Genomic DNA, 47,396 nt, shown 5'->3' with positions numbered 1-47,396 from the left:
TTGGGGTGAAGTCGTAACAAGGTATCCCTACCGGAAGGTGGGGATGGATCACCTCCTTTCTACGGAGTTTATTTCCGAATATCACTTTGAACCATTCAGGAGTGTCATGTTTCGCCTTTAGTTTTCAGGGAATACGAAAAACCTCTTTATTACTCATATGAGTAATAAAGAGGTTTTTTACTATTTATCTCAATCCTTTGACCACTCCCCATGCGTAAACGCAGGGGATTCTTGGGTAATCCCGTCCACTGACAGGAAGTTGACCAGGCTAACCCCGTGAGCCCCACGGTTAAACAGTTTGAGTTGCTACGTCACAGGCCAGACCTACTGCTTGGTTTTCGCTTTTCAGTCTAGCCAGTCCATACACATAGCATTTTACGTGCAAGGTGATTGGCTTGCACAACCCTATATGCTATCCACTTGTCAAGGAACAACTAACTGTATTTTAACAGTGGACCATTTGGTTGTAAATATTTTTCTGAAAACATGTCGGACTTGCGAGAAGGCTAATGCCTCCTTCGTCCGACGCTCTCTCTCATCCCCATAGCTGAAGCTAGGGGTTTTCTCGCTCGCTTTTTATAAAAACCTTATTTCTATATATTTGTTTAATATATATTATTATTAAAAATATGAATTACAGAATATTGACTAATTGATTGTTTTGCATTATTATAAAGTACAAGATTAGCGATGTCATTAAATCAATGAAATTTACTAAAATGCTGAGTAATTCATGGGTGTTATGGATGATTGAGATGATTGAATAGAGTCATTACTGATTGATTTATGTAGAATATTACCTTAAATTCCCCAAATAGAACATAAGCAAAAGAGTTTTTCGTTTGATTTTGTAAATATTTGAAGGTGATTCCGTATAAATAAAAATAATGTTGAATGGGAGATAATTCGCCAGGATCGTTTTATCTCTCAAAGAAAAGCTTCATTTGGTTGCTTAAACTCTGTTGATCGGAGTTTCAAGGCGCCGTAGAAATAAGAGGGAAGGCTCTTTGCTCCTCTATTTCTGCTGCGTCTTTTTTTATATAAAAAATCAAAAATAAGTAAAATCCAGGGGGAATAGGTAATGGAAAAATTATCGACATGGCGTACAGCAACATTGGGTTTTCAACATGTATTGGCAATGTATGCCGGTGCCGTAGTGGTACCGCTCATTGTTGGACCAGCGATCGGTATGACACCCAGTCAGATTGCATTTTTGATTTCCATTGACTTTTTAGGATGTGGAATTGCTACATTAATTCAGGTAGTGGGTGGAAAGCATTTTGGTATTCGATTGCCTGTTGTATTGGGATGTGCATTTCAGGCTGTAGCACCCATGATCGCGATTGGAAAATCACAAGGCATACCTGCCATATATGGGGCTATCATTGGAGCAGGTATATTGGTGATGTTATTATCCCAGTTTTTTGGAAAGATATTGAGGTTTTTCCCACCAATTGTAACGGGTTCAGTGGTCATGATTATTGGTTTGAGTTTGATTCCAGTAGCAGTCAAAAATGCAGCAGGTGGCGAAGGCTCTCTTACATTTGGTAGTATTGAGAACTTGATTTTGGCAGCCATTACATTAGTCATTGTGATTGCGATCAATCGTTTATTCAAAGGTTACATTCAGGCGATTGCAGTGCTTCTTGGATTAATTTTTGGTACCATTGTTGCTGCTTTTATGGGAAAAGTTGATTTTAAACCTGTTGCTGAAGCAGGTTGGTTTCATATCGTACAGCCATTTTATTTTGGGTTTCCAGAGTTTCATATCTCCTCGATTTTGGCATTAACTTTAGTGGGAATTGTCAGTATGATTGAAACGACAGGTGTTTTTATGGCTTTAGGAGAAGTGTGTGAGAAAAAATTAAGCCCAGCCGATATTAAAAAAGGACTGCGTGCGGAAGGAATGGCACAGGTTGTAGGAGGTATTTTTAATTCATTTCCTTATACCTCGTTTTCACAGAATGTTGGTCTGGTTGCTTTAACTCGAGTGAAAAATAACAAGGTGGTTATTGCAGCGGGCATTATTCTGATTCTTTTGGCTTTATTGCCAAAAGTGGCAGCTATTACGACTCTGATTCCCAATCCAGTATTGGGCGGAGCCATGATTCCAATGTTTGGAATGGTTTGTTCCTCAGGAGTTCGGATGCTATCAAAAGTAGATTTCCGTCAAAACGAAAATTTGCTGATTATCGCTTGCTCAGTAGGGGTAGGTTTGGGAGCAGCGGTTGTCCCCCAACTGTTTAGTGGATTACCTGAAGGTGCCCGCCTCTTTTTTGAAAACGGAATCGTTGTTGGAAGTATGACAGCAGTGATTTTAAATATTGTATTTAACCGTGGAAAAAAAGCGCAGAAAACAGAAAATATGGAATTGGAGAGCATGATTAATGAACAACTGGAAACAGCGGATGGACAAGGAACAGCCAAGTAAAACGGTAGGGGAACGTAGAAAAGAAGAATAAATGAAAAGGGCTGACGGAGAAGAAATAGCGATCAGGATAGATCCTGACAACGGTTAGCAGAAGCTGAAAAATTCAATCATATTTTAAGAATCTCATCGCTCAATTGGAGATAGGGACTAAGGGGTAAGACCTTAGTCTGCTTTTATTTTGTTTTTTGCTTAGCAACATAATCAGTTCTTTACTATTTTGATTATGGTTTTAAAGCTCTTATGGCTTTTGTTCCGTTTTTTCAGCTCATGACATAACCCGTAACATGTCCAATATATTTTTCTGTTGTTATCATATTCACATGAAAAACCAAGCGCAATTGTTGTTAGGAACAGGTTATTAAAGGTATTATTATCCATATTATTAAGAATATTTAGTATAATTATCTGGCTATTGACGATTTCGTTCTTTTCTTCTAATATAACCTATAACAAGATCTGAATTGACAAAATGAAGCACATATATCGAAAATAAATAGAAAAATAATTGTTGACAATAAAGCTAGTTCAACATATAATCAGTAAAAAAGAACAGTAAATAAAACAGTTTGAAAAAAATAAACAATGAATATAAAAGCGAAGAAGAGGAAAAGTAGGAGAAGGTCTTGATGCACAGAGAGCTGTCCCTAGGCTGAGAGGACGGACATCATCCTTCTTCGAACGTCGCCTTGGAGCTTTGTTCCTGAAAGGGAGCGATCCCAAGTAAGGAAACAACGGAGTGGTTCACGTTAAAGGACTAAAGTCCAGGTAGGACTGCTTGGACTTGGTGAGTCTGCTTTTCGCGAGAAAGGCAGAGAAGCTGAGTGGTACCGCGAGAACTCTCGCCTCAGCAAAGTAAACCACACAATGGGTGTGTTTGCTTGTTGAGGCGAGAGTTTTTTATAAGCCATGAGATTGGTCAAATGGCTTGAATCCGCTTTCATAAAAGCGGGAGCTCTCATCGGTTTTGAAAAAGTCAGCAATCAGGTGGATAACCTGTATTCTGTAGCAATCAATTTATTCATAATCATCCGACTATATGCAATATACTGAATAAACGAAAATAGATAAAAGCGAAGAAAAGGAAGAGTAGAAGAAGGCACTGATGCACAGAGAGCTGTCCCCAGGCTGAGAGGACGGACGTCATCCTTCTTCGAACATCGCCTTGGAGCTGTACTCTTGAAAAGGAGTTCATCCTGAGTAGAGGGATAACGGAGTGGTCCACGTTAAAGGGCTAAAGTCCAGGTAGGAACTGCTTGGACTTGGTGAGTCTGCTTTTCGCGAGGAAGGCAGAGAAGCTGAGTGGTACCGCGAGAACTCTCGCCTCAGCAAAGTGAAGCACATAATTGGAGTGTGTCGTGTGCGTTTACTTGTTGAGCGAGGGTTTTTATTTTTACTCATCTTGGTATCTGGATCAGAGGGGAGAATGGTCATGAAAGAATATTTGGTCTACATCAATGGAGAATTCGTACCACGGAGTAAAGCGGTTGTATCAGTGTTTGATCACGGGTTCTTGTATGGAGATGGAATTTTTGAGGGAATTCGCAGTTATTCAGGAAATGTCTTTTGTTTAAAAGAACATGTGAAGCGGCTCTATGAATCTGCCAAATCCATTTTGCTAACCATTCCAATGACGCCTGAAGAAATGGAACAGGCAATTGTAGAAACACTTCAACGAAATGATCTGGCTGATGCTTATATTCGTGTTGTTGTATCAAGAGGTCCTGGGGATTTGGGATTGGATCCAAGAAGCTGTACCAGACCCAATGTCATTATTATTGCCGAAGCATTAGCGTTATTTCCACAGGAGCTGTATGAAAAAGGATTACGAATTGTAACGGTACCGACCCGACGCAATATTCCAGATGCATTAAATCCAAAGATCAAGTCGCTTAACTATTTAAATAATGTACTGATTCGGATGGAAGCAACCCAAAGTGGTGTGATGGAAGCTTTAACACTCAATCAAGAAGGATATGTATGTGAGGGGTCTGGTGATAATGTTTTTATTGTGAAGAATGGGAAAATTTTGACTCCGCCGACTTATCTGGGAGCATTAGAAGGCATTACCCGCAATGTTGTCATTGAACTGTGCGAACATTTAGGTATTAGTTGTAAAGAAGAGCCATTTACTCGTCATGATGTCTATGTGGCGGATGAAATTTTCTTGACTGGAACAGCAGCTGAGATGATTCCTGTGGTAGAAGTGGATTCCAGAATCATTGGTGATGGAAAACCGGGGCCAGTGACCAAAAGATTGATTGAAGAGTTCCGTAAATTGACCAAAGTCAGGGGAACCAAGGTACCAGGTCTTAGCCCACTATCTGCTTAAACTGAAAGGATGTGAGCGGAGTGGAAATGATCACAAAGCAAAAAGCGAATACGATGACGGGTGCAAGCATGGTGGTTGAAACGCTGAAACATTTGGGAGTGGATACGGTTTTTGGTTATCCTGGTGGGGCGATTCTCCCCATTTACGATGCCCTTTACAATAGTGACATCGAACATATTCTAACCCGTCATGAGCAAGCTGCGATTCACGCAGCAGAAGGATATGCACGAGCGACAGGTCGAGTGGGGACGGTAATGGCAACGTCGGGACCAGGAGCAACCAACCTGGTAACTGGCATTGCAGATGCGTTTATGGACTCCATTCCCATTGTTGTCATCACAGGTCAGGTAGCCAAAAGCATGATTGGTACAGATGCATTTCAAGAAGTGGATGTGATTGGGATCACCATGCCAGTCACCAAATACAGCTATCAGGTTCACGATACCAAAGAGCTGCCACGTGTGTTGTGTGAAGCTTATCATATAGCGAGAACCGGAAGACCAGGTCCAGTCGTGATAGATATACCCAAAGATGTGTCCAGTCAAACAGCACCATTTGAACTTCCTGAAGAATTGGATCTGCCTGGTTATCAAGTAAAGACAGAACCGGATCTTCAGCAGATTGAAAAGATTCGTGAAGCCATTCATCAAGCCAAGCGCCCACTGTTGTATATTGGTGGGGGGGTGATTCATGCTGAAGCTGCAGCAGAAATAAGAGAATTCGTAAGAGAAACAGGCATACCGGTTACTTCTACACTGATGGGACTGGGAGCATATCCACCAGATGATCCTCTGTTCATAGGAATGCTGGGCATGCACGGAACCTATTCCGCCAATATGGCTGTCTATCACTCGGATCTGCTCATCGCTTGTGGAGTTCGCTTTGATGATCGGGTAACAGGGAAGTTAGAGCGCTTCTCACCTCATTCGAAAAAAGTGCATATCGATATTGATCCGGCTGAAATTGGCAAAAATGTCGTGATTGACTATCCGTTGGTTTGCGATGTAAAAAAGGCACTTCAGGCTCTGTTGGTTCATCCGCCACATCCAGATTGTGGGGAATGGGTAAGACAAGTACAGACATGGTATCACGAATATCCGCTCTCTTATAAGCAGGAAAACAATACGGGAATCAAGCCACAGTATGTGATTGATTGTTTGAGCAGGCTCACTGACGGAAAAGCGATTGTGACCACAGAAGTTGGTCAACACCAGATGTGGGCAGCGCATTTCTATAAAGCGAAAGAACCGCGGACATTTATTACTTCAGGTGGTTTGGGAACGATGGGATTTGGTTTCCCGGCGGCGATGGGAATACAGATCGCAAAACCGGAAGCAACGGTCATTTGCATTGCTGGTGATGCTTCTTTTCAGATGAATCTTCAGGAACTGCAAACGGTAGCGGAACGCCGTTTGCCTGTAAAAATACTGGTAATCAACAATAACTTTATGGGTATGGTTCGACAATGGCAAGAAATGTTTTATGAGAACCGCTTGTCCGAATCAAAAATCGGAAATCCTGATTTTGTGCAGGTGGCTGAAGCTTTTGGAATCAAGGGACTTCGGGCAACCAAACCGGAAGAAGTGGAAGCTGTGATAAAAGAAGCGCTTGATACTCCTGGCCCTGTCGTTGTGGATGTTGTGGTCGAAGAGGAAGAAAATGTATTTCCGATGGTACCTCCAGGTAAAGGCAATGATGAAATGCTGGTTAAGGGGTGGGACGAGTGATGAGACATACGGTGGAATTGCTCATGAAAAATAAAACAGCCGCATTGTCGAGAGTGCTTGGTTTGTACACCCGGCGAGGAATGAAAATTGATCATCTGACATTTGATGAGTTGGAAGATCAAGAACTTTCTCGCATGTCCATTACAATGGAATGTGATCCAGGATCACTGGAAAATATGGTTAGACTCTTAAATAAACAAATTGATGTGCTCCATGTGCAAAAAGTTTAACATAAATAGTCAGACCAAAGGTAAGATTACCAATCATCAGAGCAATATGAGGAGGAGATCAAAATGAAAATGTATTATGACAAAGATGTAGATATGAGTGTATTAAATGGGAAAACAGTTGCAGTCATTGGTTATGGATCACAAGGACATGCTCAGGCACAAAACTTGCGTGATTCAGGTGTTCATGTCGTCATCGGTCTACGGAAAGGAAAATCATGGGAACAGGCGGAAGCGGATGGATTTGAGGTAATGACCGTTCGAGAAGCTGCGAAAGTAGCTGATATCCTGCAGATCCTGATCCCCGATGAGCATCAGGCCAAAACTTATCGCGATGAGATTGCCCCGGAATTGCGCCCTGGACAAATGCTGATGTTTTCTCATGGATTTAACATTCACTTTGGACAAATTGTTCCTCCTGAAGATGTGGACGTTGCCATGGTCGCTCCAAAGGGACCTGGTCATTTGGTACGGCGCGTATTTGTGGAAGGTGGAGGCGTTCCAGCTTTGCTTGCTGTTCACCAGGATGCGACTGGAAAAGCGAAAGAGCTGGCTCTCGCTTATGCCAAAGGAGTAGGTGGAACACGTGCAGGTGTGTTTGAAACTACCTTCCGTGAAGAAACAGAAACCGATCTTTTCGGTGAGCAGGCTGTCTTATGTGGTGGTGTCAGTGCTCTGGTGAAAGCCGGATTTGAAACATTGGTAGAAGCAGGTTATCGCCCGGAAATCGCTTATTTTGAGTGTTTGCATGAGTTGAAATTAATCGTGGATCTCATGTATGAAGGCGGACTGTCCCGCATGCGCTATTCCATTTCCGATACTGCAGAATTTGGAGATTATGTAACAGGTTCACGCATCATCACGGAAGAGACGAAAAAAGAAATGCGCAAAGTCCTTTCTGAAATCCAACAAGGTGAGTTTGCGAAGAAATGGATTCTGGAAAATCAGGCTGGACGTCCATCCTATCAGGCAATGAAACAGCGGGAAGCGAACCATCCGATTGAACAAGTTGGTAGAGAGCTGCGCGAAATGATGAGCTGGATCAAGAAATAAACCATTTCGTTTGCGGAGGATGGAACGATATGAGCGAACCAGTCACAGTGAGCAAGGTTACAGTCGAAGATATAGTCCTGGCCAATCATCTCTTGAAAGATGTGGTAACGAAGACACCTCTCATGAAAAATCCCTTGCTATCGGAGCGATATCATTGTCAACTCTATCTGAAACGGGAAGATTTGCAAATTGTGCGTTCATTTAAAATCAGGGGAGCTTACCATTTTATCCGAAATCTGTCGCCAGATGAACGAAAGAATGGGATTGTGTGTGCAAGTGCCGGGAATCATGCGCAGGGGGTCGCTTACTCCTGCCAACATCTGAAAATTCATGGCAAGATTTTTATGCCAACAACGACACCGAGCCAGAAAGTGTCGCAAGTGAAATTGTTTGGTGGATCTTATGTGGAAGTGATTTTGACAGGTGATACATTTGATGATGCTTTTCAGGAAGCGATGCGTGTTTGCAAACAAGAGAACATGACGTTTGTTCACCCATTTGATGAACCTGACGTGATTGCCGGACAAGGCACGGTCGCGATGGAAATCATGAATGAGATGACGGATCCGATTGATTATATCTTTGTCAGTATTGGCGGAGGAGGATTGGCTGCTGGTGTAGGGACTTATGTCAAAGGCATAAGTCCCTCTACCAAAGTCATCGGTGTTGAACCGGCTGGAGCTCCAGGAATGAAGCGAACATTGGAGCAAGGAGAAGTTGTTACGTTGCATCAAATTGACAAGTTTGTCGATGGGGCTGCTGTAAAACAGGTGGGAAGGCTTACTTCAGAGATTTGCAGAGAAGTGCTTGATGATATTGTGGTTGTCCCCGAAGGAAAAGTGTGTACGACCATCCTGGAACTGTATAACGAAAATGCGATTGTGGCAGAACCCGCTGGCGCTTTGCCGATTGCTGCATTGGATGAGTATCGTGAGCAAATCGCGGGCAAAAACGTTGTATGTATTATCAGTGGTGGCAATAACGATATTGACCGGATGCAGGAGATCAAGGAGCGTTCTTTATTATATGAAGGACTGAAGCATTACTTTATCATCAATTTTCCACAACGGGCAGGCGCTTTGCGAGAGTTTATCAATCAGGTTCTGGGGCCGGATGATGACATTACCCATTTTGAATACACCAAAAAGAATAATCGGGAAAAAGGGCCTGCACTCGTAGGGATTGAGCTCAAACATAAAGAGGATTATCACGGGTTGATCCAGCGGATGAAGCAACATCATATTCAATATATTGAAGTCAACAAGGATTCAAATCTATTCCATTTGCTTGTCTAGCCAGTAAAGAGTTGGAATCAGGTGGGAGGAAACAACATGAAAAAGATGCGAAGCGATATCATTAAACGTGGTTTCGATCGGGCGCCTCATCGCAGTTTGCTTCGGGCGACAGGTGTCATCCAGGATGAATCCGATTGGGATAAGCCGTTTATTGCCATTGCGAATTCATATATTGATATTATTCCAGGGCATGTCCATCTGCAGGAATTCGGGAAATTGGTCAAAGAAGCAGTTCGGGAAGCAGGAGGCGTGCCGTTTGAATTTAATACCATCGGTGTTGATGATGGCATTGCGATGGGACATATCGGAATGCGTTACTCTCTGCCAAGTCGGGAATTGATTGCTGATTCCATCGAAACGGTCGTTTCCGCTCATGCTTTTGATGGGCTTATTTGTATTCCGAACTGTGATAAAATTACCCCTGGGATGATCATGGCCGCATTGCGGGTCAATATTCCAACGATCATCGTGACGGGCGGACCGATGAAAGCCGGTAAAACCCAAGATGGACGCTCCATTTCCCTGGCATCTGTCTTTGAAGGTGTTGGAGCCTATCAAGCCGGTAAAATTACGGAAAAGAATCTGGAGGAGCTCGAAAAGTATGGCTGCCCGACTTGTGGTTCTTGTTCCGGAATGTTTACAGCGAATTCAATGAACTGTTTAGCGGAAGCAATTGGTCTGGCCTTGCCTGGAAATGGAACCATTTTGGCTGTGTCCGAAGAAAGAAGAGAGTTGGTGAAACGAGCGGCTAAACAAATAATCAAACTGATTGAGATGGACTTAAAGCCGCGAGATATTGTTACGGAAAAAGCGATTGATAACGCATTTGCGTTGGATATGGCCATGGGTGGATCCTCCAATACCGTGCTACATACCTTGGCGATCGCCAATGAAGCAGGACTCGATTACTCTCTGGACAGGATAAATCAGGTAGCAGAACGTGTACCGCACTTGGCTAAAATTAGCCCGGCGTCGGAATATCATATTGAAGATGTACATGAAGCTGGAGGGGTCTCCGCTATTTTACATGAGCTCAGTAAAAAAGAAGGGGCCCTTCATCTGGACACGATGACAGTCACTGGTAAAACATTGGGAGAAAATATCGCAGGGTGTGAGACCAAGAATAAAGAAGTCATTCGTCCGCTTGAAAATCCTTATTCCGAAAAAGGCGGACTTACGATGTTGTTCGGAAATCTCGCACCTGATGGTGCTGTTATCAAATCGGGAGCCGTACAAGGCGGGATCAAACGTCACGAAGGCCCTGCCATTGTATTTGACTCCCAGGAGGAAGCTTTGGAAGGGATTGCTAATGGCAAGGTAAAAGAAGGTCATGTGGTCATTATCCGTTATGAAGGTCCAAAAGGTGGTCCGGGTATGCCGGAAATGTTGGCACCTACTTCCCAAATTGTCGGTATGGGATTGGGAACAAAAGTGGCATTGGTTACAGATGGCCGTTTTTCGGGAGCAACCAGAGGAATCAGTGTGGGTCATGTTTCGCCAGAAGCGGCTGAAGGAGGGCCTATTGCCTTTGTTCAAGATGGAGATATTGTTGTGATTGATATCGAAGAGAGAAAATTGGAAGTCAAAATCTCACCAGAAGAAATGGAACGTCGCCGGGCAGAGTGGCCTGGCTTTGAACCGAAAGTGAAAACAGGCTATCTGGCTCGTTATTCGAAACTGGTCACATCAGCAAGTACAGGTGGAATCCTGAAAATCTGATGATAATCCCGTAACCATAAAGGGTTACGGGTTTTTTTGTGATGAAATATATAAAACATAACCTGCTTTTCTGATATTCCTCTGACAAACCGATGTTATATTTAAGATAAGATTTCCGAAAACAGGGGAAGGAATGTGAGGATGAGCGGAAAAAGTATTTGGCAAAATCGTATTTTTGTGCGCTTGTTTTCTGCATACACGATTTCCATTATCGGTGAGTTTATGGACTTTTTTGCGATTTCAGTGATTGTTGCTTATCATTGGAAAACGAGTCCGCTTCTGATTGGACTCATTCCTGTAGCTTTTGCTTTACCAGGGATTTTATTCAGCTCATGGGCAGGTGTATTTGCAGATCGAAAAGATAAACGTCGAATATTGATCGCCGTTGATTTATTGGTTGCCTTGTTAACCATCGGAATTGTATTTGTCCCGAACATCTATATCCTTTATCCGGCCATTTTGATCCGCGCAACGTGCAGTGTCTTTTTTATGCCAGCCCAAATAGCTTTGACAAGACGGGTTGTAAGCGACGAACAGTTAGTGCAAGCAACTTCTTTAAATGGAATGGTTGGAGAAATTGGGAAAATTATCGGTCCACTTATTGGTGGAGCGTTGATTACCATTTTGCCTCCACAGGGACTGTTGATAATCAAAGCAGGGATGAGTCTATTAGCTGCTTTCATTTTGTTTAGTATTGGAAAAATAAAAGAAGATGCCATAGAGGATTTAAAATCAGAAGAAAAGAAACAAAGTTTTTGGCAATCATGGAAAGAAGGTTGGAATATTGTTCTTTTTAGTCGTTTGCTGTTTGTAACGATTCTTTATGGTTTTCTCGTCATGACGGTCATTCAATTGATTGAAAGCCAATTTTCTGTACTGTTCCGTGAATTGTTTCCACAAGATCCTGGTTTAATGGGCTGGACGATTGCAACGATAGGAGCCGGAGGTGTCGTTATCACTCTTTGGATGCAGAAAATGCAACATTTGCGTTATGGTTGGGCGCTAGGTGGGGGCATTACTTTTATGGGAATAGGAATTATGGGTGTGGCAATGATTTTATCCAGTCCTTCCATCATATTGGTATTATTAAGTGCATTCGTGGTTGGTATCGGGGTTGGTATTTTCTTTGTTTCTTATAATGTGATCTTGCAAAAAGAATCAGCTCCTGAAGTAGTGGGACGAGTATTTGGTATTCAAAATAGTCTGGTCCGTCTGTCATATATAGTTTCCCCATTACTTGGAGGAAGTTTGGTTCAATGGATCGGTGTAGTAAAAGTCTATTTCTTTGTTGGTGTTCTTTTATTTGCCATAGGTTGTTTAGCGATTGGCTTGCGAAATATCATCTGGAATCAGTCTGATAAACCAATAGTCAGTCACCAAAAAAACATTGCCAATAAATAAGGGTATAGAGTATATAGTTGTACGTACCACATCCTCATGACTGGTATGGTACAGGTAGCTGTCAACCTGCACACGATATATTGTCGCTTTAAGGTAGAAGTTAAAAGAGGCTTGTACTACTGGATAGACACTAGTAAAACGGAAAAAGAGAACCGGCATATAACGGGAACTTTATCAACGGGTCAAGCTGAGTATCCGAATTATTTGGATACTCTTTTTTTATAGAATGTTTTTCTGTTGTTAATAAAGTCTTTTAGAAAAGATCAAGTAACTTTACGAATAAAATATGCTTCTCTTCCTAAACTACAAAGTTTAAAATATGCATAGATAAAGATGTGGTACAATCAATTCAAAGTTCGATTTTTGCATCGCAATGCTTTGTTAGTATAAAAGGGGGGCCTGCATGTTACATTTTAATACGAATCAATATGTCGTTCGATTTCGAACAGAAGAAATAAAATTGCTCCCTAAAGAATTTCGGCTATTACACTTTCTTTTTCAACATAAAAATCAAACGTTTTCCCGGGATCAATTGCTTGATTATGTCTGGGAGAACGAAGGTGAACCAACGGATCGAACAGTGGATGATCATATTTACCGACTTCGAAAGAAGTTGAAAAAGTGGGATCATTTCATTTGGATTGAAACGGTTCGAGGAGTAGGTTATCGACTGATTATGAACCAACCGAGAATGATGCCAAATCCTTCTCTTTATAATCCTGAAATTGAGAAACATATGATTCATTTATTATCTAATTATTTGATGCATGGTCAAGGAGAAGCTGTGCGGATCTTGATCGAAAACCAGGAAGCTTTGGGATACCGAATTCCTCATGAATATTTTATTTTATATAAATTGAATCAAGGAGATATAGATTGGTTACTGTATGATGTTCAGATAGAACAAATGCCCTTGGAAGAACGATTATATTTTATTGTCACGATTTACTATGTTGTTCAGAAGCAAGTAGAGAAGACTCTTTATTATATGGATCAAATATTTGCAAGGAAGTTAGTACCCAAGCGGTTTCCTTTATCATTAGAAGCTTTAAGATTTTTATCTTTAGTGGAAGCAGGGGACATGGAAAAAGCAGTGAAACAAATCACTGCCATTAGTCATAGAGCCAATCAAGAAAATTTAGAGAAGTGGAGAATTCCTCTCTCTTTGTTAGAAATGATCCCACTATTAATTTCGCATAATAAGAAAAAATTAAAGAGACAAAGAAAGAAAGTCCATCATTTTCTAAAAGAAAGGACAAAACAAGATCTTCACGAGTTAGCGTTATATCACTTATTGGAAGGGATCAATTTATTGATTCATCAAAACGAACATGAAGGAAAAAAATGGATTAATCGTGGCTGGGAAATTGCCATACAGTCCCAAATGCTTTCGGTCAAGATTTCTTTCCTGCGGATTCTCTTGCTATTGTGTCGAATGTGTATTCACTGTGAAGAAATCGAATCTGAATATCAGAAAAAATGGAATGATTTAGAAAAGGAATATCAATTTGAAGAAATCAAGAAGAAAGCTGAGCAAAAAATAAAGGATTACCTCAATCAGCCGCTATCTGCTGCTGAAAATAGAGCTGTGTAATGATTGCTTATACCTTGGAAGCAAAATTCCAGGGGCTAAGTTTTTTCATACGGTATGAAAAAGGCTTCTATTTTAAGTGAAGGAAGGGGAGTGTTCAACCATGGAGTAAGTGTTGATTCAAAAATGACAAAGTGGCTTGCCAGGCAGTTTCAATCGCTTTTGCAGCGTGCTCTTTGGTAAGTGCTGGGTGATCAATGTATGGCGGCAAGTATGGAATTGAGAAGACGTGGCTTGCATGTGCAAAAGATAAGTGCTTGACTTCAAAAGGATAAGAATGCTCTTCAAGTATCTGGGTCATGGTTTGGCACATCTCGTAAGAAGGCCAGGTAGCATCGGTTTGGGTGGAGATCAGCAGGATTGGACAGTTTGCTTTTTCGATGGGAATTCTTGCTTGCTTAATCTGCTGCTCCGTTGCTTGCAAGAAGGCTTGTTCATGAAGTTCACGTAGTGAAAGAGGATTTTTCCAATTGGTGAAATCGATATCTGTTTCTGGGTAAGGAATAAAGGTGACGGGCTTTTCGTTGTATGACCAGGAAGATTGATGGAGTCCTCTACCCATACTAAACCCAGCAAAGACATGAGAAGAGGGAACGAAGCTAACGATTGCTTTTACATTGGACAGAAAGCGTGAGGCGAGCAAAAGAGATAGTTCTCCACCTTTGGAAATTCCTACAAGACCGATTTTATCTTGAGTCTCTGGTTGTTTTTTGATCCAATCTGCTGCTTGCATAAAATAATTGAGTGGGATTTCAGTGAATTGACTTGGAAGTCCATGTTTTCCTTCATAATCCAGATAAGCAAGTGCAAGTGTAGCATATCCTTTGGAAGCGAGTAAAGAAGCTACTTGTTCGGACCAGTATAATCCTCCTGGAGAACCTCCCATAACAAGAAGAGTGGGAAGGTTTTCTTTATGTCTAGGTCGGAAGTACTTTCCAACAAAAGGGTTTTCAATGATTGAAACTTCCACATCTTCCGAAACAAATTCGACCAGAAAGGTTTGTTCAGCTACGATTTGATGATTTGCTTTTAATTGAAACGTGAAACTTTGTGGTTTTGTACTTCCTTTTATAAAGTAGGGCGGACCTTGTTTGGGTTGTTGTAAGGTCATGGACCAAAACATTCCCATCGAATCAGATGATGTGTAAGATCCTTGGATTGGAGAAGATAGTGATAGATCTATCTGCCCTTCTTGATCTGTCATAAAGACCGCATGGGATGACCAGATCCGGCCAAAATCATCGAGTGTTTGGGCATGGAGTTCGACTTCTTGATGGGGTAAACATCCTGAAAGAACGATATTTATTTTTTCATCGATCATGGTTGTTTTTCTTAATATTTGGATTTGAGGTCTCATGCTATTTTCCTCTCTTCTTTTGTTTTAAAAACAGGAGGAGAATGTTTCCTCCTGTTCATTTTTTCTTATGATTCATTTTTTTAACAAGTTGAGTGATAAAGGGTAGATCAAACGGAAGCATTTCCATATATGACTGAGTTAATGCCCTGATTGTTTCAACAGGGATTCCATCGTTGGCCAATTGTTGGCTAAAGTGCTTTTTAGCACTCTGTTTTCGCATGTAAACATCCATGAGACGAATACCGAGTTTGGTAGCAATATGGAAAGAAAATAAAAGGATTTGAAGACATGGGATTACAAGACGTAATAGATTCATACAAGTCGATCCTTCTTATTCTTTCTATTTATTGGTTTTATCGGCTCTGAATTGCAAGCTACTCATCATATCTTTTAACGAAATCATATAGTCTTTAGTCATTTTTAGGGCTATGTCCTGAGGAATCCCCGAATCAACTAGCTCCTTGTAAAGACTGCCTACCGCTTTTCCGATGTTGCTGGCTGCTTCTGGCGAATAAATACTTTGAATGATGCCAGTAATCAGTTGAGGGAGTTTTTTCGAGGTGATATCCAATAATTCGGAAATCTCTTTAGCAGAATAGTCATACTGATTTTGATGGTTTGTCATCATTTTAACCTCCATATCATAATCCATGATCTTTTAGAAGAGGATTTAACGCTTGCACATGCTTTTCCATAATCAATGAGACAATGGTTTGAAAAATCAATAGGGGTGATGGATTTTCCAGGATGAGATGAAATATGGATGGAAAAGCATTCAGGCATTTTTCTTGATCAGTTTCGATTTGTTTTACAATGGCTTGCAGTAATTCATTTTTGAAGTCTGTGCTTGGCTGTATATCAAATCTTTGAGCTGATTGTTGCAATTGGATAAAAAAGGCGAAATCTTGTATGCAATCTGTACAAGTAGTAAGATGTGAAAAGATCTCTACTTTTTGGCAGGAATCGAGGCTTCCATTAACAAGCCAAGGAAGCAATGATTGGATATCTGTGCATTTATGAATCATGCTCGACCCTCATTTCTAGTAAGTGCACTTTTAATTTTTTCTTTAAGTGATAAACCCGACTTTTGACAGTGCCTTCAGGTATGCCGAAATGACGGGCTACTTCTTTATAGAGAGTCCTTGGATAAGCACGAGATAAGTGAGTTCTTTGTAAATGGGTTCTAATGAGTCGAGAGCAATATCGATCCCGATGTCTTCAACGATCTGTTCAGTAAAGTCACGTTTCATGATACTGCTGTCATCTTGATTTTCATCTAGCAAAACTTCTTGTCGCTTGTATCTGGCTCTTAATTTATCCATCATTTTGTTTCTGGCGATGCTAAAAACCCAAGCAGCTACAGAAGAGTGGCCGGAGAATTGTCTGGCGTTTTTCCAGATGGCTAGAAAAACTTCTTGAGTGATGTCTTTAATCATAAATTCATCCGATAGGCGAAGCCGAAGATAAGCGTATAGTTCGTTGACAAAATCATGATACAGTTTTTCGAATGAAGCGACATGGCCTTCAGCGATTTGCTTAAGCCATTGTTTTCGGAGCTGCTCTTTTTCTATTGCGCCAGTATCTGAAAAACCATCCTGATCATTCCCTTCTGTGTCCTACTGAAGAGCTCTTCAATTAATTAGTCGTCCAAAAGAAAGAAAAGGTTCAAAAGAATCGATAAAAAAAAGCGAGGATTATATCTCCTTTGATTCTAAACCGATGCTTAGAAGTGGTTTCAGGCAGGATTGCTATTTTGATAGCTTCGATTAAGAACGTAACAAAATGAGACCATTGTTTTTTAACAAAAAGCGATAGTTTATTTTATTGCGAAAATGTATCATAAATAAATAGATTTAATAATTATGAAACGTAGTTAGTGTAAGTTTAATTAGCAGTTCAGTCGAATGAATTGATTTTATTATGATAAACAATAAGCTAGATAAAAAATAGTGGTCAATGCTGAGTAGCGTTGGGAGTGAGTAAAATGGAAAAAGTAAAGATGACAGAGAATCTATATTTTTCAAGAATTATACAAGGTTTTTGGAGATTGGCTGAATGGAAGATGAGTGATCAAGAGTTATTAACATTTATCGAAAATTGTATGGAGATGGGAATTACTACCTTTGATCATGCCGATATATACGGAAATTATACTTGTGAATACTTATTTGGTCGTGCACTGAAGCAAAAATCAGTGTTACGCCATCAAATACAATTGGTAACCAAATGTGGGATCAAACCCATATCCGATGAATACCCTGAGCGATATGTCGTACATTATGATACAAGCAAAAATCATATCATCCAAAGTGTCGAACAATCATTAAAAAACTTTGGTACAGATTATATCGATGTCGTATTAATTCATCGTCCAGATCCATTCATGAATCCAGAAGAAGTAGCAGAAGCGTTTACGCAATTAAAAAAAGAAGGCAAAGTATTATATTTTGGCGTTTCAAATTTTTTGCCATCGCAGTTTCATATGTTGAGTTCCTATTTGGACTTTCCATTGGTAACCAATCAAATTGAAGTCTCTGTCATACAGTTGGAGCACTTTGAAAAAGGTACGATTGATCTTTGTCAAGAAAAGCGAATCGCTCCCATGGTATGGTCTCCGCTTGCAGGAGGAAAGATTTTTACATCAGAGACGGAACAAGCTATCCGTCTTCGGGCGACACTAAAGAGAGTTGCCAGGGAGATAGGAGCGAATTCGATTGACCAGGTTATGTATGCCTGGTTACTTGTTCATCCAGCCAAACTACTTCCTATTGTCGGTTCTGGCAAACTCGAGCGTGTACAGGTAGCAGTCGAATCAGTCAAACTGCAAATGGATCGTCAGCAATGGTTTAGTATTTTAGAGAGCTCGAAAGGTCATCCTGTACCATAAAATCGATTATCGATATTTCTTTGTCTTCGCAAAAAAATAGATCTGCCTGCTGATCCATACGTAAACAATAGAAAATGATAAAATGAAATATAAATCGTTTTGTAGGTGGGAGAAGAATTGCCTGAACAAAGTTTTCTACACAGAAACCGATCGTTCACCTTCGTCATTGCATCCATGTTTCTATCAAGAATTGGCGATGCCATTATGACAGTAGCAGTATTGTGGGCGGTCTATGCGGAGACAAAATCCGCTTTGGCTCTGTCTGCAGTCACTGTGTTACAGACAGTCGCTTTTATTTTCTCTTCTATTTATATTGGAGCCAAACTGGATCAGTTGGATACGAAAAAATATATGATTTTAGCGCATTTATCGAGTGGGATCATTGTATTTCTGTTAGCATTTAGTTGGCATTTTGAATTTTATCGCTTGGGTTTTTTATATCTTTTTGTTTTTTTGCTTGCTGCTACTTCAGCGGTTGTCCCTTCCAGCTATCAGATTGTCATCAAGAAAATTGTTGATGAACGGGATCTGGTAACGGCCAATAGCTGGTTGGTGATGGGAAGAGATATTTCGAATTTGGTGGGATTATTGCTAGGAGGTTCCATTGTAGCGATACTGGGAACGACTTTTGCATTTGTGGGCAATGCCATTTCTTTTGTGTTGGCCGCTATTCTTGTCTTGTTTGCACGTATTCCTTTTATTCCGCCGAAAAAGGAAAAGGAAACGGTAGGTTTAATCAAAGAAATGATCAGCTATCTTTGGCATTCCAATGTTTTGCTTAAGCAATCGCTCTGGTATGTTGTCATGATTAACTTTGTTTTAACACCGATCAACATGTTGATGACGATGATTTCAGAGCGTTCCTCTTTTCAATCGATGGGCTTGGGAATCATGGCCGGTTGTTTAGCGTTAGGCTCATTGACGGGTGCTCTGTTTTCCAGAAAAGTTGCGGATCGTTTTCAACATATCTCGATCATCCCCATTCTCATTACACTAGCGGCGTTGTTTAGCTTTTTGCCCGTCGTTTTGTCTCATTTGTGGCTGATTGGTTTGATCCCTCTTTATTTTTGTGGAATTTGCTTAAGTTTGTCTCTTATTATTTCCAATACCTTTTTCACTAAAAATACAGATACAGATATGATGGGAAGAATCAGCAGTTTTCGATCCATAGCTGTCCGGGTGCCACCGCCACTCGTCAGCGTCATGTTTGGAGCGCTAGTATCCTTATTGGGGATCACTGCAGCCACGTTGATTGTTCAATTGACCGGGGCAACCCTGTCATTTGCGATTTTGCTTTGGTATCGAAAGCGGGTGGAAAATCCATCTAACGTATAACCAGGAAAGGCCTTGGAGTGTGTATCTGCCCCAAGGTCTTTCCTGATTTTGAAAGAGTTCGCGGTTTAAAAAAAGGATAGTAACATCCTGACTGTTAGCCGTCTGACATCGATCAGCGGCTTTTTTTTAATGCGATTTCTTTTTGAGCAGTTTGGTAAACCGTTTGGTAGACGAGCTCGCCGATTGCTTGCCCTAATGGACTGGATACACCGGCATATTCGTGTACATAATCCCCTATTGGCTGTTGGGTGACAGCAATCGCTATGGCATCGGTGTTGGTGCCGGTCGCAATGTGCCCATCACGATCCATTATGCTTAAATCCTGTAAGGTAGCTGATTTGGCTTCTGTTGCTGTAATGACTGCATTTACCATCGCGGATAATGTTACATTTCCATCTATCAAGATTATTAAATTGATCGTTCCCGGAGGACAATATGTATAGATGGGGCCTGGTTTACCGGCACGTGTGGCATTTCCCAGACCGACTGTTGCCCAAACAGCAAGGCGAAAGGTGCTTTGCTCTTGAACTTGACAGGTTCCCAGTTCAATATGGGCAGCCGTAAGAAGGGCAACCGTATCCTGAGGATTCCAATGATGTTCTCGGAGCCACTTCTTTGTCTCTTCTTTGGGATCCTGAGGGCAATAGGATTTGGGAACATATCGATTGACAATGGTGGTTGCGTAATTTGGCGCGATAATCGCACTGGTCAGGATCTGTAAAGGTTTTGCAGAGTGAATGGCGAGATATTCCGTCGAAGACTCAAAATGAATGGGCCAGTCCTATTTTAACATACAGGATGCAAACTTAACCAACATGATTTTTATAGAAAGCGGACAGACTGAGTAAGAGAGTTCAGCGGGAAGGATGGAGGATGAATCCATGAATGAGGAACAACGAAATCAGTTAAAACAACAGTTACTGAACGAGAAAGAGCAATTGGAGAACAGAGTGAATCGCAATCATCATTATGGAATGGAATCAGGGATGAATGATTCAGTCGGTGAGCTTTCTGGATATGACAATCATCCAGCTGATTTGGGGACAGAAATGTATGAGCGTGGGAAAGATTTGGCCTTAAGTCATGCTGATGAGCGTCATATTCGCGAAATTGAAGAAGCGTTAAAGCGGATGGAAAACGGAACTTACGGTTATTGCCTGGGATGTCACCAAGAAATTCCCTTTGAACGTCTGGAGGCCATTCCTACAACTGCCTATTGCAAAGAGCATTCGCCAGAACAGACTTCTTCTATCCAACGACCGATTGAAGAATATGCCATGGAATTTTATCAGCATAAATTTATGGATCATAGTGATTATAATGGCTATGATGGGGAAGATGCCTGGCAAGAAGTGGAACAATATGGAACATCCAATCCTCCTGATTATTTCCAGGACGGGGAAAGCTATAATGAGCTGACCATTGATCATAATGAGCAACGAGGGTATGTCGATTTGGTAGAAGGCTTTTCCATTACCGACTTTGACGGGCATACGGATGAGATTACAGAGATTACGCATAATGAGGCGTATCGTTTAAAAGATCATGAGGAGAAAAAAGAAAGATAATTTGGCAAGCGAAGGGGTTCTTTTTAGAGAACGGGATTTCGACGGAAAGGAACCCCAGCTCCCAATCTGTTCGATGTCTGCACTTGTCCCTCTTTGCTTGTTTCGTGGACTTGCCTATGCTACAATCAGGTGGAAAAAGTCGGACTGTTTAGAGGAGACAGGAGGAAGAGGTTTGCGTTATCTTTTTGTTTCGTTGGCGATTTTGGTTTTGGATCAATGGACAAAATGGTTGGTTTTGAAGAACATGCATTTTGCAGAATCGATTCCGGTCATTGATGGCTTTTTCTATATTACCTCTCACCGAAATCGAGGAGCCGCTTTTGGGATTCTTCAAAATCAACAGTGGTTATTTATTATCATTACCTTATTTGTAATCGGGTTTATTCTATATTATCTATGGAAGGGCAAAGAGGAACATCTACTGATGCCTGTGGCCTTGTCGTTGGTGCTTGGGGGAGCAGTAGGGAATCTGATTGATCGTGTTCGTTTTCAAGAAGTGGTTGATTTTATCCACTTCCAATTTGGTTCGTATACGTTTCCGCTTTTTAATATCGCAGATTCAGCGATTGTAATTGGTGTCATTTTACTGATGATCTTTATCCTGAAGACCCCTCCATCCGATGAAAAGAATGTGACAGAAGCGAGGGACTCCTGATGGAAGAGCAATATGAGGAATATTCGTGGCACGTGGATGCAGAATGGGCTGGAGAACGCTTGGATAAAGTGGTGACTTCTTATCACAGTGAATGGTCCAGGGTGCGCGTACAAGACTGGATTAAACAAGGCTTGGTGCAAGTAGACCAAAAAGTGCGCAAGGGGAATTATCGGGTCAAAGAAGGCGAACTTATCGAAGTGTTTGTTCCGCCGATCGAAGAATTGGATGTGGTCCCCGAAGAGATTCCGCTTGATATTCGTTATGAAGATGACGATGTTCTAGTGGTGAATAAACCAAAAGGCATGGTGGTGCACCCTGGACCAGGCAATCCTTCAGGGACATTGGTAAATGCTTTATTGGCCCATTGCAAAGGCCAGTTATCCGGTATTGGTGGAGTGGCACGTCCAGGAATTGTTCATCGGATTGATAAAGACACATCTGGCCTGCTTATGGTTGCCAAAAACGATGTAGCCCATCATTCATTGGTGGAACAATTAAAAGAGCATACAGTTGAACGGCTATATGTTGCCATTGTACATGGTATCATACCGCATCAGCATGGAACGGTTGATGCGCCGATTGGAAGAGATCCTCATCATCGTCAACGAATGGCGGTGGTCAAAAACGGAAAGCATGCCGTTACCCATTTTTCCGTACGCGAGCGTTTTAAGGATACAACTTTAATTGAATGTCGCTTGGAAACAGGACGGACACATCAAATTCGTGTACATATGAAACACATTGGTTATCCTCTGGTCGGAGATCCTGTATATGGGCCGAAGAAAAATCCCTATCCAATCGAAGGCCAGGCACTGCATGCCCAGGTGATTGGCTTTACTCATCCACGAACAGGGGAATGGATTCGGATTGAAGTGGAACCTCCTGAAGACTTCCAACGACTTCTGGATCTGTTGCGAAAAAAATCCAATCCATGATCACATTTTGATTTGACATTTGGATTCAATTAGGGCATAATACATCTAGTTGCATATGGAACCTTTAAATCCAGTCCCGTGAGGCTGGCAAGGGCGCGGTTTAATCGAAGAAAGCAATTGGTATATCGATCAGGGTCAAGCTGTATCTTTTGATATGACAGCTACTCTTGGTGTACAGTGCTTCTTGTCCAGTCACGGATAAGAAGCTTTTTTTATACCAAAAGAAAGGAATGGGATCATGGCAGCAGCTGGTAAAGTGATTCTGGATGAAGCAGCCATTCGCCGGGCTTTAACCCGGATTGCGCATGAGATTATTGAACGAAATAAAGGTGTTGATAATTGTATTCTTGTCGGAATCAAGACCAGAGGCATTTTCCTCGCCCAGCGATTGGCTGAACGCATTCATCGGATCGAAGGAGTGGAAGTGCCAATCGGTGAACTGGATATTACCCTGTATCGTGATGATCTGACAGAAAAAAGCTCTCAACCACAAGTCAAAGAAACACAGGTTCCAGATATCCGCGGGAAAAAAGTCATTTTAGTCGATGATGTATTATATACGGGACGAACTGTGCGAGCGGCGATGGATGCGCTCATCGATCTTGGGCGTCCACAGATGATTCAGCTGGCCGTGCTGGTGGATCGGGGACATCGGGAGCTGCCAATTCGCCCGGATTATGTAGGTAAAAATGTGCCCACGTCTAAAAAAGAAGTGGTTTCCGTTTTTGTTACTGAAGTGGACCAAATGGATCAAGTGGTCATTACAACTGGATAACCCTTTTAAGACGGTCCCGTGAGGCCGGCAAAGGGAGAAAAATGGAAGTACTGTCGGGATGAAGTACGCCTCTTTGCCGTGCCTTAGGCAAAGAGTTTTTTTATACCCAAAAAAGGAGATGATGATGGTGAAGCAATCCATCCGTATGGATGTTCATGAAAAGCCGCCTGTTTTGCAGTGGATTTTGTTAAGTGTGCAACATCTGTTTGCCATGTTTGGTGCAACCATATTGGTTCCACTGTTGACAGGGTTAAACCCGGCTGTGGCCTTGATGTCAAGTGGAATCGGTACTCTTGCTTACCTGATTGTTACCCGAGGTAAAATTCCGGCTTATCTGGGTTCATCATTTGCGTTTATTGTCCCGATCATTACCGTATCTCAAGGCGGGCAAAAGTTGGGCGAGGCCCTGTTTGGCTGTTTCTTGGTCGGTTTGATGTACGGAGTGGTAGCCCTTATGGTTTATCGTTTTGGTGTCAAATGGCTGGACAAACTGCTTCCACCAGTCGTCATTGGCTCGATTGTGATCGTCATCGGTTTGGCGCTGGCAGGAACGGCAGTTGATATGGCAAGCAAAAAAGATGTGGTTCAGGCCCTGCCGAAAACGGCAGTTGAGCTCCAGAATTTGCCCGGAAGTATTAAAAGTGTGGATCCTGCGCACGAAACAGTCACGTTGAAAGTATATTCGCTCGAACATTTCGGTGTTGCATTGGCGACCTTGGCGATTAGCATCATTTCCTGCCTGTTCTTCCGTGGTTTCTTACGGATCATACCGATTTTGGTGGGCATCATTGGTGGTTATATCATCGCTTATTTTGTCGGACTGGTCGATCTTACTCCGGTTGCGCAAGCGAAGTGGTTTGAGATTCCGAAATGGACAACACCCACGATTTCATGGAGAGCAGCCATCGTTATTGTTCCGGTTACCCTGGTTGTTTTAGCTGAACATGTTGGACACTTGCTTGTTACCTCAAACATTATGGAACGGGATTTGGCGAAAGATCCGGGTCTGCACCGCTCATTGCTGGGGGACGGTCTGGCAACAGTCATTGCCAGCTTAATCGGTGGACCGCCTGCCACAACGTACGGTGAAAACATTGGTGTGATGGCGATTACTCGGATTTTCAGTGTATTTGTGATCGGTGGAGCGGCGGTGATGGCGATTGCATTCTCCTTCATCGGTAAGCTGTCTGCTTTACTTCAGACCATTCCCACACCCGTAATGGGGGGAGTTTCCATCTTGCTGTTTGGAATCATCGCTTCAGCGGGTTTACGCACTTTGATCGAAAATCAGGTTGATCTGACCAACCAGCGGAATATGGTGATTGCAGCGGTTGTGCTGGTGATCGGAATTGGTGGTGCCGTACTGAAACTGGCAGATATTCACTTGGAGCTGGAGGGAATGGCTCTGGCGACCATTGTAGGAATTCTCCTGAACCTGATTTTGCCTGGAAAAGAGCCTGGTGAACTCAGGCAAACTACAACAGAAATCGGTTGATGGAACGGATCAAAACTGGAGGAATTACTATGTTGAAACCTGCTCATCTGATTGATACCAAAGATCTGACAAAACAGGAAGTGGAAGAAATACTGGAACGGGCCTGGTTTTGGGAGAAAAATAGGGAAAAGCAACTGATGCCTTTTGCAGGGCGATTTGCCGCTAACCTGTTTTTTGAGCCAAGTACGCGTACACGCTTTTCCTTCGAAGTGGCAGAGAAAAAATTGGGGTTCCATGTACTGAATTTTAGTGAAAACCATTCAAGTGCCGTAAAAGGTGAATCCCTGTATGATACAGTCAAAACTCTGGTTTCTTTGGGAGTGGAGGTCATCACCATTCGTCATCGTGACCCTGAAGCCATTTTGGAGCTAGTGGAACGGAATCCTGGCTGCTCTATTGTGAATGCAGGGGCGGGGGCACTGGCTCATCCTACTCAATCGCTCCTGGATCTTTACACCATAAAGAAACACTTTGGTGAATTGGCAGGTTTGCAGGTGGCCATTGTTGGAGATCTCGCACATAGTCGTGTCGTTCGTTCGAATCTCTGGTCGATGCAGAAGTTCGGCATCCAGGTTATCTTAAGTGGACCACCGGAAATGAGGGATCCGGAATTGGAGCGGTTGGCTCCCTATGTTCCATTTGAAGAAGCGATCGAAACGGCTGATGTGGTCATGATGTTGCGTGTACAATTGGAGCGACATGAAAGCAAGCTGTTTACCAGTGCTGAGCAGTATAACCAAGCTTATGGTTTAACCCTCGAACGAGCCAAACGGATGAAACCAGGGGCCATTATTATGCATCCAGGGCCGTTTAACCGGGGAGTGGAAATTGTCGACGAACTGGTAGAAGATTCACGTTCCAAGATTTTTGAGCAAAAAGCAAATGGAGTATTTGTACGGATGGCGGTATTGGAAAAAGTACTGCAAGGAGGTACTGAGCGTGAAAATATTGTTGAAAAATGGGCAAGTATTGGATGAACAAACAGGCAAGCTCATTAAAAAGGACATCCTCATCGTAGGTGAGATGATCGCAAAAATAGCGGCGGAAATTGAAGACGAGGAAGCAGAAGTGATCGATGTGGATGGAAAGTTTGTTTCTGCCGGCTTCATTGATATGCACGTGCATTTGCGAGAACCCGGATTTGAAAAGAAAGAGACGATAGAAACAGGTACGTATGCTGCAGCTCGTGGCGGGTTTACCACTGTTGCATGTATGCCCAATACTCGACCACCAATTGATTCCGTGGAAATTGTTCAGGATATTTTGGCTAAAGCGGAAGAAGCGGGTTATGCGCGTGTTTTACCGATCGGAGCGATTACCATTCGACAATTGGGACAAGAACTGACAGATATGGAGGCACTAAAAGCAGCAGGTGTCATTGCCGTATCTGATGATGGTGTCGGTGTACAAAGCAGTAAAGTCATGAAAGAAGCGATGAGAAAGGCTCATTCTTTGGGGCTCCCGGTTGTTGCACACTGTGAGGATGACACCCTGGCAAAAGGGGGTTGTGTCCATGATGGCGAGTTTGCCAAACGCTATGGCTTGCAGGGCATTCCAAGCGAGGCTGAATCGATTCATGTAGCACGGGACATTTTGCTTGCCGAAGATATAGGAGTCCATTACCATGTCTGCCATATCAGTGCGGAACAATCCGTACGTCTGGTTCGTGAAGCCAAAGCGCGAGGACAAAAAGTGACGGCAGAGGTAACCCCCCATCACTTGCTGCTGTGTGACGAGGATATTCCAGAACCGGATGCCATGTATAAAATGAACCCACCTCTTCGCTCGAAAAAAGATCGAGCGGCATTGATCCAGGGATTGAAAGACGGGACAATCGATATCATTGCTACAGATCATGCGCCGCATATGGTATCAGAAAAGGCTCAAGGAATGGAGTTGGCGCCATTTGGTGTTGTCGGACTGGAAACTGCATTTCCGCTTCTTTATACCCATTTGGTTCTGACCGGGGAGCTCACCTTGGCTGAGTTGGTGGAGAAAATGACACGTAAACCTGCAGAACTGTTTGGTCTGCCATATGGAGTGCTAGCAGAAGGAAAATCAGCGGATATCACGGTGATTGATTTGGAAGAAGAGCGTCCGGTTGATCCCAATACGTTTAAATCAAAAGGTCGAAATACACCATTTAGTGGCTGGCAATGTAAAGGATGGCCTGTTCTGACCATCTACCGTGGAAACATTACATGGGATCAGGCAGATATTGTTGTGACATTTGAAGAATAAACAGGAACGGATTGGAGGGCGCATCACATGAAAGCACGTTTGATCCTTGAAGACGGGACTGTGTTTACAGGAACCTCCTTTGGGGCAGAAGGAGAATCTGTAGGTGAAGTTGTTTTTAATACGAGTATGACAGGATACCAAGAAATTTTAACAGACCCATCTTATTGCGGACAGATTATTACGATGACCTATCCCCTGATCGGAAATTACGGCTTTAATCGGGATGATAATGAATGCTTGCGTTCCTTCGCGCATGGTTTGGTGGTCCGGGAATATCAGGAGTTTGCCAGTAACTGGCGTAATGAAACAACCATCAGTGACTGGTTGAAAGAACAAGGGATCATTGGCATCTCCGGGATCGATACCCGGGCGTTAACCAGAAAGTTGCGGATTTACGGGGTGATGAGAGGGCTGCTCACTACCAGTGACGAACCTGTCGAAGTTTTGATTGACCGCTTGAAAAACACGCCGCATATGCATGACCAGGTCGCACGAGTAAGTACCAAAAGCATCTACATTTCACCCAATTATGGAAAACGTGTGGTGCTAATGGATTTCGGAGCCAAGCATAATATTCAGCGTGAACTGGTTGAACGGAACTGTGAAGTGATCTCCGTTCCTTATAATACGACTGCAGAAGAAATTCTCCGCTTCCGCCCGGATGGGATCATGCTGTCCAATGGTCCTGGAGATCCCAAAGATGTACCCGAAGTGATCGAAACGATTGAACAGTTGATCGGGAAAGTGCCGATGTTTGGAATTTGCCTCGGACATCAACTTATCGCCTTGGCTTGTGGAGCAGATACCGCCAAGCTGAAATTTGGTCACCGGGGTGGAAATCATCCCGTTAAAGAATTGGAAACCGGTCGAACCGTCATTACCTCACAAAATCATGGCTATGCAGTCACCCATGAGTCGCTTGCAGGAACCGATTTGGAAGTAACACATATTGCTTTAAATGATGGCACCATTGAGGGACTTAAACATAAAACACTGCCCGTATTCTCTGTGCAATATCATCCGGAATCAGCACCTGGACCACTTGATTCAGGCTATCTCTTCGATCAGTTCAAAGAAATGATGGACGCCTTTAACAAGAAAGGGGAGAAAATACATGCCTAAGGATCCTTCGCTCAAAAAAATCTTGGTAATTGGTTCAGGCCCGATTGTGATTGGACAGGCAGCTGAATTTGACTATGCAGGCACACAAGCATGCCAATCCCTCCGGGAAGAAGGGATTGAAGTGGTGTTGGTCAATAGTAACCCAGCGACCATTATGACCGATACCAACATGGCAGATCGTGTCTATATTGAACCATTGACTCCTGAATTTATTACCCAAGTGATTCGCAAAGAGCGTCCGGATGGGCTTCTTCCCACACTGGGAGGACAAACGGGTCTTAACCTGGCTGTGGAACTGGCAAAACAAGGCGTATTGGAGCGCGAAGGTGTACGATTGCTCGGAACGGACTTAAGAGCGATTACTTGTGCAGAGGATCGGGATCAATTCCGTAGCTTGATGAAAGAATTGGGCGAACCGGTTCCTTCCAGTGTGATTGTCAATACGGTAGAGCAAGCAGTCCAATTTGCCAATGAAATGGGTTATCCTGTTATTGTTCGTCCAGCTTATACACTAGGTGGAACGGGTGGCGGCATTGCCAATCATGAAGAGGAATTAAGAGAAATTGTCGAGAACGGTTTGCGCTACAGTCCGATTAACCAGTGCTTGATTGAGCAAAGTATTGCTGGATTTAAAGAAATTGAATATGAAGTGATGCGGGATGCGGCAGATAACTGCATTGTGGTATGTAATATGGAAAACTTTGACCCGGTTGGTATACACACGGGAGACAGCATTGTTTTTGCGCCCAGTCAAACACTGTCTGACCGCGAATACCATATGCTTCGAACTTCAGCCCTGAAAATCATCCGTGCCCTCGATATACGTGGCGGTTGTAATGTCCAGTTTGCCCTCAATCCGCATAGCTTTGAGTATTTTGTGATTGAGGTAAACCCACGGGTGAGCCGTTCCAGCGCTCTGGCATCGAAGGCGACTGGATATCCGATTGCACGGATTGCGGCTAAAATTGCCATTGGCTACACGCTGGATGAGTTGAAAAATCCGGTTACCGGCCAGACATATGCCTGCTTTGAGCCAGCTCTCGATTATGTTGTCAGCAAAATTCCACGCTGGCCATTTGATAAATTCGTTTCTGCGAACCGAAAGCTTGGGACCCAGATGAAAGCGACTGGAGAAGTCATGGCGATCGGGCGCACGCTGGAAGAATCTTTGCTCAAAGCGGTACGCTCACTGGAGATTGGAGTAGATCATGTTTATTTGAAAGAAGCGAGCGAGCTCAGCGATGAAATCATTCGCAAGCGTTTGGCAGAAGCCGATGATGAGCGGGTCTTCTTACTGGCAGAATGGTTCCGTCGGGGCCATTCTTTGGAAGAAGCGCATCAGTTAACGAAAATTGACCGGTTCTTCCTCTATAAGCTGAAACAGATTATTGAGCTTGAAAATGAATTGCAAAACAACCCGTTGAATGAAGAGTTGCTTCTAAAAGCGAAACGAAGTGGCTTTACCGATAAAACCATTGCGCGTCTTTCGAATTTAACAGAAGGAGACGTACGCAGTTTGCGCAAGAAGTTTGGAATCAAACCGGTTTATAAGATGGTGGATACCTGTGCGGCTGAATTTGAAGCAGCAACCCCTTACTACTATTCCACCTATGAACAGGAAGATGAAGTGGAAAAGGCAGAGAAGAAGACAGTACTGGTATTGGGATCAGGGCCCATTCGAATCGGACAGGGGGTTGAGTTTGACTATGCGACAGTCCATGCGATTTGGGCGATTCGCCAAGCAGGTTATGAAGCAGTCATTATCAACAATAACCCCGAAACAGTCTCGACGGATTTCAATACTTCAGATCGCCTGTATTTTGAACCATTGTACAAAGAAGATGTACTACATGTGATCGAAAAAGAAAATCCAATGGGTGTGATTGTTCAGTTTGGTGGACAAACCGCACTTAACCTCGCCTATCAGTTACGCGATGAGGGTATTCCGATTCTTGGCACTTCACTGGATGCGATTGATCGGGCTGAAGACCGCAAGCGTTTTGAAGAATTGCTTCGTGAAACCGAAATTGCCCAGCCGCTGGGAGCAGCAGTCACTTCTGAAGAGGAAGCAGTGGATGCGGCAGCCCGCATTGGCTATCCGGTATTGGTTCGTCCATCGTATGTCCTGGGCGGACGGGCGATGGAAATCGTTTATAGTGAAAAAGAACTGCGCTCTTACATGAAAGAGGCAGTCAAAGTAAATCCCGAACATCCGGTGTTAATTGATCGCTATCTGCAAGGAAAAGAATTGGAGGTAGATGCGATTGCCGATGGTGAGCAAGTATTGATTCCAGGAATCATGGAGCATATTGAACGCGCTGGGGTTCACTCCGGTGACTCGATTGCAGTTTATCCGCCTCAATCCATCACCCGGGAACAGAAAGAACGGATTTTGGAGATTACCACCAAAATCGCCAAAGCATTGGATACCAAGGGACTCATTAATATTCAGTTTGTCCTCCACCAGGGAGAAATCTATGTGCTGGAAGTAAATCCACGTGCATCCCGGACGGTACCATTCCTGAGTAAAGTAACCGGGATTCCAATGGCACAAGTAGCAACCAATATCATCTTGGGTAAAAGCCTGAAAGAACAGGGCTATGATGGTGGTCTATGGCCAGAAAGCCGGGAAATTGCTGTAAAGGCACCTGTTTTCTCCTTTGCGAAATTGCGCAGCGTCGATATTACACTTGGTCCGGAAATGAAATCGACGGGTGAAGTCATGGGGCGTGACCGCGATTATGCACGGGCTGTATATAAAGGACTGATCGCCTCCGATATCTCGCTGCCCCGTTTTGGCACAGTCATTGCTACCATTGGCGATAAAGAGAAAAAAGAAGCGATCCCGCTCATTCAACGCTTCTATCAATTGGGATATCGAATTGTTGCAACCAGAGGAACCGCTCAGGCTCTAAAAGAAGCGGGCATTCCGGTTCAGGAGGTATACAAGCTGAAAGAAGGTTCGCCTACCATTCTGGATCTCATTCGTCAAGGTGAAGCTGATCTGGTCATCAATACATGGACACGTGGAAAAACACCAGAGCGTGATGGTTTCCGCATCCGTCGGGAAGCGGTAGAACATGGCATTGCTTGTTTGACCTCCTTGGATACAGTGGATGCTTTAATTACGACGCTTGAAGCGATTTACCTCACGGCAGAGCCAATCGGTTTGCCTTTACAGCAGCAAGGAGCGAAACAGGATATCGTGACCGTTTAATTTCAATCAATGCGATCCGGTTTCTCGCCCATGAGGAATCGGATCTTTCATCAACGTAAGGAGCGTTTGGCGGATGGATATACGAAAACGGATCATTATCGCCTTGGATTACCCAAATGCAAGAGAAGCGGAAGCTTTGTTGTCTCATTGGGAAGGAAAAGAGAAACCCTTTATTAAAGTGGGTTACCAACTGTTTTATCGAGTGGGCCCTGAGTGGGTGATAAAACGGAAAGAGGAAGGGTACTCCATTTTCCTCGATTTAAAACTGCACGATATACCAAATACAGTAGCCAAAGGTGTTGAATCAATCAGTCAGTTGGGAGTTGATTTCTTGACCGTTCATGCAAGTGGTGGGCGAAAGATGATGGAAGCAGCCCGGGAAGCAGCGGAAAAGAGTGCACGAGGACAGCGGGTTCAACTGCTGGCGGTAACCCAACTGACCAGTACGGATCAACCGATGTTGAATGAAGAGATAGGAATTCCCGGTTCCATTACCGATTGCGTGACACGTTATGCCAGGCTCGCTTATCAGGCAGGGGCAGATGGGGTCATCTGTTCGGGACAAGAGGCCGGATTGATTAAACAAGTGACAGCATCTGATTTTTTGGCTGTAACGCCAGGTGTGCGTCCATTGGGAGATGACGTTCAAGATCAAAAACGGGTCGTCACACCCACACAGGCCATAAAAAATGGGGCGGATTATTTGGTCATCGGCCGTCCCATTACGCAAGCACCATCCCCAGTGAAAGCATATGAAGCAATTTTGGCAGAAATCAAACAAGCATGGAGGTAATCTTATGGCAAATCCATGGTCGTTACAAGAAGCAATAAAGCGTACGGGTGTGTTAAAAGAAGGGCATTTCCTCTTATCCTCTGGTCGTCACAGTGCAAGATATATGCAGTGTGCACAACTTCTACAGTATCCCCATGATGCTGAACAGACGGGAAAGGCTTTGGCCCAGTTATTTAAAGACCAAGTGATTGATGTGGTTGTCGGTCCGGCACTTGGCGGAGTGATCATTGCCCATGAAGTAGCACGTGCCCTTGGTGTCCGCTGCTTGTTTACCGAGCGCAAAGAAGGAAACATGGAATTGCGCCGGGGATTTTCCATGAAACCGGGTGAACGTGTCTTGGTGATCGAAGATGTGGTAACCACCGGTGGTTCAGTTAAAGAAGTGATCAAGGTATTGGAAGGGCTTGGAGCCACGATTGTCGCTGTTGGTTCGATTGTGAACCGGAATCCGGGGCATAATCCATTCACCTATCCATATCGCGCTTTGATGGAAATCACCATTGAAAGCTATGATCCTTCTGAATGCCCTTTGTGTAAAGAAGGCATTCCAGTCGTGAAGCCTGGTAGCCGTACCACTTTAAAAGAAAAGATATGATTGAAGCCACCATTTGGCGAGAATGAGATCATTTATTCCTTTTCTTGTTGAGTGACTTTTGCTCATATTTATTATCCTGTCAGTAGATGGGAGTTCCCTGAGAATCCCCTTCGTTTACGTATGGGGAGTGGTTAAGGAACTCATCAATAAAAAGGAAACGTTGCAAGATTGCCCCCACATATAGTGGGGGTTTTTTGCTTTGATTGAATTTTATTTGAAAATCCATGATCCATAGAAGGTTTACATTTATAATTTAGATAAATTCATTATTATATATGAAGTAAGTGAGACTTAGACGGATGTAGGAATCCATTATCTTTCGTTGATTGCAAATGGAAGATCAATCCAGCCTAAAGGAGAGAAGCATCATGATGTCACACAAAGAAAAATTTGACCATTTGTTTAATCAACTTTCAGAAGAAGACCGGAAGAGTGTACTCGATTATATGGAGTATCTTGTTACACGTGCTGAACAAAAGATGTGGGAGGATATTCCAGATTTTAATGATCCTTTCTCTCAAGAAAATATTCGTGAAAAGAAATTTGAATATTTGAGTCTGGAAGAGTTAAAGCGGGAGCTTAATCTATAAATCCGTTCAAGGAAAAAGCCCCATTTGCCACGATCCCATTGCAAGTGGGGCGTAAACTTGTATCCAAGAATTTAAAATATATCAAATAATCGGCCGAATAATGTTTTAAAGAAGCTTTCTCCCAAGAGGTAAATGAGAATTCCGAAACAAATGTAAGTAACCAGGATGGTATAGAAAACATCAACCTTTCCACGATCATTGCTTTTTCTGTAAGAGTAGATGACCAGACAGATATTGATCACGACAGAAAACAAGCCGAAGATAACCAGAATCATACTTAGAGTGACTGCTGTCAAAATGCTGAGTAAGAAAGCCAGTACAATAAATGCTGTCGGAACAATTAAAATCGAGCCGATTCGGGCCGTCACATGTTGAAAAGTTGTATAAACACGTGTTGCACGCATCACTGCAAAAATAATTCCAGTCAGCAGAGCGAAAAAGAGGATAAAATAGATAAACGGCAACAAAACAGTTTCTGTGAAAGGAATAGCTTCACCGAGAAATGTATTATCCAGTATATTTTTTAAATTTGTATAAGTTACAAGCGGCAAGAAAAGAGAAAATAATACGAAAGTAATGATGCCATGAACAAAATGAGACTGATCCACTTGCTCCATTTTTTCGACAGGTTTTTTCAAGACTTCTAATGCGAATTTTAGATAATTTCCACTCAATTCTTTGGTTTTGTTCAAATATGGATTTTGACTTATGGACGTACCCTGTGGCTGAAATGGCTGGTTTACTGTAGGTGTACCGCAATGATGACAAAAATTCACATTTTCAGCTATGGGATTGCCGCATTCTTTGCAGTTCATATCGATCTCTCCTTTGAAGTGAATTCATCAAGTATTTCATCATTGATTCATACCATTTGTGAACAATGGATCCCTCCATTCGATGATTCCTAACATCATTATTTATATAATAAAATTTAATATTTTTAATTTATTTTAAACTATTTCCAGCATCGATTCAAGTTTGATATTCAAAAATGGGTACATGTTAAAATCAGTATAATATATCCTTTTATTTTCTTAATTATCAGAATATATGAATAACAGTGTGGTCGATTGACAAATAATCGGATATGAAGGTCAAATAAAATCTCCCTTGCTTGATGTCACTTCAAACACAAGGGAGAGGAGGAGTGATCAGATGTATGTTTCTCTTTGTTTCATCCACCAATATACGACATTTCAATTTTCTTTTGCTTTTGTTCTTGGCTCAATTGGAAACGCTCTTCCGAGTAACGATCGGTTCGATCTTGCCAGATTTCGATGATTTTAGCTCGAATGGTCTCGTCCGAAGCACCCGAACGTAACAATTGGAGCAAGGGATATCCTTTCGATGCAAATAAACAAGTATATAAATTTCCATCGGATGAAAGGCGGGCACGGGTACAGGAAGAACAAAAAGGTTCAGTGATCGAGGAGATAATCCCGAATTCCTTGTCCGTCCCTTTATATCGATAGCGTGTTGCGACTTCCCCGAAGTAGTTCGGCTCAACTCGTTCGATCGGCATTTCCGATTGAATTTTGCTGATGATCTCTTCTTTGGGAACCACCTTTTCCATATTCCAACCATTTGTATTCCCTACATCCATGAACTCGATGAACCGCAAGATATGCTGGGTATCACGGAAGTATCGGGCAAAGGAGACGATTTCGTCGTCATTGATTCCTTTCATGACCACCATGTTCACTTTTACCTGAAGCCCGGCAGCTGCCGCTGCTTCAATCCCTTCCAGTACTTGTTCTACACGATGAAAGCGTGAATTGAGTCGGGTAAATTTTTCGCTGTCCAAGGTATCCAGACTCACATTGATCCGCTGAAGTCCTGCTTCTTTCAGTTGTCTGGCCAGGTTTTTCAGGAGTACACCATTGGTGGTCAAGGCAATATCCTTGATGTCCTCAATGGAAGCGATCATGCGAATAAGCTCCGGCAAATCTTTGCGCAGAAGTGGTTCTCCGCCTGTGATGCGAATCTTGGTCACGCCAAGCGAAGCAAATATGCGAACAAGCCGGTTGATTTCTTCATAACGAAGGAGCTTCTCTTTGGGTAAAAATGCATAGTCTCGTCCAAAGATTTCTTCAGGCATACAGTATCGGCAACGGAAATTGCATCGATCCGTAACGGAAATCCGTAGATCTTTCAATGGACGATTCAGTTTGTCCAATGTCCTTTCGGTCATAAGGAACACCCTTTTTCTGTTGGATTACCCACCACTGACAGGTGGAATCAAAGCCACGACATCGTCGGGGGAAATGACAGTTTCCTCTTCGGCATAGGTTTGATTGATCGCTACCATGCATGTTTGCAGTTGTTGTTGATAGAGTGGATACTGTTCGCTTAATTTTTCACGAAGCTCGCGAACAGTGATTGTTGTCTCCAGTGGAAATTCGACGTTTTTCCCTATTTTTTCACCCAAATCAGCGAAACATAAAATCTTCATCGCTATCTCTCCTTATTCACCATCATTAAACCCAATAGGATCCGTCTTCACCAAATTCCTTTTTCCAGATAGGGACCACTTGTTTGAGCTTTTCAATTGCATAGCGGCAGCCTTCAAAAGCTTCTTTTCGGTGTGGAGCAGAGACAGCAATAGCTACAGCAACATCACCAATTTCCAATCGACCGATCCGATGAGAAATGGCGACATGGGAGCAACCAAATTGCTTTAAGACTTCATCGCCTATTTGTTTGAGCATTTTTTCGGCCATTTCTTCATAAGCTTCATACTCCAAATAGGCAGTTTTCTTGCCATCAGTCAAATCTCGAACGGTACCGATAAAAGTACAAGTTCCGCCACAATGAGGATCTTGAACTGCTTCAATGACTGCCTGCACATCGATTTTATCTTGGGTGATTACGAACATGGATCATGCACCTCGCTTAGTTGTTTGAGTAAAAAATCAGCTAGTCCATCGATTTGCTGAATCTGCCAGGTAGGAATGGTTGGATGTTTGAAAGGGAACCAAGAAACGATGGCGATTACCTGTTTCAATGAATGCAAAAGGGAAAGGTCTGCTTCTGTTTTGATAATCAGAACCTTTTGGTAATTTTCTTGCTTGAACCCTTCCACTAGAACAAGATCCAGTTCAGCCATGGAGGCAATCAGTTGAGATAGAGACAAAGAGCGATGCTGGATGATGGCTGTTTTTTGCGAAGAGGTAATGGCCACGGTATGTGCCCCGGCTACTTGATGCTTCCAGGTGTCTGTATGGGGGACATCCATTTCAAAGTCATGGGCATCGTGCTTAATGGTTCCGATTCGAAAGTTTCGGTTGGACCATGTCTGGATTAAATGACATATCAAGGTAGTTTTTCCTGCATTTTTATAACCGACCACTTGAAGAATCACTGGTTTTTTCAACTTTGATCACTCTTTCAGTGAAATCGCTTTCACCAGATCTCCAGCGGATGCCCCACGACCTCCGGATGGAATGATAATCAAGCAGTCCGCATCTTTGATCGTCAAAGTGACGCTTGACTTTTCTACCCCTGCAGGTTTCACATACACTTTTCCATCCTGATAGCTGGTTACCCCGCGTACATAGCGTTCAAAGGGAGATGGTTTGCTGAAATCTTCCAGCAAAGTGGCTGTGAAGGTAGGAAGCTCTAAATTGGATTTGCCTTGCATTCCCCACAAGGTAGGGCGAACAAACAGTTCAAATCCAACAAAGCAAGCCCCCGGATTTCCAGAAAGAGAAAACAGAAACTGATCGCGATATACCCCGACAGTAGTCGGACTGCCCGGCCGCATGGCTACTTTATTGAATAACATTTGCCCATCCCACTGTTCAAAAATGTCCACCAGAATGTCGTAATCGCCAACAGATACACCACCGGTACTTATGACAAGATCGGCTTCGTCAAATGCGCGGATAATGGCTTTTTTGGCTTGCTTAACGTTATCAGGGAGTTTGGTGTGCAAAATGGGTTTGGCTCCCGCTGATAGTAGCAAGTGGGCTAACATATGTCCATTGCTGTTGCGGATCCGTCCGGGAACCAGAGCCTCATCCACATCAAGCAGTTCAGATCCGGTGGCAAAAATGGCCACTTTCGGTTGCTGATAGACTTTCACTTTCGCATAACCGAAGGTAGCGAGTAATGCAGCCACACCTGGATTGATTTTTTGTCCCTTTTGCAAAAGAAGTGTTCCTTTGGTCACTTCGTCCCCAATCGGCAAAATATTTTGCCCTGCTTCTATTTCTCGCGAAATGGCGATATAGTTTTTTCCATCTTTTTCGATGGAGGTGGTCATCTCGATCATGATGACCGCATCTGCTCCGTCCGGAACAGCGGCCCCTGTCATGATTCGTGTCGCTTTGCCAGAGGTGACAGGAAGGTTCGGAACTGATCCGCAAGGCACGGTTTCCTGAACTTCCAATAAAACGGGTTGTTCCCGGGATGCGCCTTGGGTGTCTTCGGATCGAATCGCAAACCCATCCATACCCGAACGGCGAAAATGGGGAAGGTGTTCATTGGCATAGATATCTTCAGCCAAATAACGGCCATGGCTCTCATGGAGCGAAATGGTTTCGGTTTGTCCAGCTCGCACATAGGGGTGAATGCGAGCTTGAGCTTCGCTAACTTTAATCGCCTCTCTCTGGTAACGCGAACGGCCTCTTCTCATTCGGAATCCACCGTCCTTTCGGGATGGATGAAATTGCTTTTTCCGCCTGTTTTCTTGACCAAATAGGTGGGGCCAATGCTCATCTGTTTGTCAATGGCCTTGCACATGTCATAAATGGTGAGAGCGGCTACACTGACTGCCGTTAGCGCTTCCATTTCAACTCCGGTAACGCCGACCGTTTTGACTGTTGCTTCAATTTCCAATGTATCTTCTGAAATTTTTTCAAAAGTCAAATCAACACCCGTTGTAAAGATGGGATGACACATGGGGATCAATTCTGAAGTCTTCTTGGCAGCCATCACACCGGCTACCTGCGCAACCGCCAAGACGTCACCTTTTGAAATTTTACCCTGTTCAATGGTCTCCAGTGTGGCCGGTTGCATAATCACTCGAGTCTTTGCTACTGCGATTCGTTCGGTTGCCTGTTTATGTGAAACATCTACCATCCTGGCTCGTTGTTGTTTGTTGAAATGAGTGAGCATCTTGTCATCCTTCCAGTCTTTTAATCTGACGAAATAGACAGGATCATTGACCTAGAAATCATGTTGCTGACAAACTAGAAATGGGTAAAAAAAGTTAAATTACACTATTTATCATGGCACAATATAAATAGTAATGCAATAATTAACATTTACAAAAACAATGGTTTTAGCAGTGAAAATAAAGCCGCGTTGCTCGGTATCTCCTTTATAGGGATGCTTAGAGCAACCATTTTAACCCTTTGTTGTAGTTTGAATATTAAATCTATAAAATGATAGTATGAGTTGAGAGTATAGACGAACAAAAACGACTGTATTATTGATCAATCACCATTTTGTTTTTTATCCCAGATAGTCGTAAGGTACTGGTAAATAAAGAGGAAATTGTAGAGCAAATCTGCAAGGAAAATATCATGGCAATGGAAGTAATGCCTGCCCATGTCATTTATTCTTGAATTGTCTCCCGACCTATTCTCCATCAGATATGATGGCGAAATGGAAAGGGGTGACTCCCAGAAAACTTCGCTAGGAATTCCCGCATCTGAACCATTTGCGAAGTCTTCGGACTCGTTCCATCTTTGTCAGTACCGCTGGAAATGTGTCCGGTGAAACGGAATCTCAAAAGAAAAGGAGGTGAATAAATGCCAACGATCACACTAAGGTTAGAACTGCATAAGCCAACACAAGCCAAACAGGAAATGTATCAGCGAATGACGGAGATAAACACAGCATTTGCTAACTGGCTACTTGTTCACCCAGAGGTGAACAAGGCAACCAGTAAGATTTTCAAAGAGTTTTCTCATGGAAAATTTCCGTCTGCTGTAGTGAACCAAACGATTCGGGAAGTCAAGTCAAAAAAGAAAAACCAAAACACGAAATCATTCAAAAAGCTATGGTGTTGCTTTGACGGATATTCGAAATCGAGCAAAGTCTAAGAAAGAAGCTGGCAGAAACCTTCATTCATGGGCTTTCCACCAGCTACAAGAAATGATTAAATACAAGGCTGAAATGGCTGGAATTCGCTTTGAATTGGTTAAACCAGACTACACCAGCCAAACCTGTAAATGTGGCCATCGTGAAAAAGCGAATCGAAATGGCATCCAATTCAGATGCAAAAAGTGTGGTTATACCTGCCATGCTGATCTGAATGGAGCGATCAATATAGCTAAGGCCATTTCTGGGTTAGTAGCCTAGCATACTGGTAACAGGTATGCCGCCCATGTGGGTACATGCGGCTTAGTGCCGTAGAACTGCATGGGACGGGGTGATGCATCCCCCCTGAACTTGGGCGTTGTCCGAAACAGAAATGGACTGAGGGCGCTAACGACCCAAGAATCCCACGGCTTTAGCCGTGTGGAGTGTCAAAAAAGTAAGTGATTAATTTATACTTTTGAATGTTTATTCTGTAACAGCTGTCATTCTTTTACTTTTAAACCGTTTTTGAAAAGAGTGGGAAGATGATGACAGGAGTCATCCTGGCAGGCGGACAAAATCGCCGGATGAATGGCCAACCGAAGGCATTATTGCTATTTCATGGTGAGACATTGTTACAGCGACAAGTTAGGGAAATGAAGAAAGTATGTCATGAGATATTATTCGTTACCAATCGGCCTTCTTTATATTGGTCTTTTTTACCAGATGATGTCAGAATCTTGACCGATAAAATCCCACATCAGGGCCCATTGGGCGGCATGCATGCTGCTTTTGCTCATGCAAAGCATGAACAAGTTTGGGTAGTGGCATGCGATATGCCATTCATATCCAGTCGTGCAGCCCGTTTGTTAGCACAATACCAACAAAAAGGTTCATGCGATGCGGCAATTCCGTTGATCAATGATAAAATCCATCCATTACACGGAATCTATCATCAGCGATGTGAAAAATTGATTGCCCAAGTGTTGGATAGGGGCGAAAGAAAAGTTATGCAATTTTTGAAACAGGTGGACTGGAAGCAAATCCCTGCGTCATTTTTTAAGGAAAAGGGATTGGATCTGCGATTTGTCATGAATGTGAATACTCCTGAAGATTATCAACAGGCATTAATGCAAATCTGATTCTCATAGAGGTGAAGTGAAGGAGTGGGAAAAAAAGAGGCACAGTTTAATGAAATTGTGAAAAAAGTCCGAAAAGAACATTTTGGAAAAGGTCCTGAACGGATTAAAACCACATTTGTTGACAATATGGCAATTTGTATTTTGTATGGGAATTTAACCCCTACTGAAAAATTCATTGCCCAAATGCCACAGGGAGCCGATTTGGTTCATCAGGCTCGAACCAAGATGATTCAACGTGTGTATGAAGAAAAAGTGCCTGAGGGCATGGAAGAATTGGTAGGTGCGAAACTTTTATACTTATTTTCGGATATCAATATTGAAGAGGATATTGCGGTCTCTGTATTTATTTTTGATCGAAAAATTGCAGATACCTAAGCCTGTTGATTCTACGACCATCGTATATAAGGTTGAGACTGTTGACAAACCCGGTTTTCCTTTTCCAGTTGAACGACTTCTTGCTCGTTTTAATAAGCAACGGGAGTGAAACGGAAAAGGAAAACCGGCATAAAACAGATACTTTGTCAACAAGCTGATATAAGGTTTAAATATGCAACAAATATTTGGCTAAAATATGAAATTTTATTGACAAATAAGTGAATTTCATTTAAAATAAACAACAAATTGCATGGTCATTAAATGAATTGGGTTTCGTTTAATGGCTATGATTGAAAGCGCTTGCTAGATGGGTACTCCTGCATCTATCGAATGTAGGGGTATTATCCGGCATGAAACAGTCTTTCCATAGGGAGGATTGTTTTGTGCCGGATTTCGTTTTTTCTGGAAAATTTTTCACGAGTGGATCGAAGATTATAGGGGGAACGTGTAAATGGGAAAAGTAAAAAATCGGTGGCTGATAGCAGCTTCGGCAGTAGGCATCCATATTTCAATTGGTTCGGTTTATGCCTGGAGTGTGTTTACCAAACCCTTGATGAAAGAATTTGGTTGGAGTACGAGCCAGGTTTCTTTAACTTTTAGTATCGCCATTTTGTTCCTGGGATTGTCTGCAGCATTTTTGGGTCATTATGTCGAAAAGCATGGTCCGAGAAAATCAGGCATGTTATCAGCCGTTTTTTTTGGATTGGGAATGCTGGGGGCAGGTTTGGCGATTCAATTGAAATCACTTGCTTTCTTATATGTATGCTACGGTGTGTTTGGGGGAATTGGACTTGGAGTGGGTTATATCACGCCCGTTTCTTCCTTGGTAAAATGGTTTCCGGATCGCCGTGGATTGGCAACCGGTTTGGCCATTATGGGTTTTGGATTTGCTTCGTTAATCAGCAGTCCGATTATGGCACGTCTGATTGAATCAGTCGGAATTGCCAACACCTTTTATATACTGGGGGCTATTTATTTTCTCCTCATCTTTGGTTCAGCACAATATCTGTCACCTCCACCAGAAGGATGGCTACCAGCCGGATTTAAAGAGAAGCAGAAGTCAGGCACAGTGAAAGTGAAAAAAGATCTGGCACAATTAACTGCCAATGAAGCGATCAAAACAAGGCGTTTCTGGTATTTGTGGCTCATGCTTTTTATTAATGTAACATGCGGGATCGCTATTTTGGCCGTTGCTTCTCCCATGGCTCAAGAGTTTGCCAAAATGACTCCTCTGGCTGCGGCCACGATGGTTGGTCTGTTAGGCTTGTTTAATGGGTTGGGACGAATTGGCTGGGCTTCTTTTTCCGACTTGATCGGGAGACCGAATACGTATACTGCCTTTTTTGTCATTCAAATCATTGCTTATTTACTTTTGCCAACCTTTGATCATGCACTTCTGTTCCAGATAACGCTCTTTTTAATCCTTACCTGTTATGGCGGAGGGTTTGCTTCGATCCCGGCTTTTATTGGTGATTTATTTGGCACGAAACAACTGGGGGCCATCCATGGTTATATTTTAACTGCCTGGTCCGCAGCCGGTTTGGCTGGTCCGATCTTTACTGCGTGGGTAAGAGATACAACGCAAAGCTATGTCTCAACGCTATATGTATTTGCAGCCCTTTGTGCAGTAGCCCTGGTAGTCTCAGTCCTCATTCGTCTGGATATCAAGCGATTACAGAAAATGAGTCAAGAGAACAAAAAATTGCATGCCACTCATGAACATTCATTGGAAAAGGTTTGAGGCAAGAAGATGGAGCTTTTGCAGATCGTTCTTCACAGTTGTGGGGGGACCCTGTCCACTTCTTTTCGGAGGAGTGTTGGCAAGGGTTCCCCCACTAAAGCTCAAGCTTGTATTTTGTTTGGATGATAATCAAGAATGCGTTCAGGATGGGTATAGACATTCAGTTTTCCCTGACGGATAAAGCCGACAGTGGTAATTCCCAGATCTTCTGCAAAATCCAGGGCCAGTTGAGTGGGAGCCGATTTCGAGAGCAGGATCCCTACTCCGATTTTCGCGACTTTGAGCAGAACTTCGGAAGAAATGCGGCCACTAAATACAATGAGTTTGTCATGAAGAGGGATACGGTTTCGAATCCAATAACCATATATTTTATCCAAAGTATTGTGGCGACCAATATCGGTTCTGGCGATGAGAATGGAATTTTTATCACATAAGGCGGCATTGTGTACCCCACCCGTATTTTTAAAATCAGCAGACTGTTGTTGCAATGATTCCATCAAGTGCAAACACTGCTCGACAGTAACTTGAAGTTGGCTGGTTACTGTTTTCACTGTTTTTACATCATTATGGAAATAGAAAGATTGGCGGCTTTTTCCACAACATGATCCGATAAATCGCTTGGAGTAAAATTCAGCGGCTACAGGATGTGGATGGGTCGTTTCTATATAGGCAAACCCTCCTGTTTGATCAATATGGATCGATTTTATTTCATCGGGAAAACGAATAATTCCTTCCGATGCCAGAAAACCGATCGCCATGTCTTCGAGGTCGGACGGGGTACAGATGAGTGTGGCAAATTCTTGACCGTTGAGCATAATGGTTAGAGGATATTCAAGGACAATTTCATCTTCCTGTTCGATCAAAGATGAACCATTGTATCGCAAGATGTTTCTTTTTTTCGTTATGTCCATTTGGATCCCTCGCTTGTCAGATTGTGGTTACTAAAACGCTTTCATTATAAATCAAAATGGATAGACCTCTCGAGAATGAAGACTATTTTAATGGAATGAAAAAGGTATAAGATAAAAATTCGGATTATTAAATAAATAATAACATGTTTTTGATGAATAAGTAATCATGAATGACATTGAGACCGTTGACAAAACCGGTTTTCCCTTTCCAGTGAACGATATCAGGAGCAACTTCTTTATTATTTATAATATTTTGTGAATGACAAGGGTATTTCATTGATTCCTTACCAGATAAAAAGGGAAAAGAGACAAAGTCTATAGCAGAAATAACCTGGATCATGACTGAGTAGTTGATTTGTTTGGGGGTGTATATCATTGTCAGTCAGGTATTTTTTCACTCTTTCGTTGTTGTTCATGTTGATGGGATTGACTGCCTGTTCTCCGCCCGCTTCTTCGGATTCCAGGCAGCCTTCATCGCCACTCAAAAAAACGGTTCTGGATCAACCGAAAAAGCCGGCAACCGATGCAAAGGGAATGTTGCAGGAAGGACCAGGTAAGTGGGCTGGAGATAAGTTTGAGAAGTATCCGTTACATAAGGATTTGGATCATCTTCCAAGCAAAATGAAGGCGGAAGAAGCATATGCGTATTTGATCCGTTTGTTGGCAGAAGATTATCGACCCGTTAAAGAGAAATTGGATGATTTTCAGCCGAACTTGGTGCCCAAGCTTAGCAAACAACCTGATAAGCTGGAAAAGAAAGTGAATATTGCCATTCTTCTCGATGCGAGTGGAAGCATGGCGGAATATGTACAGGGCGTACAAAAGATGAAGTGGGCCAAAGATGCGATTCATCACTTTGTATCCAAGTTGCCTTCAAACGTGTCAGTTTCCTTGCGGGTATATGGGCATATGGGAAGCAGTCAAGAGAAAGACAAAGAGATCTCCTGCCATAGCAGTGAGCTCGTATATCCACTCGGAACGTACCAGAAAGAAAAATTTGCCCAAGCTTTGCATCGTTTTGAACCAGCAGGCTTTACTCCCTTGGCTTTGAGTGTAAGAGAAGCAGGAAAAGATTTGCCTCCTAATCGTGCAAATGAACAAAATCTGATCTATGTTGTCAGTGATGGGGAAGAAACATGCGGTGGAAATCCAGTTGCTGAAGCACAAAAAGTGCACCAATCGCGGACGAAAGCGGTTGTGAATGTGATCGGTTTTGCGGTGAATGATCAAGGACAACAAGCCTTGAAAAAGATGGCAAAGGCTGGTGGAGGCGTCTACACTACAGTTGATTCAGGACCAGAGTTAAACCGTTATTGGCAAGACGAATATACTCATCTCCTGTTTGACTGGTTTGGATGGCGCGCAGAAAATGAGTTGGAAGTAATCCTCTTGGCCAAGGAGAAGAAAGCGGAATTGGAAAAGTTGGTTTCTCCTGATCTGGTGCTCCATGGCGAAGATAAAAAGAGCTTGTTTTATTCTCTTCTGATCAGAGAGAATCAACGTTTGGTCCAGGCAGCATACTATCTCAAACAAAAAGGAAAATTGCAGGAACCGGAACAATTAAGTCGAAGAATCCAGGATCGTTATACCAAGCTTGATCAATTTGCTCGTCAGCGCTTTGCCAGCTTCAATCAATCCATCCAAAAAAGCAAACAACAACTTTTACAGACGATTCAACATCGCTCTTCATAGAAGAAATACAGCATAAGTTTCTTTTTCGTTCACACAAATTCTGTTCCCACTGATATACTTCAGTCAAGAGAAAATTTCATAAAATAGGAAAAAAGTTTTTCTGGGAATCCAGCTTTTATCATATAAAATAGAAATGTCCATGATCATCGAAAGGATCTAAATAGGAAATCGACTAGGGAGTGGGAAGAATTTTGCTAAGGAAGAAGAAATGGATACCGATTTTTCTTACTTCTTGTTTAATGCTTTCTGGCTGTTCCGATTGGAAGTCACTGGCAGAAGATTGGGGGCTGATCAAGAGAAAACCAGTCGGAACAACCGCTGAAACGATGTTACAAGATGGACCGGGAGAATTTGCTGGAGCCCGTTATAATGAAGAGAAGCTGCGGGAAGAGATTCAGGATTTGCCAGATCAGCTTTCTGCAGATGAAGCGTATAAGGAATTGATTTATTTACTTGCAGAAGACTATAAACCATTATTAAAAGATTTGAACCGGTTTCAACCGCAGTTTCATACAACTGCTTTGCAAAACAAACGACGTACACAAAAACCGAAGCATGTAAATTTGGCTATCGTATTTGATTCCAGCCAAATGATGTTTGGGCGGGTGAACGATCAGTGGAAGTTGAATTTGGAGAAAATCGCCATTGGTCGTTTTGCCTCTTCTTATCCGGAAGAATCCACTTTGACCTTGCGGGGGTTCGGTGGACAGAAACAGGGAGCAACTGCCTGTCGTCAAACACGCTTGGCTACTCCACAATCCTTTGGCCAGTTTAAGCCAATAGGACCAGCTGCATTGGCACAAGGGTTGCGTGATGCGGGAGAAGATCTTTCACAAAAGGAAAAAGCGGGAAAAAATATGATTGTCTTGATTACCGGTGGAATTGAAACCTGTGGAGGCGATCCGGTTCGTGAAGCGAAAGCATTGCATGATGGAAAGTTGAAAGCTGAAGTACATGTGATCGGTTTCTTTACAAGCCCGCTACAAAATACAACACTCAAGAAAATTGCCCAGGCGGGTGGCGGCAAGTTCACGTGGATCAACTCTGCTTATAGCTTGGAGAATGTTTTACGCGAAAAAGTGGATTTGGGCTGGGAATATTATGTAGATAGCTGGAAAGTCAGAAATGTTTATGCACTTAGTGATTTCCAGACACAGATCAATGAAAAGGTAGAGCGGTTAACAGGTTTAAATCCGTTTAAGAGCCAATTTTACCAGCTCAATGTCAAGGAAAAACAACAGTTACAAAAAGGTGTTGAATTGTTGTTCGAAGAAAACAAGATTGATGCCAAGCTGGCTGATCCAAAAGGTCCTTTGTACCAAAAAATCAATCGTCGCTATGATTTGATCAAAAGTTTTTACGAACAGAAATACAGGGAAAAGAAACGCTTGATTGATCGGGAGATTCAGGAAGGAACTGAACAAATCGATCAAATGTATCTCAATGCGAAGAATATCGAAAAGAAATCCATAACCCCTCCAGTCACAAAAGTAGGCTACTGACATAGGCGGGTTTGTTGACAGACCAGGGACTCCTTTTCCCGTTAAAGCGACTTTTGCTTGCGGAAAAGGAACCTCGATCCAAAATTGGATGTTGTCAACAAGCCCCTCAGCGTCAGTAGCCTTTGTTGTCGGGTACATGTTCGCTGTTGATGGATAAATACTTTCAATCCTGGCTGGTTGAATGAACATGTACAAAACTTCTGGTGTCCGCAGGAATGACTAGTGCTTTCCAGTTTGAACCGGAGGTTTTCGGAAAAGGATTTTTTTCACTTTTTCTTCATCAGGGGTGACGAACAAGGTACGCTGATGGTCATAGATTACAAATCCTGGACGGGCTCCTGATGGTTTGCGTACATATTTGATCAAAGTATAATCGACGGGCACCTGACTCGATTCTCGTGCTTTACTGAAATAGGCAGCCAACATCGCCGCTTCCAGTAAAGTGGTTTCATCGTAGGATTTGCTGCGGATCACCACGTGGGAACCTGGAATATCTTTGGTGTGTAACCATGTATCCGTGGCTGAAGCCATTTGATGGGTTAGATAATCATTTTGCTTGTTATTTCGTCCGATCAAGATGGGAGTGCCACTTGAAGAATAGACAGTCATCGGAGCAGGAACTTCTTTCTTTCTCCTTTTTTTATCGTTTGTTGGTGTTTTTAGCCAAC

At 42.8% G+C, this 47,396-nt stretch carries 42 protein-coding genes, 1 rRNA gene, 3 pseudogenes and 2 other annotated features (1 of these 48 only partly in view); of the genes and pseudogenes, 31 read left to right on the top strand and 15 right to left on the bottom strand.

Translation table 11 applies throughout. The features are described from left to right. From BMZ78_RS13525 to BMZ78_RS13480, 10 genes and pseudogenes are all read left to right on the top strand, one after another. A 16S ribosomal RNA gene (locus BMZ78_RS13525) occupies positions 1 to 59 on the top strand; the annotation flags it as partial. Between the two features lie 1,022 nt (positions 60 to 1,081). Next, entirely contained in the window at positions 1,082 to 2,431 is a 1,350-nt protein-coding gene (locus BMZ78_RS13520; RefSeq protein WP_093230967.1) for a nucleobase:cation symporter-2 family protein, read from the top strand. A gap of 588 nt (positions 2,432 to 3,019) precedes the next feature. Further along, positions 3,020 to 3,281: a binding site (T-box leader), on the top strand. Between the two features lie 214 nt (positions 3,282 to 3,495). After that, positions 3,496 to 3,759, top strand: a binding site (T-box leader). 101 nt (positions 3,760 to 3,860) lie between these two features. Continuing rightward, a complete protein-coding gene (gene ilvE / locus BMZ78_RS13515; RefSeq protein WP_093230976.1) occupies positions 3,861 to 4,760 on the top strand; it encodes a branched-chain-amino-acid transaminase in 900 nt (299 codons plus the stop codon). Between the two features lie 26 nt (positions 4,761 to 4,786). Next, positions 4,787 to 6,487, top strand: a complete 1,701-nt coding sequence (ilvB, locus tag BMZ78_RS13510; RefSeq protein ID WP_093230975.1) for an acetolactate synthase large subunit — start codon at positions 4,787 to 4,789, stop codon at positions 6,485 to 6,487. Beyond that, the gene (ilvN, locus tag BMZ78_RS13505; RefSeq protein WP_093230966.1) at positions 6,487 to 6,717 is read left to right on the top strand and encodes an acetolactate synthase small subunit; all 231 of its coding nucleotides are present in this window, start codon (positions 6,487 to 6,489) and stop codon (positions 6,715 to 6,717) included. The genes ilvB and ilvN overlap by 1 nt, the downstream gene beginning before the upstream one ends. Before the next feature lie 51 nt (positions 6,718 to 6,768). Next, positions 6,769 to 7,767 (top strand): annotated as a pseudogene (locus tag BMZ78_RS13500) (ketol-acid reductoisomerase); the annotation flags it as partial. A gap of 29 nt (positions 7,768 to 7,796) precedes the next feature. Next, a complete protein-coding gene (gene ilvA / locus BMZ78_RS13495) occupies positions 7,797 to 9,062 on the top strand; it encodes a threonine ammonia-lyase IlvA (RefSeq protein ID WP_093230964.1) in 1,266 nt (421 codons plus the stop codon). A gap of 36 nt (positions 9,063 to 9,098) precedes the next feature. After that, complete coding sequence (gene ilvD / locus BMZ78_RS13490; protein WP_093230963.1) at positions 9,099 to 10,781, top strand: dihydroxy-acid dehydratase; 1,683 nt, start codon at positions 9,099 to 9,101, stop codon at positions 10,779 to 10,781. Between the two features lie 141 nt (positions 10,782 to 10,922). After that, positions 10,923 to 12,182: an MFS transporter gene (locus tag BMZ78_RS13485; RefSeq protein ID WP_093230962.1), complete on the top strand. Its 1,260-nt coding sequence runs from the start codon at positions 10,923 to 10,925 to the stop codon at positions 12,180 to 12,182. A gap of 403 nt (positions 12,183 to 12,585) precedes the next feature. Continuing rightward, a complete protein-coding gene (locus tag BMZ78_RS13480; protein ID WP_093230961.1) occupies positions 12,586 to 13,776 on the top strand; it encodes a winged helix-turn-helix domain-containing protein in 1,191 nt (396 codons plus the stop codon). A gap of 94 nt (positions 13,777 to 13,870) precedes the next feature. Here BMZ78_RS13480 and BMZ78_RS13475 read toward each other — a convergent pair whose 3' ends face one another. The 5 genes from BMZ78_RS13475 to BMZ78_RS13455 form a co-directional block, all read right to left on the bottom strand. Next, a complete protein-coding gene (locus BMZ78_RS13475; RefSeq protein WP_093230960.1) occupies positions 13,871 to 15,130 on the bottom strand; it encodes an acyl-CoA thioesterase/bile acid-CoA:amino acid N-acyltransferase family protein in 1,260 nt (419 codons plus the stop codon). A gap of 340 nt (positions 15,131 to 15,470) precedes the next feature. Further along, positions 15,471 to 15,758 carry a hypothetical protein gene (locus BMZ78_RS13465; protein WP_139203326.1) on the bottom strand — a complete coding sequence of 96 codons (288 nt, stop codon included), beginning with the start codon at positions 15,756 to 15,758 and terminating at the stop codon, positions 15,471 to 15,473. A 13-nt stretch (positions 15,759 to 15,771) separates the two neighbouring features. Next, a complete protein-coding gene (locus BMZ78_RS13460; RefSeq protein ID WP_093230957.1) occupies positions 15,772 to 16,155 on the bottom strand; it encodes a hypothetical protein in 384 nt (127 codons plus the stop codon). Beyond that, positions 16,145 to 16,237 carry a hypothetical protein gene (locus BMZ78_RS19615; RefSeq protein ID WP_425263936.1) on the bottom strand — a complete coding sequence of 31 codons (93 nt, stop codon included), beginning with the start codon at positions 16,235 to 16,237 and terminating at the stop codon, positions 16,145 to 16,147. The genes BMZ78_RS13460 and BMZ78_RS19615 overlap by 11 nt, the downstream gene beginning before the upstream one ends. Positions 16,238 to 16,251: 14 nt before the next feature. Continuing rightward, the gene (locus BMZ78_RS13455) at positions 16,252 to 16,629 is read right to left on the bottom strand and encodes an RNA polymerase sigma factor (protein WP_245739861.1); all 378 of its coding nucleotides are present in this window, start codon (positions 16,627 to 16,629) and stop codon (positions 16,252 to 16,254) included. 485 nt (positions 16,630 to 17,114) lie between these two features. On the opposite strand from BMZ78_RS13455, the gene BMZ78_RS13450 reads away from it, so the two are divergent. After that, positions 17,115 to 18,017, top strand: coding sequence for an aldo/keto reductase (locus tag BMZ78_RS13450; protein ID WP_093230955.1), 903 nt, complete (start codon positions 17,115 to 17,117; stop codon positions 18,015 to 18,017). A 117-nt stretch (positions 18,018 to 18,134) separates the two neighbouring features. Further along, positions 18,135 to 19,352, top strand: a complete 1,218-nt coding sequence (locus tag BMZ78_RS13445; RefSeq protein WP_093230954.1) for an MFS transporter — start codon at positions 18,135 to 18,137, stop codon at positions 19,350 to 19,352. A 112-nt stretch (positions 19,353 to 19,464) separates the two neighbouring features. Here the strand turns inward: BMZ78_RS13445 and BMZ78_RS13440 are convergent, their stop codons facing one another. Then, a complete protein-coding gene (locus tag BMZ78_RS13440; protein WP_281244574.1) occupies positions 19,465 to 20,091 on the bottom strand; it encodes an adenosylcobinamide amidohydrolase in 627 nt (208 codons plus the stop codon). A gap of 142 nt (positions 20,092 to 20,233) precedes the next feature. Between BMZ78_RS13440 and BMZ78_RS13435 the strand changes: the two genes are divergently transcribed. The 12 genes from BMZ78_RS13435 (at position 20,234) to BMZ78_RS13380 (ending at position 33,338) form a co-directional block, all read left to right on the top strand. Continuing rightward, positions 20,234 to 20,920, top strand: coding sequence for a TraR/DksA C4-type zinc finger protein (locus tag BMZ78_RS13435; protein WP_175482475.1), 687 nt, complete (start codon positions 20,234 to 20,236; stop codon positions 20,918 to 20,920). 172 nt (positions 20,921 to 21,092) lie between these two features. Beyond that, positions 21,093 to 21,575, top strand: coding sequence for a signal peptidase II (lspA, locus tag BMZ78_RS13430; RefSeq protein ID WP_093230974.1), 483 nt, complete (start codon positions 21,093 to 21,095; stop codon positions 21,573 to 21,575). Further along, positions 21,575 to 22,510 (top strand): RluA family pseudouridine synthase, encoded by a 936-nt coding sequence (locus tag BMZ78_RS13425; RefSeq protein WP_093230951.1) that lies wholly within the window; start codon positions 21,575 to 21,577, stop codon positions 22,508 to 22,510. Before lspA ends, BMZ78_RS13425 begins: the two co-directional genes overlap by 1 nt. 238 nt (positions 22,511 to 22,748) lie before the next feature. Then, on the top strand, positions 22,749 to 23,285 hold the full coding sequence (gene pyrR / locus BMZ78_RS13420) for a bifunctional pyr operon transcriptional regulator/uracil phosphoribosyltransferase PyrR (protein WP_093230950.1): 537 nt from the start codon (positions 22,749 to 22,751) through the stop codon (positions 23,283 to 23,285). Between the two features lie 127 nt (positions 23,286 to 23,412). Continuing rightward, positions 23,413 to 24,780 carry a uracil permease gene (gene uraA, locus BMZ78_RS13415; RefSeq protein WP_139203325.1) on the top strand — a complete coding sequence of 456 codons (1,368 nt, stop codon included), beginning with the start codon at positions 23,413 to 23,415 and terminating at the stop codon, positions 24,778 to 24,780. A 29-nt stretch (positions 24,781 to 24,809) separates the two neighbouring features. Continuing rightward, complete coding sequence (locus BMZ78_RS13410; RefSeq protein ID WP_093230948.1) at positions 24,810 to 25,757, top strand: aspartate carbamoyltransferase catalytic subunit; 948 nt, start codon at positions 24,810 to 24,812, stop codon at positions 25,755 to 25,757. Continuing rightward, positions 25,720 to 27,021: a dihydroorotase gene (locus tag BMZ78_RS13405; RefSeq protein WP_093230947.1), complete on the top strand. Its 1,302-nt coding sequence runs from the start codon at positions 25,720 to 25,722 to the stop codon at positions 27,019 to 27,021. The genes BMZ78_RS13410 and BMZ78_RS13405 overlap by 38 nt, the downstream gene beginning before the upstream one ends. A 27-nt stretch (positions 27,022 to 27,048) precedes the next feature. Then, a complete protein-coding gene (gene carA, locus BMZ78_RS13400) occupies positions 27,049 to 28,143 on the top strand; it encodes a glutamine-hydrolyzing carbamoyl-phosphate synthase small subunit (protein WP_093230946.1) in 1,095 nt (364 codons plus the stop codon). Then, complete coding sequence (gene carB / locus BMZ78_RS13395) at positions 28,136 to 31,360, top strand: carbamoyl-phosphate synthase large subunit (protein WP_093230945.1); 3,225 nt, start codon at positions 28,136 to 28,138, stop codon at positions 31,358 to 31,360. Before carA ends, carB begins: the two co-directional genes overlap by 8 nt. Positions 31,361 to 31,433: 73 nt before the next feature. Beyond that, complete coding sequence (gene pyrF / locus BMZ78_RS13390) at positions 31,434 to 32,153, top strand: orotidine-5'-phosphate decarboxylase (RefSeq protein WP_093230944.1); 720 nt, start codon at positions 31,434 to 31,436, stop codon at positions 32,151 to 32,153. Between the two features lie 4 nt (positions 32,154 to 32,157). Further along, entirely contained in the window at positions 32,158 to 32,748 is a 591-nt protein-coding gene (gene pyrE, locus BMZ78_RS13385) for an orotate phosphoribosyltransferase (protein ID WP_093230943.1), read from the top strand. Between the two features lie 368 nt (positions 32,749 to 33,116). After that, a complete protein-coding gene (locus BMZ78_RS13380; protein ID WP_093230942.1) occupies positions 33,117 to 33,338 on the top strand; it encodes a hypothetical protein in 222 nt (73 codons plus the stop codon). A gap of 71 nt (positions 33,339 to 33,409) precedes the next feature. On the opposite strand, the gene BMZ78_RS13375 is transcribed toward BMZ78_RS13380, so the two are convergent. From BMZ78_RS13375 to moaC, 7 genes are all read right to left on the bottom strand, one after another. Further along, positions 33,410 to 34,153: a zinc ribbon domain-containing protein gene (locus BMZ78_RS13375; RefSeq protein WP_093230941.1), complete on the bottom strand. Its 744-nt coding sequence runs from the start codon at positions 34,151 to 34,153 to the stop codon at positions 33,410 to 33,412. A 359-nt stretch (positions 34,154 to 34,512) separates the two neighbouring features. Continuing rightward, positions 34,513 to 35,529, bottom strand: a complete 1,017-nt coding sequence (gene moaA / locus BMZ78_RS13370; protein ID WP_093230940.1) for a GTP 3',8-cyclase MoaA — start codon at positions 35,527 to 35,529, stop codon at positions 34,513 to 34,515. A gap of 24 nt (positions 35,530 to 35,553) precedes the next feature. Continuing rightward, entirely contained in the window at positions 35,554 to 35,790 is a 237-nt protein-coding gene (gene moaD / locus BMZ78_RS13365; RefSeq protein WP_093230939.1) for a molybdopterin converting factor subunit 1, read from the bottom strand. Between the two features lie 25 nt (positions 35,791 to 35,815). Further along, positions 35,816 to 36,214 carry a molybdenum cofactor biosynthesis protein MoaE gene (locus BMZ78_RS13360; protein ID WP_093230938.1) on the bottom strand — a complete coding sequence of 133 codons (399 nt, stop codon included), beginning with the start codon at positions 36,212 to 36,214 and terminating at the stop codon, positions 35,816 to 35,818. Next, entirely contained in the window at positions 36,205 to 36,711 is a 507-nt protein-coding gene (gene mobB / locus BMZ78_RS13355; protein WP_093230937.1) for a molybdopterin-guanine dinucleotide biosynthesis protein B, read from the bottom strand. Before mobB ends, BMZ78_RS13360 begins: the two co-directional genes overlap by 10 nt. A 6-nt stretch (positions 36,712 to 36,717) precedes the next feature. After that, positions 36,718 to 37,974, bottom strand: a complete 1,257-nt coding sequence (locus tag BMZ78_RS13350; RefSeq protein ID WP_093230936.1) for a molybdopterin molybdotransferase MoeA — start codon at positions 37,972 to 37,974, stop codon at positions 36,718 to 36,720. Next, on the bottom strand, positions 37,971 to 38,456 hold the full coding sequence (moaC, locus tag BMZ78_RS13345) for a cyclic pyranopterin monophosphate synthase MoaC (RefSeq protein ID WP_093230935.1): 486 nt from the start codon (positions 38,454 to 38,456) through the stop codon (positions 37,971 to 37,973). Before moaC ends, BMZ78_RS13350 begins: the two co-directional genes overlap by 4 nt. A 316-nt stretch (positions 38,457 to 38,772) precedes the next feature. On the opposite strand from moaC, the pseudogene tnpA reads away from it, so the two are divergent. From tnpA to BMZ78_RS13320, 5 genes and pseudogenes are all read left to right on the top strand, one after another. Then, positions 38,773 to 39,090, top strand: a pseudogene (gene tnpA, locus BMZ78_RS13340) (IS200/IS605 family transposase). Between the two features lie 4 nt (positions 39,091 to 39,094). Beyond that, a pseudogene (locus BMZ78_RS13335) lies at positions 39,095 to 39,647 on the top strand (RNA-guided endonuclease TnpB family protein). A 263-nt stretch (positions 39,648 to 39,910) separates the two neighbouring features. Beyond that, a complete protein-coding gene (gene mobA, locus BMZ78_RS13330) occupies positions 39,911 to 40,507 on the top strand; it encodes a molybdenum cofactor guanylyltransferase (protein WP_093230934.1) in 597 nt (198 codons plus the stop codon). A 24-nt stretch (positions 40,508 to 40,531) separates the two neighbouring features. Then, positions 40,532 to 40,882, top strand: coding sequence for a Na-translocating system protein MpsC family protein (locus BMZ78_RS13325; RefSeq protein WP_093230933.1), 351 nt, complete (start codon positions 40,532 to 40,534; stop codon positions 40,880 to 40,882). A 451-nt stretch (positions 40,883 to 41,333) separates the two neighbouring features. Continuing rightward, positions 41,334 to 42,623 (top strand): L-lactate MFS transporter, encoded by a 1,290-nt coding sequence (locus BMZ78_RS13320; protein ID WP_093230932.1) that lies wholly within the window; start codon positions 41,334 to 41,336, stop codon positions 42,621 to 42,623. A gap of 101 nt (positions 42,624 to 42,724) precedes the next feature. Here the strand turns inward: BMZ78_RS13320 and fdhD are convergent, their stop codons facing one another. After that, positions 42,725 to 43,534, bottom strand: coding sequence for a formate dehydrogenase accessory sulfurtransferase FdhD (fdhD, locus tag BMZ78_RS13315; RefSeq protein ID WP_093230931.1), 810 nt, complete (start codon positions 43,532 to 43,534; stop codon positions 42,725 to 42,727). 375 nt (positions 43,535 to 43,909) lie between these two features. Between fdhD and BMZ78_RS13305 the strand changes: the two genes are divergently transcribed. Then, positions 43,910 to 45,226, top strand: coding sequence for a vWA domain-containing protein (locus tag BMZ78_RS13305; RefSeq protein ID WP_093230929.1), 1,317 nt, complete (start codon positions 43,910 to 43,912; stop codon positions 45,224 to 45,226). A gap of 191 nt (positions 45,227 to 45,417) precedes the next feature. After that, a complete protein-coding gene (locus BMZ78_RS13300; protein WP_139203324.1) occupies positions 45,418 to 46,728 on the top strand; it encodes a vWA domain-containing protein in 1,311 nt (436 codons plus the stop codon). Between the two features lie 219 nt (positions 46,729 to 46,947). Here the strand turns inward: BMZ78_RS13300 and BMZ78_RS13295 are convergent, their stop codons facing one another. Further along, positions 46,948 to 47,396, bottom strand: the final stretch of a protein-coding gene (locus tag BMZ78_RS13295) for an Rqc2 family fibronectin-binding protein (protein ID WP_093230927.1). The gene runs 1,288 nt beyond the window's last position; the window shows 449 of its 1,737 coding nt (coding positions 1,289-1,737); its start codon lies beyond the right edge, outside the window; it ends in the stop codon at positions 46,948 to 46,950.

Origin of the sequence: Thermoflavimicrobium dichotomicum (genome assembly GCF_900114055.1) — a bacterium.
In the GTDB taxonomy this organism is placed as follows: Bacteria; Bacillota; Bacilli; order Thermoactinomycetales; family Thermoactinomycetaceae; genus Thermoflavimicrobium; species Thermoflavimicrobium dichotomicum.
This window is presented reverse-complemented; position numbering and strand designations above follow the sequence as displayed.

Coding starts and splice junctions, on each gene's coding strand:
- BMZ78_RS13520 (WP_093230967.1), top strand. CDS start 1,082: ATGGAAAAATTATCGACATGGCGTACAGCAACATTGGGTTTTCAACAT.
- ilvE (WP_093230976.1), top strand. CDS start 3,861: ATGAAAGAATATTTGGTCTACATCAATGGAGAATTCGTACCACGGAGT.
- ilvB (WP_093230975.1), top strand. CDS start 4,787: ATGATCACAAAGCAAAAAGCGAATACGATGACGGGTGCAAGCATGGTG.
- ilvN (WP_093230966.1), top strand. CDS start 6,487: ATGAGACATACGGTGGAATTGCTCATGAAAAATAAAACAGCCGCATTG.
- ilvA (WP_093230964.1), top strand. CDS start 7,797: ATGAGCGAACCAGTCACAGTGAGCAAGGTTACAGTCGAAGATATAGTC.
- ilvD (WP_093230963.1), top strand. CDS start 9,099: ATGAAAAAGATGCGAAGCGATATCATTAAACGTGGTTTCGATCGGGCG.
- BMZ78_RS13485 (WP_093230962.1), top strand. CDS start 10,923: ATGAGCGGAAAAAGTATTTGGCAAAATCGTATTTTTGTGCGCTTGTTT.
- BMZ78_RS13480 (WP_093230961.1), top strand. CDS start 12,586: ATGTTACATTTTAATACGAATCAATATGTCGTTCGATTTCGAACAGAA.
- BMZ78_RS13475 (WP_093230960.1), bottom strand. CDS start 15,130: ATGAGACCTCAAATCCAAATATTAAGAAAAACAACCATGATCGATGAA.
- BMZ78_RS13465 (WP_139203326.1), bottom strand. CDS start 15,758: ATGATGACAAACCATCAAAATCAGTATGACTATTCTGCTAAAGAGATT.
- BMZ78_RS13460 (WP_093230957.1), bottom strand. CDS start 16,155: ATGATTCATAAATGCACAGATATCCAATCATTGCTTCCTTGGCTTGTT.
- BMZ78_RS13450 (WP_093230955.1), top strand. CDS start 17,115: ATGGAAAAAGTAAAGATGACAGAGAATCTATATTTTTCAAGAATTATA.
- BMZ78_RS13435 (WP_175482475.1), top strand. CDS start 20,234: ATGAATGAGGAACAACGAAATCAGTTAAAACAACAGTTACTGAACGAG.
- BMZ78_RS13425 (WP_093230951.1), top strand. CDS start 21,575: ATGGAAGAGCAATATGAGGAATATTCGTGGCACGTGGATGCAGAATGG.
- pyrR (WP_093230950.1), top strand. CDS start 22,749: ATGGCAGCAGCTGGTAAAGTGATTCTGGATGAAGCAGCCATTCGCCGG.
- BMZ78_RS13410 (WP_093230948.1), top strand. CDS start 24,810: ATGTTGAAACCTGCTCATCTGATTGATACCAAAGATCTGACAAAACAG.
- carA (WP_093230946.1), top strand. CDS start 27,049: ATGAAAGCACGTTTGATCCTTGAAGACGGGACTGTGTTTACAGGAACC.
- carB (WP_093230945.1), top strand. CDS start 28,136: ATGCCTAAGGATCCTTCGCTCAAAAAAATCTTGGTAATTGGTTCAGGC.
- pyrF (WP_093230944.1), top strand. CDS start 31,434: ATGGATATACGAAAACGGATCATTATCGCCTTGGATTACCCAAATGCA.
- pyrE (WP_093230943.1), top strand. CDS start 32,158: ATGGCAAATCCATGGTCGTTACAAGAAGCAATAAAGCGTACGGGTGTG.
- BMZ78_RS13380 (WP_093230942.1), top strand. CDS start 33,117: ATGATGTCACACAAAGAAAAATTTGACCATTTGTTTAATCAACTTTCA.
- BMZ78_RS13375 (WP_093230941.1), bottom strand. CDS start 34,153: ATGAACTGCAAAGAATGCGGCAATCCCATAGCTGAAAATGTGAATTTT.
- moaA (WP_093230940.1), bottom strand. CDS start 35,529: ATGACCGAAAGGACATTGGACAAACTGAATCGTCCATTGAAAGATCTA.
- moaD (WP_093230939.1), bottom strand. CDS start 35,790: ATGAAGATTTTATGTTTCGCTGATTTGGGTGAAAAAATAGGGAAAAAC.
- BMZ78_RS13360 (WP_093230938.1), bottom strand. CDS start 36,214: ATGTTCGTAATCACCCAAGATAAAATCGATGTGCAGGCAGTCATTGAA.
- BMZ78_RS13350 (WP_093230936.1), bottom strand. CDS start 37,974: ATGAGAAGAGGCCGTTCGCGTTACCAGAGAGAGGCGATTAAAGTTAGC.
- moaC (WP_093230935.1), bottom strand. CDS start 38,456: ATGCTCACTCATTTCAACAAACAACAACGAGCCAGGATGGTAGATGTT.
- mobA (WP_093230934.1), top strand. CDS start 39,911: ATGATGACAGGAGTCATCCTGGCAGGCGGACAAAATCGCCGGATGAAT.
- BMZ78_RS13320 (WP_093230932.1), top strand. CDS start 41,334: ATGGGAAAAGTAAAAAATCGGTGGCTGATAGCAGCTTCGGCAGTAGGC.
- fdhD (WP_093230931.1), bottom strand. CDS start 43,534: ATGGACATAACGAAAAAAAGAAACATCTTGCGATACAATGGTTCATCT.